This window comes from Streptomyces scabiei 87.22, from assembly GCF_000091305.1.
GTDB lineage: Bacteria > Actinomycetota > Actinomycetes > Streptomycetales > Streptomycetaceae > Streptomyces > Streptomyces scabiei.
Genome location: NC_013929.1, coordinates 1 through 57,671, shown reverse-complemented (window position 1 = coordinate 57,671; position 57,671 = coordinate 1). Strand labels below are relative to the sequence as shown.

Genomic DNA, 57,671 nt, shown 5'->3' with positions numbered 1-57,671 from the left:
GATACGGCTCGTTCACGGTCGGCTCAGCTCGCGGACTTGCGGAAGCTCAGCAGTTCGTCCTGCTGCTGCTGTGCCAGCGCGGACGGCGAAAGGCTGCCGGAGTACATCGCCTGGATCTTCGGGTCGATGAAGGTCTGCGCAAGCGCGTTCGGCACCACCGACGTCCAGCCGGCCGCACTGCCGTTCTTGGCGATGTCAGCCAGGATGCTGCGGGAATTCGCGTCCAACTTCGTGAAGGCCGAGGCGGGCAGGTCCTTAACCCCGGGGAGCAGATTGGCGGTGCCGACCACGCCCTCCGACTGCGCCTTCTCGGACATGACGAACTCGAGGAACTTCTTCGCCCACGCCTTGTGCTGCGCCCTCACCGGGATGCCCAGGGCGTCGCCGTAGTAGCCGGTCTGCGTGGTCTTCGTCCCGGCGTTGACCGGCGGCAGGAGCAGCCAGTCGGGCTTCACCGAGGTCTTCGCGGGCACGAAGTCGGCCGCCGTGAAGTTGCCGCCGAGGAACATTCCCGCCTTGCCCGCGAGGAACGGCGTCTCGGCGTCCTGGTACTTCTGACCGAGGAACCCGTCCTGGTAGACGCCCGACTTGCGGTAGTTCTTAAGCGTCGAGAGCACCTTGGTGAAGGCCGGGTCGGTGTACTTCGCGGTGACGGCGGTCTTGCTGTTGTAGGACGCCAGGTAGTTCTCGAGCTGCGCCGGCGACGCCGAGGTCGGCAGCAGGGCGTCGACCATCCAGCTGGCCTGATAGCCGGAGGCGCCGCCGAGCTGCAGCGGTGCGTACCCGGCCGACTTCAGCTTCTTGGCCGCGGCGATGAGGTCTTCCGGCGTCGCGAACCGGTGATCGGTCGGCACGGTCACGCCGGCTTTGGCGAAGGCTGCCGGGTTGTACCAGACGACGTTGTAGATGGCCTGGGAGAAGGCGACGACGTACGGCTTGCCGCCGACCTTCAGCGACCCGGAGACGCCGCTGCCGTAGCGCTTGGCGAGGTCACCGGAACTCCACACGTCACTGAGATCGGTCAGCCCGCCACGGCTGGTCAGAGCGGTGTAGGGCGACGAGCCGACCGGGACGAAGCCGACGTCGGGCGCGTTGGCCGAGCCCAGCACAGTGAGGTTCGAGCCGGCCTTCTGCTCCTGGCTGATCGTCTGCAGTTTGACCGTCACGTTCGGGTGCGCCTTGTGGAAGGCCTTGGCGAAGTAGCCGAACAAGGTCTCCTGCCCGGTCTGCTGCTGAACGGTCAGAGTGACCGGCGCCGAGCCCGTGGTGTCGCTCCCCTCACTCCCCGACGACGAACACGCCGCGGCAGAGGAGGTGAGAACGGCGACCGCGGACAGCGCCGTCAGGGCGCGAGGCAGCGGGTTTCGGCGTGCTTCATTGAAACGTCTCATGGTCGGGAAACCCCTCGATAGGGCGCGATTCGGATTCGCGAAGCCGGGTAAAACATCGGATCTACTCAGTCCCTGCGGCTAAGGCGTGAAACGTTACAACCGCGTTCCAGCAACGAGCAATGGCCGAAACAAGGTTGTTTTCTCCACCGTCAGGCCGAAAGCTTCCCCCAGCGATACGACTAGACATCCGATGCCTTGCCGGGGGCGACCTCAGGCGTGCAACCGTCTCACCACCGAGGGTCCTCCTCGGCTGCCTGTGGAGCGTGGCGTGACGTTACGAGCGCATTGCCACACTTGGCAAGAGTCTCATCCGATGTATGCGCAGGATCGTGACCGACGGCACGAACACCGAGATGGATCACCAGGATAAAACGCCCATCTGATCACTTTAGGGACCCGTCCTCGACCATAGACATCGGAGGACTGACTGCGCCAACGGGCCGGCGGTCGTACTGTCAGGCACCGCCGCAGAAAAATCATCCGAAGTATCGAGGGACGGGCCGCAAGGGACCGCGTCGAAGGCCGGCGCGCGCTCCCCGCCCGGTGACCTTCCCGGCCCCGTCCACACATCTGGGCGAGGGCGTCCGAAGCACGGGCCCAGGTCACTGTTTCTCGCCGACGGGGTCAACCGGCGTGGCCGGCACACGGCCGCACAGGAGGCTCCCCACGTGTGCTTCCGCCGGTGGCCTCAGGTACCCGGCTCAGCCGGACCCATCTGGCAGCGGGGTCGGTCCCGGCGATGCGGTGGCGGCTGCCGGCCCTGGCACTGTCCGTCAGGCTCACCGATCACGAAAGGCTCAGCGTGTCCTCAACAAGCGTCTCCCGGATCACCGGTCTCGACACGTACGACATACGGTTCCCCACGTCCCGGGAGCTGGACGGGTCGGATGCGATGAACACCGACCCCGACTACTCGGCCGCCTATCTCGTACTGCGGACGGACAGCGAAGACGGCCTGGAGGGCCACGGCTTCGCCTTCACCATCGGTCGTGGCAACGACGTGCAGGTCGCGGCGCTCGACGTCTTGCGAGCCCACGTCGTGGGCCGGTCCGTAGAGGATCTGTGCGATGACCCAGGCAGCCTCGCGCGCGACCTCACCGGCGACAGTCAACTGCGCTGGCTCGGTCCCGAAAAAGGTGTGATGCACATGGCCGTCGGCGCCGTCATCAACGCCGTATGGGACCTGGCCGCCAAGCGGGCCGACAAGCCCCTGTGGAAGTTCCTCGCCGACGCCGACCCCGAATGGCTCGCCGACCAGATCGACTACCGGTACATCACCGACGCACTCACCCGCCAGGAAGCAGTAACGATCCTGCAACGCGGCCGGGAAGGCCGTACCGCACGGGAAAGCGACCTCCTCGCCCACGGCTATCCCGCCTGTACCACCTCGCCCGGCTGGCTCGGCTACACCGACGAGAAGCTGACCCGCCTGGCACAGCGCGCGGTGGCCGACGGCTTCCGGCAGATCAAGCTCAAGGTCGGGGCCGATCTCGACGACGACATCCGGCGCTTCCGGGCTGCCCGTACCGCAGTCGGCCCGGCATCCGCATCGCCATGGACGCCAACCAGCGCTGGAACGTCGACGAAGCCATCACCTGGACCACCGCGCTGGCCGATTTTGACCCCTACCCTTGTCCAGCAAAGGCAGCAACTGTGTGACGTCGTTGCGGTTTCCGCCGGTCAGCGAGACTGCGAGCGGGATGCCCTGTCTGTCGGTGAGGACGTGGTGCTTGCTGCCCGGCCGTGCACGGTCGACCGGGCTGGGCCCGCTTTTGGGCCGCGCCGAGCTGCCCGGACGTGGGAGGAGTCGATCACCGCCCGCGACCAGTCCAGCTTCTTCGCGGCCCGCAGTTTCCTCAGCAGCACCAGGTGCAGTTCGTCCCACACGCCGGCCTCGTTCCACGCGGCCAGGCGCCGCCAGCACGTCATCCCCGACCCGAAAGCCCAGCTCCTGCGGCAGGTACTCCCACTGGATACCGGTGTGCAGCACGAACAGGATCCCGCACAACACCTGCCGGTCCGGCACCCGAGGCCTGCCCTCCACCAGCTTCGGACCAGGCTCGGGCAGCAACGGTTCGATGAGCGACCACAGTTCATCCGACACGATCCATGGCCGCGACTGTCGTTTCCCCACGAACGGGGCGAGGGGCGAGGTCGCCGGACGGGCAGCTGCCGATCCGGTGCGGACAATGCGCGGATCGTGCCCTGAGGGGTGGATGTGAGGGTCAGCCGGGGCCCGAGGGATGCGGAGGTGGAGCGACCGCACGGTTGTGAGCCGAACGGACGCACTGGATGGTGCAATCATTCCTCCGATGTATCTTGGGACTTCGAGGCCGCTACGACGGCGTTGCCGACGTTGACAAGGGTTCGCCGCCAGAGATTTGCGGGACGCCACGCCGTAGGGCGCCGAGGCGCCGTCCCGACCTCGGGACTCCGTACTGAGGCCCCGTACGACCTGCGGAGTTTCGGCCTTCGCGCGTGACGGGCGATGCGCTGCGGCAGCTCACATGGAGCCGCCGGTGCCGGCGAGGGCGGGAGCTGGGGTGGGCTCACTCCGAAGTCATCGGATGGCGGTTCGCGAGTCGACCTCGTGGCCATTCGTGCCGTGGTCCGTCTGCATGTGTGAGCGCTTGACTGGCATCGCCGACGAAATACATCCGAGGAATCCATTGTCAGGCGCGATCCCTGCATCTAAGGTCACTGTGCGCCATACATCCGATGACTGTGCTGCGGATGAGCGAAGCCCGCCGACAGGTCCGGCCCGGGCGCACCAGCGGCGGCCCAGCCCTACGGCCGACACCACTCAGACGAAGCCCGCATGGCAAGGGAGCCCCCAGTGAAACTGCTTCGAGTCGGCGCCCCCGGTGAGGAGCGTCCCGCGGTCCGTACCGACGACGGCCGGCTGCTGGACCTGTCCTCTGTGGCCCCTGACATCGACGGCGACTTCCTCGCCTCCGGGGGAGTGGACCGGGCCCGCGCGGCGGTCGAGGCGGGAGAGCTGCCCGTGCTCGACCCGGACGGTCTGCGCATCGGCGCGCCCGTCGCGCGTCCCGGCAAGATCATCTGCGTCGGGTTGAACTACCGCGACCACGCCGCCGAGACCGGCGCGGCGATCCCGCCCCGCCCCGTGGTCTTCATGAAGGACCCGGGCACGGTCGTCGGTCCGTACGACGAGGTGCTGATCCCGCGCGGCTCGGTGAAGACCGACTGGGAGGTCGAGCTGGCGGTCGTCATCGGACGGCGGGCCCGCTATCTGGAGGGCCCCGAGGAGGCGGCCGGGGTGATCGCGGGGTATGCGATCAGCCATGACGTCTCGGAGCGGGAGTTCCAGCTGGAGTACTCCTCGCAGTGGGACCTGGGCAAGTCCTGCGAGACGTTCAACCCGCTCGGGCCGTGGCTGGTGACCGCCGACGAGGTCGGCGATCCGCAGGACCTCGGCTTGCGCCTGAGCGTCAACGGCGTCAAGCGGCAGAACGGCCACACCGGCGAGATGATCTTCGGGGTCGACCACATCGTCTCGTACTTGAGCCAGTACTTGGTTCTGGAGCCCGGTGACGTGATCAACACCGGTACACCCGCGGGCGTGGCTCTGGGGCTTCCCGGCACTCCCTTCCTGCGCCCCGGCGACACCGTCGAGCTTTCCGTCGACGGCCTCGGCAGCCAGCGCCAGACCTTCGCCCAAGCGTGAAAGGCAGCACCCCCTTGACTACCACCTCCGCCCGGATCACCGCGGTCGACACCTACGACGTCCGCTTCCCCACCTCACGGGAGCTGGACGGGTCGGACGCGATGAACCCGGACCCCGACTACTCCGCTGCCTACGTCGTACTGCGCACCGACGCCGGCGACGGCCACGAAGGCCACGGCTTCACCTTCACCATCGGCCGCGGCAACGATGTCCAGGTCGCCGCGATCGACGCTCTGCGACCCCATGTCGTGAGCCGCTCGGTTCAGGAGCTGTGCGCCGACCCGGGCTCGCTGAGCCGCGACCTGATCGGCGACAGTCAGCTGCGCTGGCTCGGCCCCGAGAAGGGCGTGATGCACATGGCCATCGGTGCCGTCGTCAACGCCGTCTGGGATCTCGCCTCCAAGCGCGCCGGGCAGCCCCTGTGGCGGCTGCTCGCCCACGCGGAGCCCGAGTGGCTGGTCTCCCAGGTCGACTTCCGCTACATCACAGACGCCCTCACCCCCGAGGACGCCCTCACCCTTCTGCGCGACGGCCGGACCGGGCTCGCGCAGCGCGAGGCCGTCCTGCTGGAGCGCGGCTACCCCGGCTACACCACGTCACCGGGCTGGCTCGGCTACTCCGACGAAAAGCTCACCCGGCTGGCCAAGCAGGCCGTCGCCGACGGCTTCACCCAGATCAAGCTCAAGGTCGGCGCCGACCTGGACGACGACATCCGGCGTCTGCGCACCGCCCGCGCCGCTGTCGGCGACGGGGTACGCATCGCCATCGACGCCAACCAGCGCTGGAACGTGGACGAGGCTATCGAGTGGACCAATGCGCTCGCCGAGTTCGACCCGTACTGGATCGAGGAGCCCACCAGCCCCGACGACATCCTCGGCCACGCCTCCGTACGGCGGGCGGTGGCCCCCGTGAAGGTCGCCACCGGCGAGCACGTGCAGAACCGCATCGTCTTCAAGCAGCTCCTCCAGGCCGGCGCCATCGACGTGCTCCAGATCGACGCGGCCCGAGTCGGCGGGGTCAACGAGAACCTCGCGATCCTGCTCCTCGCCGCGAAGTTCGGGGTGCCGGTGTGCCCGCACGCCGGCGGTGTGGGTCTGTGCGAGCTGGTGCAGCACCTGTCGATGTTCGACTACCTGGCGCTGTCCGGAACAACGGACGACCGGGTCATCGAGTTCGTCGACCACCTCCACGAGCACTTCACCGCTCCCGTGGTGATGCGCGACGGCCACTACACCGCGCCGCTCATTCCCGGTTTCTCCGCCACCATGCGGGAGAAATCCATCGCCGAGTACCGCTACCCGGACGGCGCGTTCTGGGTGGCCGACCGCGCTGCTCAGAAGGAGGCGGCATGATCGGTCTGTCCGGGCTCAGGGCCGTCGTCACCGGCGGAGCGTCCGGTATCGGGCTCGCCACGGCCCGCGCACTGGCGGCCCAGGGCGCGTCGGTGGCCGTGCTCGACCTAGACCCGGGCGGTGTCAGTGAACCGCTGCTCGGCCTCCAGGCCGACGTCACCGACGACGTCTCCGTGCGCGCAGCCGTGGAACAGGCCGCCGAACGGCTCGGCGGTCTGGACATCCTCGTGAACAACGCGGGCATCGGCGCGGTGGGCACCATCGAGGACAACCCGGACGAGCAGTGGCACCGGGTCCTGGACGTCAACGTCCTCGGCATCGTCCGCACTACGCGCGCCGCCCTGCCCCACCTGCGCCGCTCCGCGCACGCGGCGGTCGTCAACACGTGCTCGATAGGCGCCACCGCGGGACTGCCGCAGCGCGCCCTGTACTGCGCCAGCAAGGGCGCGGTCCGCTCACTGACTCTCGCCATGGCCGCCGACCACGTCCGCGAGGGCATCCGCGTCAACTGCGTCAACCCCGGAACCGCCGACACCCCCTGGGTCGGCCGGCTCCTCGACGCAGCCGACGACCCCGAGGGCGAGCGGGCCGCACTCAACGCCCGTCAGCCCATGGGCCGCCTGGTCACCGCCGACGAGGTGGCGGCCGCGATCGTCTACCTGGCGAGTCCGGCCGCGGCGTCCGTCACCGGCACCTCGCTCGCGGTGGACGGCGGTATGCAGGGATTGCGGCTGCGCCCGGTGGACCGGTCGTGAGGACCACCACGCTGGGCGGCAGCGCCGTACCGGTCTCGGAACTGGCGCTGGGCTGTGCCGCCCTCGGCAACCTTCTCCATCCGGTCACGGATGAGGCCGCCCATGCCGCGGTGGAGGCGGCCTGGGACGTCGGTGTCCGCACCTTCGACACCGCGCCCCACTACGGTCTCGGTCTGTCGGAGCGGCGGCTCGGCGCCGCGCTGCGCGACCGTCCCCGTGACACCTACACCCTGTCCACCAAGGTCGGACGGCTCCTCGTGCCGGGCCGGGAGGAAGGCGCCGGCGACGACCTCGCCAACGGCTTCGCCGTCCCGGCCACCCACCGCCGCGTCTGGGACTTCAGCGCCGACGGAGTGCTGCGCTCCCTGGAGGCCAGCCTGGAACGTCTCGGCCTCGACCGCGTCGACGTGGCCCTGCTGCACGACCCGGACGGACACGCCGACCAGGCGTTGCGCGAGGCGTACCCGGCGCTGGAGCGGCTGCGCGCCGAAGGCGTGATCGGAGCGATCGGCGTCGGCATGAACCAGTCCGCCCTGCCCGCCCGGTTCCTGCGTGAGACAGACATCGACATGGTGCTGCTGGCCGGCCGCTACACCCTCCTGGAACAGGACTCGCTCACCGAACTGCTCCCGGAGGCAGCCGCTCGAGGCCGGAGTGTCGTCATCGGCGGGGTGTTCAACTCAGGGTTGCTGACGGCCCCCCGGCCAGGCGCCACGTACGACTACGCCCCCGCTCCGCAGCCGGTCCTCGACCGGGCGCTACGACTCCTCGCGGTCTGCGAACGCCATGACGTGCCACTGCGTGCCGCCGCGCTGCGCTTCCCGTTCGGCCATTCCGCGGTCGCGAGCGTCCTGACCGGGGCGCGCTCCTCCCACGAGGTGCGTGACACGGTGGAGCAGCTGCGGCGCCCGATTCCGGCCGCCCTGTGGGACGAGCTGCGCGCCGAGGGCCTGCTGGCCCCGGACACTCCTGTCCCCGCAGCCGCGCCGACCGGGGAAGCCATGCCGTCGGAGGAGCCGTCATGAAGGTCGCCCTGCACACCAAGGTCCGCGCCGACCGCATCGAGGAGTACGAGGCCGCGCACCGGCAGGTGCCCGAGCAACTGACCGTCGTCATCCGCGCCGCGGGCGTGGGGGAGTGGACGACCGGTGCGGCCGTGCGGCTACGACCTGCCCGTCATCGCACGGCCGGCCACGCCCCAGGGTCTGACAACGTGTCCGATCACGGCCTGTGCGGCGACCGGCGGGGGAGCCGCGGTCGCGACGGCCTTCGGGCGGTTGCCGCACGAGCTGTCCTGCTCGGACAGCCGCAGCCCTCGCTCTTGGTGTCGCCGTGGCGTCATGGATCGGCCAGGCGTGGGGAGCCTGTCGTGACCCGGACCGGATAACCGGCCATACCCCCATCAGCTGCTCGTACAGGATGTAGCTTTAATTTTCAATCATTGTCCGCTTGTACTCACGGCGCCGACCGCCGCCGCGGTGACCATGTGCCAGGCCCAGCCGCGGTGCGAGACGGGCGGGCCCCTGCGTTGAACTGAGAGAATTCACATGTCCGAAGCAGCCGCAGCAGTTCTGGCTCGTTTCAGTGAACAGGTGCTGGGTCTCCCCCTGCCCGTGGGAATCCGCCTCTGGGACGGCAGCACGGCCGGCCCCGAGGACGGGCCGGCCTTCGTCCTGCGTGACCGCGAAGCCCTTCGGCGTCTGCTGTGGCGGCCCGGCGAGCTGGGGCTCGCCCGGGCCTGGGTGGCCGGAGATCTGGAAGTCGACGGTGACCTGTACGAGCTGCTGAAGCGCATCTCGACGCTGGTGTGGGAACGGGACGAGCCCGGCAGCCGCACCGCGGCGTTCCGCCAAGCGCTGAGCGTACTGACCACACCCGCCACCCTGCGTACGGTGAGCCGGACGCTCGGCCTCGCGGGGATGGGGCTCCCGCCGGCTCCGCCCGCCGAAGAGGTGGTGCGCCGTCGCGGTCCCGCGCACAGCATGCGGCGTGACAAGGCGGCCATCAGTCACCACTACGACGTGGGCAACGACTTCTACGCCCTGGTGCTGGGCCCCTCACTCGTCTACTCCTGCGCCTACTGGCAGGGCGACCCGTCCTCCGGCTCCGGCGACACGCTGGAGCAGGCCCAGGAAGCCAAACTGGATCTGGTCTGCCGCAAGCTCGCCCTGCGCGAGGGACAGCGGCTGCTGGACGTGGGCTGCGGCTGGGGCTCGCTGGCCATGCACGCGGCCGAACGCTACGGCGTACAGGTCGTAGGGGTCACCATCTCGGTCGAACAGGCGGCATTGGCACGCGAGCGTGTCGCCGCGGCGGGGCTTGAGCACCTGGTGGAGATCAGGGTGCAGGACTACCGGCAGATCGACGACTCCCCCTTCGACGCGATCTCCTCGATCGGTATGGCCGAGCACGTCGGCAAGAAGCGCTACCGCGCGTACGCGGACATCCTGCACCGGCTGCTGAAGCCCGGCGGGCGGTTGCTCAACCACCAGATAGCGCGGCGCCCTTTGAGGGACGAAGGGGAGTACCGAATGGACCCCTTCATCGACCGGTACGTCTTCCCCGACGGCGAGCTGGCTCCCGTCGGTTCCACCGCGTCGCTGCTGGAGGAGGCGGGCTTCGAGGTGCGCGACGTCGAGGCCCTGCGCGAGCACTATGCCCTCACGCTACGTGAGTGGGTGGCCAACCTCGAAGCACACTGGGACGAGGCGGTCAAGCTGACCTCGCCCGGGCGGGCGCGGGTGTGGCGCCTGTATATGGCGGCCTCGGCGGTCGGGTTCGAGAACAACACGATGGGCGTCAACCAGGTGCTGGCGGTCAGGACCGATGGTGGCGGCCGGTCCGGCATGCCGTTGCGCAGGGATTTCCTGGGAACCTCGGCCTCGGCGCTCGCCTGACGCGGTGTCTCTCGACTTAGAGGTCCTAACAGAAGTTGTTGATCAAGTGACTTTCGGCTTGGGTGGTCGTTGGTCTGGCCGTGGGGAAACGTCAGTCGCGGCCGTGGATCGTGTCGGACGAACTGTGGTCGCTCATCGAGCCGTTACTGCCCGAGCCGGGGCCGAAGCTGGTGGCGGGCCGGCCGCGGGTGCCGGACCGACAGGCCCTGTGCGGGATCCTGTTTGTGCTGCACACGGGCATCCAGTGGGAGTACCTGCCCCAGGAGCTGGGCTTCGGCTCGGGCATGACCTGCTGGCGGCGCCTGGCCGCCTGGAACGAGGCCGGTGTGTGGGAGAAGCTGCACGTGGTGCTGCTGAAGAAGCTGCGGTCGGCGAAGCAGCTGGACTGGTCGAGGGCGGTGATCGACTCCTCCCACGTGCGGGCGGCCCGACGGGGCCCAAAAGCGGTCCCAGCCCGGTCGACCGCGCACGGCCGGGCAGCAAGCACCACGTCCTTGTCGACGGGCAGGGCATCCCGCTCGCGGTGTCGCTGACCGGCGGCAATCGCAATGACGTCACTCAGCTGATCCCGCTGCTGGACAAGATTCCACCCGTGGCCGGCACGGTCGGGCGGCCGCGGAGACGGCCGGACATGCTCTTCGCGGACCGCGGCTACGACCATGACAAGTACCGGCGACTGTTGCGGAAACGCGGCATCCGGCCCGCGATCGCCGAACGGGGCCAGCCACACGGCTCCGGCCTGGGCATCTTCCGCTGGGTCGTCGAGCGCACCCTCTCCTGGCTCCACGGCTTCCGCCGCCTGCGCATCCGCTGGGAACGACGCGACGACATCCATGAAGCCTTCCTCGGCCTCGCCACCTGTCTCATCACCCACCGACACGTCCAACGCCTTTGTTAGGACCTCTTAGGCCCCCGCACCCCCAGGTCTGAACAGCATCGACCCACCCCATCGTTGCTCCGGACGCGCTGAAACCCCGTGTCGCCCATGACGACGTGGCAGACGAGCGGGCAACGTCCCGGTCCGCACCGGACGCGTGAGGTGATTTCCCGTATGGGGCGTGCCCCGGCGGACCACTTGATGGCACGGCCGCCGGGGCACGTGGTCAGCGAGAGTCCAGATTCGCTGGTGGGGCTCGCGCTTCCACCGAACTCCTGGTTCACCGCCGCTCCCTGGGCGGTCGATACCTGCGCAGACGGCAGATCAAGCACACCATTCCCGAGCCGAGGGACCAGCGCGCCAACCGTCGTCGCCGCGGCAGCGACGGCGGCCGTCCCACCGGGTTCGACAAGCAGCTGTACAAGCCGCAATGAAGTCGAGCGCACGATCAACCTGGCTCAAAAACTCCAGGACCGTAGCTACGCGCTACGACAAACGCGCCTACGTCTTCCACGGCACCGTGACCCAACATGGAACCACGGCGACCGGCTGCGAGATCCGCCGGACACCCCCTAGCCGGCGAGGCTGGTGGCGTAGCCGCCACCGTTGAGCTGCGTGCCGCCGGCCCCCAAGGACAACACCGCCAAGAAGGCCAGGATCCTGATCGGCAGCAACGGCAACGTCACCGCGGCAAGTGCGTCGCAGTCTCCGGCGTCTCCACCCAGCCGCGAGCACTGAGCAACCAGTGGACCTGCGACTCTGGCAGCACCCTCAGCGCCAAGAAGAACCAGATCTGGCGCCTCCAGGGCATGCGCTGGCCTGCGTTCCTTCCATGAGGGCTACCGGCACCGGCAGGAGCCCATGGGCTCCCTTCCCCTGTTCCCGGACGGCCGCCGTCCGCGTCGTAGGCCGTCAGGTTGGGGTTGTCGGAGGTCGCCAGCGGCTTGAAGATCATGGTGTTGCCGAGGATCTTCCCGATACTGGTGCAGACACCGGCGCCGTCCTCCAAGCGGGCGCGAGCGAAGGTCCAGGGGACGGTCCTGCGGCGCCGATCCAGCATGACCCGCGCCCAGTTGTACGGCAGCGGCCCGGTCTTGATGCGGCGTCGGCTGTCTTCGCGGCCGAGTTCGACCGGCCGTCAAATCGCTCGTACGTTCATCGGCGAGTTCAACAGGCGTTCGGGGTCGAGCAGATCTGCCGTGTGCTGTCCAACTCCGCAGAAAAGCCAGGCTGGTTTAACCTTCAGCGTCTGCATTCCGCGACCGGCGTCGTTCCCGCCCGCCGAACACAAGGGCAATTACTACGCCCAACCAGCTCCAACCGGCGGCCGGCCCAACCCGTAGAGCCTCAACTGATCCCGGAGCGGTTCAGTGCGTGCAGGTGGGAGGTGCTGCCGCGCGGAGAATGCAGCCTCAGTCGATCACTCAGTGAATGGCTACCAACGGGTCCGGTCACCAATTCCCTGCCGACCGAGCCCTTCTGTTGATTACGAGTGCCATTGTGATCTTCCCTTTACCGGTCCCCATACCCAAGTCGGTGTCGCTCTTGCTAGGTTGATGTCCACACCTCCGAAGCGAAGTCGGGCAGATCCCGCAGTCTCACGGAGGCGTGCCCCCCATGCCTTTATCGAGGCCTTCTTCGGGTGCCCGAAAAACGTAGCGGCTGAATTCCCGCTGCCCTCCATCCGCACTTCACGCCGCGTCCTTCGGGCATTCACCCCCATCAACTGGAAAGTGCACACTTAAGTGATGAGACCCCTTCAGAGTGTCGGCTCCCGGCTGACTGTCGCTGCCATGACGATCGTGCTGGGCACGCCCGGACTGGCCACCGCCGACGAGGCGGCCGACGGCAACGACGCGACGTACTACATCTCGCTCGGCGATTCCCTGGCCTCTGGCTACCAGCCGGACGTCGACAAGGACACCGACGTCGCCTACACCGACCAGCTGTACACGCAGCTCAAGCAGCGCACTCCCGGGCTGAAGCACATACGTCTGGGCTGCACCGCTGAGACCACCGAGTCTCTGCTCAAGGGCGGCAAGTGTGACTACCCGAACGCCAAGTCCCAACTGGACGCCGCACTGAAGGCCATGGCCCAGCACCACGGCAAGGTCACCTATGTGACCCTCAGCGTGGGCGCGAACGACATCCTGCTCAACTGCGTCAGCCCGGCCGGCACCCTCGACGGGGCGTGCCTGAACAGCCGGAGCCAGACCATGGCGACCAACCTCGCCCAGATCGCCGGCGCGCTGCGCAAAGCGGGCGCGAAGGACACCCAGTTCGTGGGCTCGACGTACCACAACCCGTTCCTGGCGACCTGGTTGCTGGGCGCCGAGGGGCAGCAGGCCGCCAAGGAGTCGGCACCTCTGCTCGAGGCCGCCAACACGGGGATCACCCAGGTCTACAAGTCCACCGGCTTCAAGGTGGCGGACCTGCCCGGGACCTTCTCCTCAAACGACTTCACCACCCAGGTGAACGTACCCGGCGCGGGCGAGGTGCCGGCGAACGTGGCCAAGATCTGCCAGCTGACCTGGGCGTGCACGAAGAAGGACCCCCACCCCAACGCCGAAGGCCACAAAGTGATCGCGGGCGCCTTCGCGGCGGAGCTCGCCAGGAACGACGCGCCCGCTGCGGGCGCGACCCCGACCCCGACCCCGAGCGAGTCGGCCACGCCCGAGCCCGGCAAGGACACGGGGGCGAACGACCCGAAGACGAACGGAGATCTCGCCGAGACGGGCGCGTCGAGCAGTGCTCCCGTAGTCGCGGGTGCCGGTCTCGCGGTCGTGGCGGCCGGCGCCGCCGCGGTCTACTTCGCGCGCAGGCGCCGTACGGTCGAGGAGGGCTGACGCGTAGTCAGTTCATGCTGACCCGAGCAGCGGGCCGCTCGCGGTATCGCGGGCGGCCCGCTCGGGCTCGGCCACGGACGGCCCAGAAGCAGACCCCAGCCACCCCGGGGACCGTGCCCCCGCGAGCTCACCGACGGATGTACATGGATACGCTCCCCGCCCTGGTCTGCAAGATCACAAAATGCCGGTTCTGCGCTGCGGGCGTTGTCACGTTGTTGGGTGGGTGGGGCCTGACGGTGTATCGAGGCATGGTTCAGTCGGGCTCCGGTCTGTTGCTCAGGCCACTGCGGGCCGACCGGTTACTGACTTCGGCTCGTCAAGGTGACGCTGGATCGACGAGGGTCAGGCCGGTACCGGCTATGAAACCGTCGAGGGTGTGGGGCCGATACTGGAGGCGCTTGAGCCGGTTGCGGACCAGCGTTTCGAGCCGGTCGAGGGCGACCACTGCGAGGTTGGCCAGGCTGCGTTTGACGTGTGCCCATACCCATTCCACGGGGTTGAGATCGGGTGAGTAGGCGGGGAGCAGGAACACCGTCAGCCATTCGCGCTCGGCGATCAACTCACGCATGGCGTGGGAGACGTGGGTGTTCAGGCGGTCCCAGACCAGCACGATCGGCGCCTTGACGAGGTGGTGGGTGCCGTCGATCAGTGCGATGAAGTCGCGCTCGCCCATGCTGCGACGTGCGCCTTTGCCGGCGGGGTGGGTACGCAGGCGGTGGCACAGCCGGGTGCGGGAGCCGGGCCGCATCGCGATCAGTCCGGCCACCGACAGGCGTCCTGAGCGTCGTCCGCTGACGGTCACGACCGGGGTGCGGCCGCGCCGGCCCCAGGTACGTCCTTTGGGCGGTCGGCGGGTGAACCCGGCTTCGTCCTCGAAGCAGATGTAGCCTCCGCAGGCCGCCCGGGCTCTTTTACCTCGTCCCAGGTCGCCTCCTTCCAGGCGGTGACGGCCTGCTCGTCGCGCTCGGCGACCCGCCGCGCGGGGAGCTGGGGGCTGAAGCCGAGCCGGTGCATCAGCCTGGTGGCACCCGAGACGCTGTAGGAGACGTGGAACTTCCTGCCGATGAGCGTGGCCACCCTTGCCGCGGTCCACACCTGGTCCTCCACCCAGCCATGCTCGGCCGGCCCCTCCTCGAGATACCCGGCCAGCTTCTCCAGACAGCGAGGGGACAGTCGGCATCGCGATCCGCTCGGGCCATGGGAGGCCAGAGCCTCACGACCGCCGACCCGCCACAGTTGGTGCCACTGGTAAGCCGACTTCAGGCTCACCCGCAGGTGCTGTGCGACCTCCGACGGCTTGCTCTTCTGCTCGAACAGCTCGGCTGCCTGCATCCGTACTGTTTCCCGGCGCTGCCGCCCCGCAGCGGTCAGCCCACCCCCATCCGCATACCTCACAACACCACGGATATAGCCACCGCCCCAGGCCCTTCAGGGAGTTCAAGAAACTTCACCCTAACCTCGCGCTTTCACGAGGTGGGCTGTCCAAGAGTTGATCAGAAACACAGAAAGTGCCCTTGACCTGCAACGATAGGACTTGCTGAGGGTCCTGTTGGCTGCAAGGAAAAGAGCACTTTCCAGGTGAGAGAGCCTATCTCGTCGTACCCGCGTGTCCGTGTCCAGGGAGACGGTCGGCAGGTGGTCTCGCAGGCCGGTGCGGTCCTGCTGCTGGAGGCGGTCCGCAAGACGGGTCTTGACCAGGCGATATCGGCAGCCCTGGCGCCCTGGCGCAAGCCGCGGGCCGTCCACGATCCCGGGAAGATCCTCCTGGACCTCGCGCTGGCGGTCGCGATGGGCGGGGACTGCCTGGCCGATATCGGCATGCTGCGGGCCGAGCCGGCCGTGTTCGGGCCGGTCGCCTCCGACCCGACGGTCTCCCGCCTCATCGACACCCTCGCAGCTTCCGGGGAGAAGGCCCTACAAGCCGTCCGTTCCGAGCGGGCTGAAGTCCGTCAACGTGCCTGGCGGTTGGCCGGACGGGCAGCGCCTGATGCGGGCGGGACGGTGACCGTGGACCTCGACGGGGTGCTGGTGATCGCGCACTCGGACAAGGAGGACGCCGCACCCACCTGGAAGCGGACCTACGGCCATCACCCGCTGATGGGCTTCGTCGACCACGGACCGGGCGGCACGGGGGAACCGGTCGCGGCCCTGCTCAGACCAGGAAACGCGGGCTCGAACACCGCGTCCGACCACGTCACCGCCGCCCAACTGGCGCTGGCCCAGCTGCCGAAGAAGTACCGGCGTGGGCGCCGGACCCTGATCCGCACCGACTCCGCGGGCGGCACCCACGACTTCGTGGGCTGGCTCGCTCAGCGGGGACGGTGGCTGTCCTACTCGGCCGGCATGGTGATCACCGACGCGATCCACCAGCACGTGCTGAAGGTTCCGGCCTCGGCCTGGACGGCGGCCGTCGAGACCGGCGGCGAGATCCGGGACGGCGCCTGGGTCGCAGAACTCACCGGCGACGTTCTGGACGGCTGGCCCAGGGGGATGCGGCTGATCGTCAGGAAGGAACGGCCGCACCCCGGGGCACAGTTGAGGCTCACGGACGCGGACGGCTTGCGTCTGACGTGTTTCGCCACCAACACCTCCGGCCGACCGATCGCCGAGCTCGAGCTCCGTCACCGGCTGCGGGCCCGGGCCGAGGACCGCATCCGGGCCGCCCGGGCCACCGGCCTGCGGAATCTTCCTCTGCACCGCACGGCCCAGAACCGGATCTGGTTGGAGATCGTGCAGATCGCTCTCGACCTGCTGGCCTGGATGCCGATGCTCGCCCTGACCGGCAAGGCCCGTCTCTGGGAACCCCGCCGCCTGCGGCTCCGCCTGTTCACCACGGCGGGGCAGTTCGTGACCACCGGTCGTCGGCGGATCCTCCGCCTGGCAAGGCACTGGCCCTGGACCAGTCACATCACCGCCGCCCTCGAACGGCTCGCACGCCTGCCGAACCCGGGATGAACAACGGATTCACCCGCCCCTACGAGAGAACCCTCCAGCCGGAACAGTGGAACCCGGCGTCCATCCGAGACGACACTCGGGCCCTCAACCTGCCCAGCCTCAGCCCACAGCACGAAAACGGTCCACCGACCCCGTCGGCGGACCGTCACGCAAGATCGAGGCTAACGAGCCGAAGTCAGTAACGGGCTGTCGGACTTCGAGACGGTGCAGGAACTGCGGTGCGATCTGCGGTGGAAGGCAGGATGCGGGCTGGGCCTTCACGACATGGCGTTCGATCCGTCACTGCTGGCCTACTTCCGCCGCCGGCTTGCCCGTTCCGCCCGCCCGAACCGCATCTTCGAGGCCGTGCGCGAGGTCGTGAAGGCCACCGGTGTCCTCAAGGGCAAGCACCGCCGGGCGCTGGACTCCACCGTGCTGGACGACGCGGTCGCGACCCAGGACACCGTCACCCAGATCATCGCCGCCGTCCGCGCGGTGATCCGCGAGGTCCCCGGGGCCGACGCGGTCGCCGCTGCCCAGTGCGGCGCGCACGACTACACCGACCCGGGCAAACCGAAGATCGCCTGGAACGACGAGCAGGCCCGCGCCGAGCTGGTCGACGCACTGGTCACCGATGCCCTGCGGCTGCTGGGCCACCTGCCCGAACAGCAACTCGGCGACAAAGCCGCGAACGCGGTGGGCATCCTGGCCCTGGTCGCAGGCCAGGACGTCGAGCCCGCCGAGGACTCCGACGGCCGCGACGGCCGCTGGCGCATCACCCAAGGCACCGCCCCGAACCGGATGGTCTCCACCATCGATCACGAAGCACGCCACGTGCACAAGACCCGCAGCCACCGGCAGGACGGCTTCAAGGCCCACCTGGCCGTCGAGCCCGAGACCGGGGTATACACCGCCGTCGCCCTCAGACCCGGCGCCGGGCCCGAGCACCACGAGGCCGCGGTCGGCCTGGACCTGCTCGCCGAGGAGGACACCCCGGTGGACGCCTTCGGTGACACCGCCTACTCCACCGGCGACGCCCGCCAGGCCCTGAACGAGGCCGGGCACCGGCTGTTCCTCAAACCCGCCCCGCTGCGGCCCGCCGTCCCCGGCGGCTTCACCCTCGACGACTTCGCCATCGACACCACCACCGCCCTCGTGACATGCCCGGCCGGACACACCGTGGCCCTGTCCGACCCCGGCGGGCAGCACCACCAACGCAAAGCCTCCTTCGGTAACTTATGCACCGGATGCCACCTGCGCGAGCGGTGCACCAAAGCCAGGGCCGGACGCATCCTGACCATCCGACCGCACCACGACCTCCAGACAGCCGCCCGCCACCAGGCAGCCACCGACCCCGGCTGGCAGGCCGACTATCGCCGCTGGAGACCACCGGTCGAACGCGCCGTCGCCTGGCTCGTCCACCACGGCAACCGGCGCCTGCGCTACCGCGGCACCATCAAGAACAACCTCTGGCTCCACACCCGAGCCGCCGCCCTCAACCTCCGCCGACTGATCAACCTCGGACTCACCCACACCAGCGGCAACTGGCACATCGCACCGGCCGGTACATGACCGGAGGGGCTGTCCGGCCTGACGGCCGGGTGTGTCAACTTAACGGCTGATCTTGGTTGTTGAGTTATCGCTGGTCGGTGGGGGTCAGGCGGCCATCGAAGGCGATCTGGAAGGCGTTGAGAGGTGCCTTCCAGCGCATCGTCCAACGGCGCCGCCCCTTGCCCGTCGGGTCCAGGCTCATCAGTGCCATGTAGACGCACTTCAACGCGGCGGCCTCTGTGGGGAAGTGGCCGCGGGCCCGAACCGCCTTGCGGATCCGGGCGTTCACACTCTCAATCGCGTTCGTGCTGCAGATGACCTTGCGGATTTCGACGTCGAAGGACAAGAAGGGCACCATCTCGGCCCAGGCGTCGGACCACAGCTTGATCACGGCCGGATACTTGGTGCCCCACCTCTCGGAGAACTCCAAGAAGCGTTCGGTCGCGGCGGCCTCGCTGGGAGCGGTGTAAACGGGCTTGAGGTCCTTGGCGACCTTGTCCCAGTCCTGGCGGGCACAGTACCGGATGCTGTTGCGAATCAAGTGAACAATGCACGTTTGGACGACAGTGCGGGGCCAGACCGTCTCGACCGCGTCCGGCAGACCCTTCAGCCCGTCGCAGACGAGCATCAGGACATCTTCAGTTCCGCGATTCTTCAGCTCGGTGAAGACCTGCAGCCAGTGCTTGGCGCCCTCACCACCGTCACCGGCCCAGATCCCGAGAATGTCCCGGGTGCCCTCGACCGTGACGGCCATCGCAACATAGACAGGACGGTTGGCGACCTTGCCATCGCGAATCTTGACGTTGATGGCATCCACGAAGACAACCGGGTAAACGCGGTCCAGCGGGCGGGCCTGCCATTCCGCCATGCCCTCCACCACCTTGTCCGTAATCGTGGTGATGGTCTGCTTGGACACCTCCGCCCCGTACACCTCGGCCAGATGAGCCGATATCTCCCCGTGCGTGAGGCCCTTCGCGGACAGGGACAGCACCATCTCGTCCACGCCGGTCAGTCGACGCTGCCGCTTTTTCACGATCTGCGGTTCGAAGGTTCCGGCGGTGTCACGGGGCACCTTCACCTCGACCGGGCCGACATCCGTCAGCACCGTCTTGGCCCGGGTGCCATTACGGCTGTTGCCGCTGTTCCTGCCGGCCACATCGTGCTTGTCATAGCCGACGTGATCGGTGATCTCGCCCTCCAGGGCGGACTCAAGCACCCGCTTGGTCAGCTGCTGCAGCAGCCCACCCTGCCCGGTCAGCTGCAGCCCCTCCGACCGGGCACGCTCCACCAGCATCGCGACGAGCTGCTCGTCGGACACGGGCGCAGCCTGCCCCAACTGGGCACTCTCGACAGGCTCCACGCTCTCCAACTCCACGGCGGTATCAGTCATTTGGCGTCTCTCCCATGATCGTCGGATCCGCCGTTAGATTTACACTCCCTGACGGCCGAACAGCCCCTCACCAAGATCTTCATCGACCTTCTAGTACTGCAACGGTGCTTGTTCTGAGTACTGGGCAGTTCAGGGGCTGTGTCCGCGTCGTTTGTAGTGGCTGATGCGGGCTTGGTGCTGGCGTCGGCGGCGCCAGTGGGACCAGTGCAGGATGTGGTCGACCGGTGCTGGCCGGCGGTTGGTGAGGCGGGTTATCAGGCGTCGGATTTCGGCGAGGCTGAGTGCGTTGTGGCAAAGGGAGTCCCTGTTCGGTGAGCAGGGGCTTCGTCGTGTGCGGGGCATGATCGCGGCGGGGTAGGGGCAGGCAGCGGACGGCTTGTTGTGGATCGAGGAGGGTGCGATGCCGTCGGTGCTGAGGTTGATGGAACAGCGTGAGGCGCGGGCGAGGCAGGATCTGGAGTCCTGGACGGAGGTCCTGGAGCAGGCTCAGGCGGAGGTGGATGCCGCGCGGGAGCGGGTCGAGCGGGCCCGGGTGGGGCGTGAGGAACTTGTGTCGGTGCTGGCTGGGGAGAGCCCGGTGAATACGCCGGTTCTGGTGCCGTCTGGTGGCGAGATGGCTGCTGCCCTGGGGTCGAGCGGCTCCGGCGTGGGGCATGGTGAGCGGCCGCCGGTGTGGCGGTCGGGCATGGGCGAGGAGGTGCTCAGCGGCCTGTATCGGGAGGTGTTCGCCGCGATGGTGGCCGCTTCGGGGCCGGTGAACGGGGTGGAACTGACGCGGGCGGTGGGCCGGGAAGCGGAGATCAAGAACGAGGTGGAGAAGATCCGGCACCGTGCCTACGTGCTGGAGAAGCGGGGCTGGCTGGTGCGGGCGAACGACGGACGGTTCATGCCCGCGCCCGGGGCAGTCGGCCGGGACGCTTCTCCGGCCAGCGCGGAGCGTCTGCGGCCAGGCGCCGGGACAGTCTGATCACGGCGGCCCACCACACCATCTGGGCGTGGTGGTCGGGGCGGCGTTCGTGGTCGCGGTTGAGGCGGCGTGAGCGGGCCAGCCAGCTCAGCGTCCGCTCCACGACCCACCTGCGGGCCAGTACGACAAATCCGCGTTGCCCGTCGCAGCGGCGCACGACCTCGGTCCGGACTCCGTGACGGGCGAACGCCCTCGCCAGCGCCGGACCCTGGTAGGCACTGTCGACCCACACCAGTTGCAGCAGCCGTCCCGGCTGCTGCATGAACGTCTCCAGCAGTGCGGGGGCGGCCTTGGAGTCGTGCACATCGGCCGTGGTCACGGTCACTTCCAGGAGCAGACCCTCGGTGTCGGTCAGGATGTGACGCTTGCGGCCGTCACGTGACTTGCCGCCGTCGTATCCGCGACTGTCCTCGCCGACGGTCTCGGAGGCGTCCACCGACTGACTGTCGATGATCCCGGCACTGGGCTCGGCGTTGCGGCCTGAGCGTTCCCTCGCCGAACGTCGCAGGCGTTCGTACAGCTCACGCGCATAGTCGTAGGCCCGCCAGCGGCGGAAGAAGTCGTAGACCGCCCGCCAGTACGGAAAATCGACCGGCAGAGCCGTCCACTTCACGCCGTTGTCGACCAGGTAGCGCACCGCGTCGAGCATTGTCCGGTGGCAGTACGCCTCGGGGCGCCCGCCCCGCTTCAGGAGCCAGGCCGGCACCGGCATCGCGGCGCGGACCTCGGCCCACTCCGCATCCGTCATGTCACTGGGATAGCAGGCTGCCCGCCGTCCCGGAGCGAGCGAACCGAACCGGTGCACGTAGCAGTCACACCCAGGGGTGACCGCGGTGGACGCAGGCACAGAGATGCTGCTCAACTGATCGGGCAACGGGCTTCCTTGGTCGTGCTGGTGTCGTAACCGCGTCACTACCAAGGGGCCCGTTCTCTCATGCCCGCGACCGCACCCGAACCTCCGTCCAGATGATCACCCGCGCCGCACACCTCGAACGAAATCCGGTTAGCCACAACGCACTGAGTCCCTGCGTCACACGGCAGGCTGCACCGGACGCGCACGACAGGCACACCCCGCTGCGGCGCGCGGGACTGGACAGTCACCCCGCCACGTTGCGGGGCTGCCCGCGCTGGTTGATGGCTTTGGTCAGTTCGCGGTTGGCTTCCCGCGCCGCGCTCAGGTCCGCCTGGCTCTCTTCTGGGGCCGCAGTCGGTTCGACGTTGCGCTGTTTCAGGCCGGTGATCCGGCGCTGGAGCGCCTCGATGTCGGTGGGAATCTCCAGCCCTGACTCGCGCCATGCCTGCTCGCCCAGCTCGCCGGAGAGCCGCCTTTCCAGGAGCTGGATCCGCGCCGCAAGCAGGGTGTTGCGGGCCTGGGCGTGCGCGAGGTCCGCCTGAAGCGACGCGCGGCTGACTGCCACAGAGCTGGCCGGTCCTTGCTGTGCCGGCTCGGTCTCGGCGGCGTGGACGAGGGCGAGGAGATCCGGGTGCCGGTAGAGGAAGGTCCGGTCCACCCCGGCATGGCGGGCGATGGCGGACACGCTGATCCGGCCCGTGCCCTGGGCCGCGGCGTTGATCGCCTTGACCACACGCTCCCGGCGCCGTGCGGAGTCGGCCTTGCGGCCGTCGCTCGCGGCGTTCACATGCTCCTCCGCGGCCGTACATCGGGCAGAGGCTGACCGATCCGGCGCATGCCCGGCATGCCCAGCATCACGCCGCGCCTGCGGCGCACGGTCGAGACGGCCTGCTCGATCTTGGCCCGCTCCTCCGCGCCGAGGTCGTCCAGCCCACCTCGGATCCGGCTGATCAGCCGCCGGACGTCAGCGAGGTACGCCTCCAGGTCTGGGAGGTAGGAGATGTCGGTGGTGTAGTGCTTGCAGCCCAGGCAGCGGAACCTCAGCGGGCAGCTCTGGCCTCCCGCGGCCACGTTCGTCGGCTCCTTGCAGACTCCGTAGGCGGTGGCCACCTCCCCGATCTCCCGGCGGACGTGCTCGGAGTCCAGCAGCCCCTGGGCCTTGCGCCACACGCGGTTGCCATGCCGGTCGAACTGGAGGGCCGTCACCCGGTCGATGGCCTCGCGTCGGCGGTCCTGCCCGATGCGGTACCGCGTGCCGCTGCGCGAAGCTGTGCCGGTAGGCGTAGGGGAAGATGCGGCTCTTGTCGAAGGGCAGCGTCTTCGTGACCGGCCTGCCGTCCTTTTGGACCTGGATGGGGACGAGGAAGTCGGGCAGGGCCTTGACCCATGAGCGGTGCTGTTCCCTGATGCCGGAGATCGGCTTGGTTCCCGCCGGGTTCGAAACCGAGGAGGGCAGGAGCTTCAGCACGGCCGCGGGAGTGTCCGGGAAGCGCTGGCGCACGCGCTCCTGCTGCCCGAGCAGGGCCTGCACCTCGTCGAGCCGACCGTCGGCATCCGACACGTTGCTCCCGAACGCGCGGCGGGCCATGTGCGGCACCACGGCCCGCGGCAGTTCCGCCCGCCGTGTCAGTCGCTCGAACAGCTCGTAGATCGCCTCCGGCCTCATCGGCGCACCGATCACGCCGCGGAAGAGGTTCACCAGCAGGAAGTCGCTGCCGTCGGCGCCCAGGAGCTCGAAGTGCTCGTCGATGTACTGGTCGAATGCCTGCACTACCAGGAAGTCCACCGGCTGGATCCACGCGGCGCGTGACTTGGACCAGGCGCCGTTGGCGTTGTCACGGCGCCGCACGTGCAGGTGAGGCCCCTTGTAGTCGCACCCCAGCGCGCGCGAGTCCGGCAGCATGTGGCAGTTGGACCGGCGAAGACCAGCGGCCTGCCCTCGCCGAAGCTCCGCCCGGGGCCAGCAGCACGACGACGAGCCGGTCCCGCGCGCAGCGGCACTTCAGGAACATGCTGACGATCTTCTCGTCGGAAGCGCGGTCCAAGACCGACTGCGGCTCCTGGACGCGGTGGCGGGCACGGAGCCGGTATGAGAGGCCGGAATCCTCCCCTGAGCCTCCACAGGCAGTCCCGGCTGTCGGCCAGCTCGTAGATCTGCCCGAGCACGCGGCGCGGCGCCTCGCCTACCGAGACCGCGTACGACAGCAGGCCGCGGGTGGCCGACAGCACGACGTTGATCCTGCGCTCCTGCCGTACCGGTTTGCCGCCCGGCCCGCTGAGGAGAGTGCCGCGACGGTCCTGCCGTGCGGGCACGTGCTTCAGCCAGACGATGAACAGGCCCAGGTCGCGGGCCGCCGTGCGCCAGTCGCGTGCCGTCGCACGGCACCAACGCAGGTAGAGCGCCGCTCCGTCGGCGTTCGTCCTGGGGGTGAGCTCGGCGCGGCTCTTGCCGAAGCGCTGGTGCCGCGCCCACTGATCAGCGATAGGGACGACTTGGAGCTCGTCGTCGACGACGGTCCAGTAGCGCGTGCCCGAGGGCAGGGTCACGGGAAATGCCCGCATATCTCTCTCCGGTGCTCAGACGGTCATGCAACAACCCGCCACAGAGCCACACCCCCCGAGTACGAGCGCCTCAACGCCAACGAGGACGACTCGCACCACGTCACGCCACACCTTCCGGAACCTCATAGATGGTGGCATCACTGTTCGACGGCGACTGGACTGACGAAGGCGCGCGTCCAGCGGCCCTGCCGGAGAGGTCTGCGGCTATACGCGGCAGCTGTCGGTGTGGGTGACTTCTCGGAAGTTGGCGATGAGGGGGCTGGCCATGGACTCGCGGTAGACGACGGTGGCGCGACCGTAGGGCCAGGTGATGTCGTCGTGGAAGTCCTGCTGGGCTTCTGCGCAGCTGCCGAACATCAGACCGCGGACGATGTCGGTCCAGTCGGCATCGTCCTGGTAGCTCCGCCCTTCGGGGTAGCTTCCAGGGCCGAAGGTGACGAACATCGTCTGTGCCGAGGGGTTGAATGTGACGGTCACTTCGTCGCCCATGTACTGCTGCCCTTGAAGGACGGGAGCTGCGCCCTCGCGCAGGCGCTGTGCGGCGGCTTTCTCCGCCTGTGTGGCCGGTACCCGGGCGGCGGCCCACTCCTCAACGGTGGGCTGAGCGCTGTCGCTGCGGGTGTAAGCGGGGGAGGGGGCAGGCGAAGAACGAGGGCTCGGTGAGGAGGATGACGGTACGTCGGAGGCGGTCAGCGCGGGGCCGGTTTCATCGCTGGCGGAGTGCTGCGCTGCAGGCGTGAGGCCGGCCGCCGACGTTCTCTGACCGCCGGGTGTGGAGGCCGGTCCCCGCGTGGCGGTGGATGACTGCGTGGCGACGAGGACGCCACCGAGGCTCCCCACGACGACAGCGGCTGCGACGACCGCCAGGTACAGGCGAGTACGGCCTGTGTGTTTCGAGGGGGCAGGCCAGATCGGCTCGTCGGACGGCAGGTCCCAATTGAGGCCGACCAGGTCGGCTATCAGCGTCGGCTGAGGCAGATCGGCGGGCCCGGTGACGGCTGTGGTCTGGCTGGCAAGCAACTCACCACACTCTTGCGCGAGTTCGGATGCTGCCGGTCGGCTGGGGGGTTCCTTCGACAGGGCCCTGTCCACCAGCTGGCGAAGATCATCGCCCATGCCGTCAAGGTCGGGCTCGGCGGACAGGACTCGAAAAGCCACGGCGTCCGCAGCACCGCTGCCGAAGGGAAGACGCCCTGTTGCCGCGTAGGCGACCAGGGCACCCCAGGCGAACACATCGCCCTCTGGGCCGACCGTCCCGGTGCGGTAATGCTCAGGGCTGATCCACCCCGGCGTGCCCGTCATCACGCCAGTGCGGGTGACGGAAGTCCCGTCCAAGGCATGAGCGATACCGAAGTCCAGCACCATCGGGCCAGAAGGCGCCAAAATGACATTCTGGGGCTTCACATCCCGGTGGACGACGCCAGCTTCGTGGACTGCGGACAGTGCGGCTGCGGTACCCGCGGCCAAGGCGTACAGGCGGGCCCCGGCCAGGGGCCCGGCGGCCACGTACTGGTCGAGGGTGGGACCGGGTATGAAAGCGGTGGCAAGCCACGGAGCGGGCGCATCGGGGTCGGCATCAAGCACCGGAACCAGGCAAGGACCTGTGACACGCTGGGAGAGCTGGACCTCCCGCCGGAACCGAGCACGGAACTCGTCGTCTGCGGCCTGCGCCGGATGCACGACCTTGACGGCCATCCGCTCCCCAGCGGCACTCAGCGCGGCGTACACGGTGCCCATACCGCCGAACCCGAGCCGGCCGACAACACGATACGGACCGACACGCCGCGGATCACCTTGCTGCAACGACTGAACACGGCTGGACACCGATGCTTCCCCCTGGTGATCAACGGCACGCATACGCCGAAGTGGTGACAATCGTATCGGCTCACCCGCGCAGCCAGACACGATTGAAGGCTCCGCCCACTGCCTGACGATCTGTCCGACTGCGCTACTACCTGGATCTACGGGAGGCATGTGGCTGCCCGCACTACGACCCCCGCGGCCACGAGTGGGCCCGGCTGCCCGGGGCATCGTCTACGGCTCGTCCCGCTGGGCCTCCGGAGCCCCGTGTAGAGTGGCGCCATCGACGCGGGGTGGAGCAGCTCGGTAGCTCGCTGGGCTCATAACCCAGAGGTCGCAGGTTCAAATCCTGTCCCCGCTACGAAGAAGAAGGGGCCCGGCATCAGCCAGGCCCCTTCTTCCATTCCTTGATCAAGCGCGATGGCAGGCCCTGAGCCTGCCACCGGGGTGCAACCGTGCCTGGCCCGAAGTGCCCCGACTGCCGCAGCTGCCCCTTTCCCGCCTCTGACCGGTTACAGCTCGAACTGGAGGTCCACGATGTCGTTGAGCTGCACTTCGAGGCCGTGCGCGCGGCGCCCGTTGTCGCGGAAGTAGATCTCGCCCAGCGCTTCGGCGGCGACCTGGCGGAGGTCGTTCTCGTCGGCGCCGGTTTCCTGGGCTTGGAGGAGGCGGGCGGCGTGGTGGGGTGGCAGGGCGAGGGTGAGGTGGCGTACGCGGGCCTGGTCGGTGGTGCCGGGGGCGGCGGTGTAGCCGAACCGGGCCTGCACATCGATCATGATGCCGCTCGTGGTCGCCGCGGCCTGCTTCGCCCTGGCACGGATCTGCGGCTGCCAGCGCGTGCGGACTTCACGTTCCAGCCGGTCGGCGAGTTCGGGCCGGGGCTGTTTGATCTGGTTCTTCACATACCGTTCGACGGTGCGCTGGCTGATGCCGAGCAGTTCGGCGACGCGCTGGGTGCTGCGCTGGTGCTGCTTGACCAGGTAGCGCATCTGCGCCCCCGCGGACTTGGGGATGGGACGCGTGAACGCGCCCTGCACCGCCTTGTCGAGTTCCTCCCCGACCGTGACCATCGCCGTAACGCTCCTTATTCTCCGGTGTCCTTGGCGGTGACCTCGCCGGTCTTGATGTACCGGGCGAGGTTGGCGACGTGGCCGTCGGCGCCGAGCTGTTCGAGGACGTCAGCGCCCCACAGCATGCTCTGGGTGCCCTCGTGTTTGACCATCCCGGGCGAGACCCCCAGCCGGAACGAGCCCGGTACCGTTTTGCCGTCGGCGTCGTAGGGCAGGACGTCCAGGGGGCTGGGTCCGTCGGCGGCGTACACGGCGCAGTCGGAGAGGACCGCGACCGGGTACTGCCCGGTGGCGGCTGCCAGGTTCAGCATCTTGCGGTGCATGTTGATCCGGGCCCGGGAGATGACGGCCGCGCGGATGTCGGGGCGCCAGGTCGGCCGGGCGAGAGCGGGCCAGGCCTGCCCTGGCTTCCAGCCGCCGCCGCGTGCCTTCTCCTGTAGTTTGCCGATGCCGCCCTTGACGGTCATCTTGACCGCGTCCACCACGATCCCCAGCTCCGGGTCACGGCTCTTGTAGCCGTCCATCGCCTGAAGGAAGTCGGCCGGGGGCAGCTTCTCGGCGACGCCGAGGTCGGCCATGGTGGCGACGTAGGCATCGCGCAGCCGCTTGTACCAGCCGTCCAGGAACCGGCCGCTCTCACGGCGCACCCAGCCCTCCAGGGGCGTGACGTCGTAGCCGAGTTCGACGGCGTACGCCACGGTGGGCGTGGCGTACCAGGCCGGACCGGTGGGGCGCTGGCCGGTCGGCGTGAACGGGCTGGGCAGGAGCGCGGCGTCGAGGTCGCGCCACTGTTTGGCGACTTTCACCCGGGCGAGGTCGACGTGGGAGAGGTCGACCAGCCAGGATCCGGGCACTGCCGCGTCGAAGGCGGGCTTGGTGACGTGGACGGGAGGCGTGGCCAGGCCGACGACGGCGCCGTTGGCGGCCGCGCCGAAGGCGAGGTTCACGTCGATGCCGACCAGGTAGCGCTGCATGCACTCGGCGTCGGTGAGGTCCCGTGCCCAGTCGTAGGCCTCCTCGAACAGCCTTTCGTCGGGGCCGCGCACGTGGAAGCGTGGCAGGTGGGCCAGGACGGGGTGCCCGTCGATCGCCTCGCACGGCGCGGGGTCCACCGGCTCGGTGCCCAGCGAGCCGGGCCGGAGCTCGCGGTGCCGCCTGCCGCTCTCGTCCGGCTCGCTCGCGCGGGTCGGCGGATTGAGGGTGGTCATCAGCTGCAGCCCCGTCACGGCGGTGGAGCCGACCGGCGTCATCACCCGGGCCGCGTACACCCCCAGCACCCGGGCCAGCTCCGCAGGCTCCAGCTGGGCGGCATGGCCCCAGGCACGGCCGTCCAGGGCCCGCCAGGAGGGGATGCACAGCTGCACGCACTGCCGGCGGCCGCCCTGGGCGGGGCGGTAGATCCGCGCCCACGGCCCCAGTCCCCGCCTGGTCAGCTGCCAGTCGGCGCGCTCCAGCTGCCTGATGACCCGGTGCCCCTCCGGCAGCCGCCCGGCGAGCCCCTCGGACTCCGACAGGGCGGCGGGCAGCCCGTAGCGTTCGCACGCCGCTTCGGTGAGCACCAGCAGCGGGTCGGCGTCCTTGCCCGAACCGTGCAGCCTCTCCGCCCCCAGCCGCGCCTCGGTGAGCGTCCATTCCACCAGCGCGGGCAGCGACTTGGCGGGCACGTCCAGGATCAGACCGCCGACGCCGTAGCCGGTCACCCGCCGCTCGGCATCGGCGTCGAGGACGAGCAGCGGACCGTGCGCGTACGCCCCGCCGGACGCGGGGGTGTCCGCCGGAGCGGCCTTCTTCACAGCGGGACGCCGCGGACCCGGGGCCCGTTCGGGACGCGGCAGCGACACGGCGGCCGGTGCGCCGACCGCCGCCGGGGGCTCCTCGGCCGCAGGCGCGGCAGCGGCTTCCGGGGCCTCGCCTGCGGGCTGGGACGCCGCGGGCGCCGCGGGGGTGACGGTCTTCGCCGCCGTGGTGTCGGTGTCCTCCTGCGGGGCGCCGGTGTTCTCGGGGGCGGGGTAGAGCTGGGCGAGCTGCTTCAGCAGACGCGCGTACGCCTCCCGCTCCGGGGGCCGGGGTTCGGTGCGGCCTGACTCCCAGCCGCCGACGGTCGCCCGCCGCACGTCCAGGGCGGAGGCCACCTCGTCCAGGGTGAGGGCGTGCGCCTGGCGCAGCCGCCTGCGCTCGGCCGGCGGCGGCAGCGGGGAACGGGACGCGACCAGCGCGTCGACCGCGTCGAACAACTCGGACATCGAGGCACCTCCGCTCCCACCCTACCCTGAAACAGCCCTATCGCGTACTCATTGCGTACGGATCACGTACACTCAGCGTGCGGGCGGTGTCCGGGGTGATAATGTCCGATCACTGAACCGGGACTGGCGAGAGCGTGACGAAGTAGCGCGAGAGCATGCGACGTGTTCGAGGGGGAGTGGTGGCAGCAGCGAGCGACGGCTGGGCCGGCATGGGCTGGGACTGGTCGGATGCCGTCGGCATCGCCGGCGCCTCGATGAAGGAGCCGATCCGGACAGTTGGAACGGGAGCCGTCCTCTGCACCGGGCGGCGGTGTTCGGCTCCCCGGAGGCTGTTGCGGAACTGGCCCGCCGGGTTGCCGATGTGGACGCACTGGAGAACGGAGTGACGGCCCTGTGGGAAGCCGTCATGTCCCGGAAGCCAGCCAACGCACAGGCGCTCGCCGCCGCCGGGGCCGATCCCTGGCGGCCATCGCTCGGCGGCTGATCAGGCAGTGCCCGGCTGGGCCTCGTAGCTCTTCGCCGTTCACAGCCGCCCCGAGCGCACTGGCACCCGGCCCGAAGAATCTGCCTCAGTGTCAGTGGCGGCGGCCACACTTGATCCATGACGCTCGATCGTGCCGACGTGGCACCGCCGCTGCTGATCCCCTCCGGATCGGCGATCAACCCGATGGTGCTGGACCGGCCGATGCTGCTGCCCATCCTCGACGCCAACGCCCTCCTGGTCGAAGCCTGCGCACTGGCCAAGCACGGCGGTCGGCAGGACCGGGTCACCGCGCTGGCCGTCACCGGCCGCGCCACCCCGTACATCGCCGCGCACGTACCCGGCGAAGTCGACGAACACCTGGCCAAGGTTGCCGCCGACCTCGAAGCGTCGGAACGTCAGGCGCGCCGCGTACTCAATGAGCAGATCCTGCCCGCCCTTCGCGTGGTCGACCTGGAGATCCGCGATCACCTGGCCCCGCAGACCCGGCACATCCTGCGGGTCGACCGGGAGATGCCGAAGCGGCACCGGGGCGACCCGGACGACGCGCCCACGATGGCGCTCGCGGAGTTCCTGGGGCCGTGCGTCATCGTTTCCAAGGACAGCGTCTTCTCCCGCTTCGGGTTCGCCGTCATCGACTGGATCCCCGTCGCGGAGAGCGTGCTGCGCATGGCCGGCCTGGAGGCCACCGCCGCGAACGCGCTGGTACTCATCGACATCGCGTTCCAGCTGTTCGGTACAGGCGTTCACCGCCTGGTGGTCCTCGCCGCGAACAACCCGCTGGCCGCGACGGCAGCCGTGGGCGGGCTGCTGTGGTGGTGCCACCGCCAGGGCTACCTGACCCGCGACAACTGGAGACGTCGCCTGTCGCAGGCAGGGGGCGTGGCGAAGCCGCTGCTGGAACTCGCGGAAGCAGGGATGACCGAGCACCGCGCGCTCGGCGACTCGCTCCTGGTGGTAGAGCCGCCGGCCTATCCCACCCGCGAGCAGCTCGCGGCCCGGTACCTCGCGCGCTGCGGCCGGTCCCTGACGCCCGGCGAGCTACGTGACGCGCTCGCCCGGCGCGGCCACATCATCTCCGCCGCGCAGCTGAAGCGGGACATGCAGGACCACGGGGCGTTCGTCCGCGCTCCCGGCGACCTGTGGACCGTCGGCCGTCCGGTCCGGCAGAAGGCCTGACCCGGGCCCGCCCGAGAAGCGGCCGCGGGGCGCCCGGCGGGACGGCTCCCGAAGTCGCCGCGCCGCCCGGCGGGATGACGAGGGCCAAGGCGCGCACTGCGCCCTGGCCACGGCGTACTCAGGTATTCCGACGTCATCAACCGGAAGGCAACCATGAAGCTCGGCAAGCAGCAGAACAAGGACGTGCCCTTGATCAGGCACGACAGGGACACCTCGGGAGACCTGTGGTACGCGATGACACGCCTCCAGGCAGACCATCCCGACTCGGCTGGCCCCATCCCGCCGTTCGAGCGGCCGGTGGCGCGGCTGTCGATCGCGGATCCGAACGACATCGTCCTGTCGGCGCGCGTGGAACTGTTCGAGGATGAGCCGATGGGCCGCCTTCACGACGTGATCGACACAGTGACGCGCGACCTCGCCGGACCCAAAGGAATCGGCGCGTACGCACTCGTACCCGACGTCGCGCTGGAAGTCATGATCGGAGTGCGACAGGAACTGCCCCTGCACGCCGCCCACGTCGCAGGCCTCACCCAGCTCCTGTGGGACGCCATGGGGACCATGAGCACCCGCAACGCACCAGGGGGCGGCCAGTGCTTCCACCGCGAGGGAACCGGGCGGGCCCGCCCGCTGTGGGCGTAGTCGTTGTCAGCCCGCTACGACGTCGCGAAGTTCCCGTACAGCGCGCTCGCGGTGGTGCTGGGCGGGGATCGCCTCGTACAGGTCCAGGGCGCGGCGGCGGACCAGGCCGGTGCGGTAGTCCGCGGGTAACGCCGTCAGGGCGTCGACCGCACGGCGGCACGCCTGCTCGGTGTCACCGTCGTGATGCGAGCACGCCGCCGCGTCGATGTTCAGCAGAGTGCGCGTCATGGTGCTGGTCGGCGCCGACAGCTCCAGTGCCCGCTGCTGGCTCTCCCGGGCGCGGCGGGTGTCCCCGAGTGTGGTGAACGCGTGGCTGAGGTGGACGTGATGCTTCTGCTCGCCGTACGTCAGCCAGGTGTCCGACCGCTCGCCCTCGGGGAGCCGGCCCATGAGGGCGTCGGCGGCGGTGAGCGCGGCGCGGGCCTGCTCGGCCTGGTGGTTGAGGGCGTAGGCGCGGGCGGCGACCGCGGCCGCCAGCACGGCGGCGGCGGTCGGCCGGGTGCCGGCGGCGTGCCGGGCCTGGTCGGCGAGTTCGGCTGCTGCCCGCGGTGCGCCGTAGTTGAGTGGCACCATCGCCTCCCTGGCCAGCACCCACGCGTGCAGTTGGGGGTCGCCGGATTCGGCGGCGGCCCGGGCGGCGGTGGCGAACCACCCGCGCGACTCGCGGCGGCTGCCCAGGTCGTGCAGCACGATCGCGGTCATCCCGGCCATCTGCCCGGCCGTCCGGCACAGCCGTGCCCGGACCGGTGCGGGCTGCGGGACGGTGAGAAGTGGGCGCAGGGTCGTGAAGTCGGTGACCAGGTCGGCCAGTACGCGGGTGGGTGCCTGGCCGTGGTAGCCGTACCCGTAGCTCTCGGCTGCGGCCTCGAGGTCGGCCAGGTCCTCGGGAGCGTCGGGGGAGAGGGTCTGGTCGACGTCGGTCCGGGCGGCGGTGAGCGCGGCGAGGGCCGGAGCGGTGAGGCCGGCGGCCAGCGCGCCACGCAGCAGGTTGCGGCGCTTCATCGGATCTTCTCCATGGTCTGACTCCGTGCTGAGAACGGCGGTGTCCTCCCAGGGTTGCGCAGCAAGCCCCAGTAAGGCACCGGGAATGCGCAGTCCGCCGGCGATTCTCTCGACAGTTGCCAGCGCGGTGACAGCCGCGGCGCCCCGGGCGATCTGGCTGACCCGATCGGATTTGAGCGCGCACGCTTCGGCGATCCGGTTGAAGGAGATCCCCGCGTCGTGGGCCATCGCGAACACCGTGGTGAAGTCCCGCTCACGCAGGGACCGGACGAACGCGGGGTCGCCCAGGAGATGGCGCGGCACTTGGGCGGGTGACGGCGGTAAGTCGTCCACAAGTCCCCCAGAACTCTCGTGGAATGACAGTGCGTCAGCCCAACGACCATACCCACCGTGGGGGCCCCATCACGGGGTTATCGCCCGCATGGTTCGCGGCTGTACTGATGGTGTTCGCGGCCACGGCTATCCAGGGCCCGGCCACCAACCCCCGCAGGAGGATTCCATGCAGAGTCCCGCCACGCCCCCGCCCGCCACGTCCGGGCCGTCGACCGGCGGCCTGGTCCGTTCCCGCCGCTCGATCGTCGCCGCCCGGGGCCGCAACGCCATCCCCTCGGACGGCGGCGGCACCGGCAAGAGCGACGGCAACGACTGACGGACCGGGAGCCCTGACGCGATGACGCGCCTGTCCATCGCGGCGTGCCTGGGCGAGGACTTCCTCGCCCAGGCACTGCACCGCGAACACCGCCACGTACCCGGCGCCCTCGATGTCGCCGGACTGATGACCTTCGACGACCTCAACCAGATCCTCGCCACCCACCGGCTGGAGCCGCCCCGGATGAGGCTGTCCCGCGACGGCGAGACGCTGCTGGTCGGCGGCTACACCACGCCGGTGGCCACGCGCCGTCACACGGTGTGGCACCGCCTGCACCCGGCCGAACTGCACGCCCGCCTGAAGGAGGGCGCCTCGATCGCCCTGGACAGCGTCGACGAACTCCACCCGCCGATCGCCCGCCTCTGTGAAGCGATCGAGCGCGAGCTGCACACCCGCGTCCAGGCGAACCTCTACGCCTCCTGGAGCGCCACCGAGGGCTTCGGTATCCACTGGGACGACCACGACACGGTCATCGTCCAGCTGGACGGCGCGAAACGGTGGCGGATCTACGGCACCACCCGCCCGTACCCGCTGTACCGCGACATCGAGGACCCCGGCGAGGCACCCACCGAGCCGGTCGCCGACCTGGTCCTGTGGCCGGGCGACGTCCTGTACGTGCCGCGCGGGGTATGGCATGCGGTCTCCGCCGACCAGGGCACTCGCTCCCTGCACGTCACCTGCGGACTGCAGACCCACACCGCGACCGACCTGATGACGTGGGTGTCCGAGCAGCTGCTCACGCACGAGGACTGGAGGCGCGACCTGCCGCTGCTCGCCGCACCGGACGTCCAGGGCGACGCCGTGGACGGGATGCGTAAACGGCTCGCCGAACTGCTGGACGACCCCGAGCTGCTCGCCCGCTACCGGGCCGCGATGGACGGCCAGGCCGCCGGGCGGATGGTGCCGAGCCTGCCGTACATCGACACCGTCCCCGTCGACGGCGGCCTGCGGGTCCGGCTGACCACCGCCCGCGCGGTGCTGGACGTCGGCGAGGACATGGTGACGTTGTCGGCCGCCGGCACCGTGTACGAGTTCGCGCCCGAGGCGGAGGCGGTGCTGCGCCCGCTGGTCGACGGCCGGACCGTGGACCTGGCCGCGCTCGCCCACACGGCCGATCTCGCCCTGGAGGACGTCGCCGCTCTGGTCCAGGAGCTCGTTGCCGGGCAGGCCGCGACGGTGGGGAGCCTGCTGTGACCGCACAACTCGCCCTCGGTACCTACCGGTGCCAGGCGATCCCGGAGGCGGCCGTCCGTGCGGCCGCCTCCGGCGCGTGGATCGACACCGCCCCCAACTACGCCACCGGCCAGGCGCAGACCCTCCTGTTGCCGGTCCTGGCCGCCCACCCGCACGTGCGCATCTCCACGAAGGCCGGATTCTTCACCGCGGCCACCGGCGCTGACGCCGTGAACGACGGTGTCCTCACCGAGGACCAGGCCGTCGCCGGGCACAGCCTCGCCCCCAACTACGTGCGCTGGCAGATCCGCCGTAACCGCGCCCAGCTCGGGCGCGAGCGGCTGGACCTGGTCCTGCTCCACAACCCCGAGCGCGCCCACCCCGGCGACCGCCCCGCCCTGCACCGTGCGATCCGGGACGCCTTCGCCGTCCTGGAGGAAGCCGTGGCGGCCGGGCACGTGACCGGGTACGGGATTGCCACGTGGGCGGGCCTGGAGGAGGCGTTCACGGTGGGGGAGCTGCTCGCCCTGGCCGCCGAAGCCGCCGGCGGACAGCAGCATCACCTGGCCGCCATCCAGTTGCCGGTCAGCCTGGTGATGATGACGCCGATCGTGCAGGCCCTTCACGGCCACGGGCCGCTCCCGGCCGCCGTGGACGCAGGCCTGCGGGTGATGGCGTCGGCCCCGCTGCACGGCGGGGAGCTCCCCGGCATGGTCGACCAGGAGCTCGCCGACCTCATCCGGCCGGGCCTGACCCCCGCACAGACGTGCGTCCTCACCGTCGCGTCATGCCCAGGAGTGACGGACGTCCTTCTGGCCGCCTCCGGTGCGCCACACTGGAAGGAGGCGGCCGACGCCGTCGCTCAACCCTCCCTGACCGCCGCCAAGTTGCGGGAGATCACTGGTGTACTCGCCTCCCCCTGACCCGGACACCGAACAGCGCATGCGCGTCCACCGCGCCAGCGCCGCCAAGGCTTTGGACGTGCAGACCGAGCCCGGCGGGGAGTTCTGGGGGTGGGCCGGGCGCACCCTGGGAACCCCGGCCCGTACCGCCGCCGGAGAACCCGCCTGGCTGCGGCTGGTGTCCGCCCCGGAGGACAAGGCGTCAGGGAAGTTGTGGGACGGCGCCCTGGACGCACAGCATGCATTCGGCGACCTCTACGGGCACCGGCCCGCGCTGCTGGGCGTGCACGACGCCTTCGACGACACCACCGCCTACCGAGCGGAGCTTTCGGCCCGCGTCCATGAGCCGGTCCTGTCCGACGACCCGATCCTCCGGCACGACTCCCAGCTGCCGGACTCCTGGTGGGCCGACCTCACCGGGACGCTGGAGAAGGTGTCGGTGGTCGCCACTGAGCGCGTAGCCGTACGGCAGCAGTACATGGACCGTGCCATCCTCGAGTTCCTCGGGATCCCGGCCCCGGCTGTAACTAGCTGGACCTCCGCCCACGCCGACCTGCACTGGGCGAACGTCACAGCGCCGCTGAAGGTGCTGGACTGGGAGGGCTGGGGGCGAGCTCCAGAAGGCTTCGACGGCGCCACGCTCTACGCCTATTCGCTGCTTCAGCCGGACACCGCCGCCCGCGTCCGCGCCGCCTTCCCCGTGCTCGGCAGCCCGGCCGGCCTCGCCGCCGAAGCGACCGTGTGCGCCCAGCTGCTCCAGACCGTGGCCCGCGGAGACAATCTGGTCCTCGAAGGACCGCTTCGGAACTGGGCTGAGGAACTCCGCCGCCGCTGAGCCCGCGTGGTCGCCCCGACCCCCATGAGGCCGACCACGCCGGGCGCGACCCCCGACCACGGTCTGAGTGGCGTGTCCGAAGTGACACGCAATTCGAACAAGCGATCTAATGCCGGTATGGACGTGACCGACTTCCCCGACGACCTGGTGCAGACGCAAGCCGCCTGGAATGCCACCTACCAAGCGCTCGCCGCACCCCGCCCCCGCGACACCACAGCCCTGCGCCGCCGCCTGCTGCTCCTGTCCGTACGGCTGTGGTGGCACCCCTACTGGGAGACCGTCCCCTTGGTGCCGGCGGCACGGTCCGAGCTGCGTCACCTCGTCCGCGCTCACGGAGCTGTCCGGGCCGCGTGACAGGCCGCCCCGGTCGACAAGGAGCACGAGGTTGCGCTGGGGGTTGCGCCCTATCTGTTGCGCTGGATGTTGCGCCAAGGGTTGCGCTAGGTGTTGCGCGGCCCGCAGGACCGTCCCGGTGTCCGCGCAGGTCACCACGCCGTTTTGCCGTGGTCGGATCGCTGACATCCCCGTTGCGGCTGCTCTGCCCATGTCCCTTGGCTGGAGTGAAGGAGGAAGGGAGGGGCGGGATGGGCGGCGCGGCCGCGGCCGGGGATCGGGGCGCGCTCAGCCCGGTTGCGCGTCGGCCGGGGCCGCCGCGCCTCGCCGCCGTCAGCCCGGCGGCGGAGCCGGGACAGAAGTCGCCGGCGCCCCGGTGCTGTCCTTCCGGTGCCGAGCCCCACCAAGGGGTGAGGCGGGAGAGCCCCGCCGGATGGAGGTACCGCTGTGATCGTCCGACTCCTGGGTGGCCCGCTCGCCGGTCGCGTACTCACGACCACCGACGCCCCGTGGGCCGGAGGCTGGCTCACGGCCGGTGACGCCGACTGGGGCCTGTACGTTCCCGTGCACCGCGATCCGGCGACCGGCATCGTCCTGGCGGAGGCCCGGGTCACCATCCCGCGCCAGCGGTAACCGCCGATCACCTGCCGGTCAGGACGAAGGGGCGGGCTGCCAGCACCGGCAGCCCGCCCCTCATCGACTTCCGCCCATCAGGCCAACGGCACGCTGCGATCGGCGCGCACGACCGTCCCGTCGGCCAGCCCCACGTAGGGCCGCATCTGCGTGTACGGAATGCGTTGCTCTCGCTCTACCCGCCGCAGCTCATCGGCTCGGATCAGGAACCGTGCGGGAGGGGCGCCAGGAGCGAGCACGTGGGGGAGCGGAGTTGCCCAGTTCTCGCCTCGCGTGACGAACATGCGCCGATCACCGGGGAGCTCGATACCCCAGCTGGTGATGGCGATCGGCTGGTCACCGGTGTTGACCGCCTCCACGCTGACGAAATGATCGCCCAGGTCCTGGCTCCCGTCGGGCAGGTCGTACACAGGGATGGAATTGGAGACCTGGAGGATGACCCGGGGGCCTACGGGAGCGGGCAGGTAGCTTGCGATGTGGAAGCGGTTCTCCTGCTGGTTGTGGTTTCCGACCTGCAGAGCGGCGGGGCCATTGAAGGTGTTGCCGACCACGCCTTGGCGGGCCGCGAATTCCTGCTGCTCGGCCACCAGTGCCTGAAGCTCGGTGGCGACCTGCTGCTGCTCGGAGTCCGCAAGGTTCTCCAGAAGCGACTCGAAGCGGGTCTGCCACGATGCCTCCTGGCGCAGGCGCGTCCGCTCCGTCTCGCCGGTGGCGTCGGCCTCCTCCAGAGCCTGCGCAGTGCGGTCCAGGCGCTCCAGCTCCGCGCTCTCGCGCTGAGTGTCGCCACGCCCCAGGAGACGGGCTACGCGTTGCCGCAGACCGGTCCATGCGTCGGTGCCAGCGGCCTGGACGACGGCGGTCCCGCCGGCTCCGGCCACGGCCATGAGAGCTTCAGTGAGCATGTGCCAATCCTTCGAGTCCAGGAAGCCGACGCCTCAGGCGGCACTGAGGCTTGCGACCAGTGTCCCTGGCACCTCTGACATCGGGACCCTCGTCAGTACCTGACGCTGTCGGGGATCTTGGGCACCCTCCTGGGAGGGATGAGCCTGTCGTCCGCACTCCGGGACGCTTGCGATGAATCAGATGATTCCTGGCACTATGTCCGCTATGCAGCTGCCCGTGCCCTGCCCTGGCCATCTGATCCCGGACGCCACCGACCGGTTCGATGCTGCCTATCGGGCGGCCAAGGCGCAGCGTGCCGTGTTCGTGGGCATTGAACGCGAGGGTGAGCGGTGGACGCTGAAGGTGAAGCTTCCCCTTGATGTTGGACACCTGGAGACTGGGACATGAGGTTCCAGAGGAAGTAGTGCCAGGTGGGAAGTAAGAAGCCATCTCATTTGGATGACTCGGTATTCTGTGGGTCATGGTGGGGATCGTTGAGCGGCTGGTGCCGGACGAGTTGTGGGAGTTGTTCCAGCGGGTGGTGCCGGAGGCGCCGTCGCGGCCGCAGGGCGGTGGTCGGCGTCGGCACGGCGACCGGGAAGTACTGGCCGCGATCGTCTTCGTGGCTACGTCGGGTTGTACCTGGCAGCAGCTGCCTTCGGCGTCGTTCGGCCCCTCCGGAGCGACCGCCCACCGGCGGTTCGCCGAGTGGACGAAGGCAAGGGTGTGGGCCAGGCTCCACCGCCTGGTCCTCGACGAACTCGGTGCCCGCGGTGAGCTGGACTGGTCGCGGTGCGCGGTCGACTCGGTGAACATGCGGGCCCTGAAAAGGGGGACCTGACGGGTCCGAATCCTGTCGACCGGGGCAAGTACGGATCGAAGATCCACCTGATCACCGAACGGACAGGTCTGCCCATATCTGTCGCCATTTCCGGGGCCAACCTGCACGACAGCCAGGCCCTGATCCCGCTCGTGAAGGGCATCCCGCCGATCCGCTCGCGCCGAGGCCGACGACGGCGCCGGCCCGGCAAACTCCACGCCGACAAGGGCTACGACTACGCCCACCTGCGGCGATGGTTACGCAAGCGCGGCATCACCCACCGCATCGCCCGCAAGGGAGTCGAGTCCTCACAACGGCTGGGGCGCCACCGCTGGATCATCGAACGCACGATGGCATGGCTCGCCGGCTGCCGCCGCCTCCACCGACGCTACGAACGCAAGGCCGACCACTTCCTCGCCTTCACCAGCATCGCCTGCACCCTCATCTGCTACCGCAGACTCACCAAATGAGATGACTTCTAAGAGCAACCGCAGCAGGCGGTACTCGGAGGAGTTCAAGCGCGACGCGGTCGCGCTGGTCCGGTCCTCCGGCAAGACCGTCACCGAGGTGGCTCGGGAGATCGGGGTCAGCTCCGAGGGGCTGCGGAACTGGGTCAAGCAGGACACGATCGACCGCGGGCAGGGGTCGCCGGGTGAGCTGACGAGCGCGGAGCGGGAAGAGCTGCGTCGGCTGCGGAGGCAGAACCGTGAGCAGGCCGAGACGATCGAGGTGCTGCGAAAAGCGGCGGTCTTCTTCGCGAAGGAGAGCGATCGATGAGCGAGGTGTACGCGTTCATCGAGGCGGAGAAGACCACCCACAACGTTGCTCTGCTGTGCCGGCTGCTGAAGGTGGCCCGGTCCTCCTTCTACGCCTGGCTGGCCGGCGAGCCGGCCCGCGCCGCCCGCCGGGCCGCCGACGACGCCCTGGCCCACGAGATCACCGTGTTGCACATAGCCTCCCGGTGCACCTACGGAGTGCCGCGTATCCATGCCGAGTTGCGCAGGATGGACCGGCGGGTCAACCGCAAGCGAGTGGAGCGGATCATGCGTGAGTGCGACATCACCGGGGTCACCCGGCGCAAGCGCCGGTCGCTGACCCGTCCAGCGAGGAAGGCGGTGCCCGCTCACGACCTGATCGGCCGTGACTTCACGGCCGCCGACCCGGGGCGGAAACTGGTCGGTGACATCACCTACATCCCCACCGACGAGGGCTGGCTCTATCTCGCGACCTGGCTGGACCTGGCCACCCGCGAGATCGTCGGCTACTCGATGGCCGACCACCACCGCGCCTCTCTGGTGGTCGACGCACTGACGATGGCCGCCGGACGTGGTCGGCTACAGACCGGCTGCATCGTGCACTCGGACCGCGGAGCCGAGTACACCTCTGACGAACTCCGCCGGGAAATAAGCAGGTTGGGCCTGCGGCAGAGCATGGGCCGAACCGGCTCGTGCTACGACAATGCCGCCGCCGAGAGCTTCTTCGCGCTGCTGAAAGCGGAGATCGGCACCCGCCGCTGGCCCGACCGGACCACTGCCCGCGCTGAGATCTTCGCCTTCATCGAGACCTTCTACAACCGCAAGCGGCTGCGAAGGCATCCAGTCTGGGGCTACCTCACCCCGCTGGAGACCCGTCAGCGACACGAGCAAGAGCATGCCCTCGCAGCGTAAGCCTCGAGTGTCCAGCATCACGGGGAAACTTCAGGGTGTGAGGGTGGTGTCGGCTTTCTTGGTGTGTTTGCACTGCAGGACGAAGGGGCCGTCGGGGACGTCCTGGACGCCGATCGGGTCCGGTGGCTGTTGCCAGGTTCCGTAAAAGGCGCCGTCGCGTCCGCCGTCGTTGGAGTCGGCGAAGGTGTGCACGGACTGTGCCCACACTTCGCGGAGTACGGCAGCGCACAGGTCCTGGAATGCACGCCAGCCCAGGGTGTGCAGGGCGAAGCCGGGGGAGCCCGGTGCTGCGACGGTGCCTTTGCGGGGGTGGTCGGTCACTGTGGCTGGTCCTCGGCGGGGCCGTTGTGGGGGAAGCGGACGGGGCGTTTGAGGTTGTTGCCGTGGGTCCAGGGCAGGGCGCCGTCGTGCTGGAGGCGGCCGACGACGATGCCGGGGGCGATGCCGGCCTGGCGGGCGAAGGCTTTGACGTTGTCGAAGGGCATGGGCCTGCGGGCGAGGCGCCGGTAGGCGGCGTTGTGCTCGGGCGGGATGAGGGTCTGGGCTGCGAAGGTGTCGGCTTCTTCTTCGCTGCGGTCGCCTTCGGGGGTGCGTTCGTCGGCGCGGTCGGTGTTGTCGAGGAAGGTCAGTCTCTTGCCATGGAGGAGGGTGTGGCCGATCTCGTGGAAGACGGTGAACCAGAAGTGGTCGTCTTTTTTGAACCGGTCGCTGAGGGCGATGCCGACCTTGTCAGGGGTGAGCCAGCGAGTAACGCCGGAGACGCTTGTCAGGGGAGGCGCGGGGAGGAAGACGACGGCTACGCCGGCCTGGGCGCACAACTGGGTGATCCGGCCGGGCCAGGTTGCCGGGTCGTCCAGGGTGAGGGCGCGCAGGCTGGGCAGGAGGGCGGTGAGGGCGGCGCGGTCGAACGGCTGGCAGGGCAGGGCGCGGGCCTTGAGTTCTGCCTGGCGCAGCCATACCGCGGTGGCGTAGTCGTCGGTCTTCAAGACGGTGGAGCGGCGGAAAGCGGTGCGGTAGCTGCGCCAGAGGTCTTCGGCGACGCCTGGGTCGGCGACGCCGAAGAACGCCAGCAGACGCTGGAGGTTGTCCGCGCTCCTGTCCTTGTTCGGCAGGATGCTGCGCTTGACGAGCTCGGTCAGTGAGAAGTTGTCGAGCCAGTCGATGCGCTTGCTGAGCTGCTGGAGTTCCTGCTGGCGGGTGACGTGGGTGCGCCAGGCGGCTTCCAGTTGGTTCCACATCGAGGCTGGGATGCCGGTGGCGCGCTCGAGGAGAAGCGCGGTCTCGGGGGTGAGGACTGCGGTGCCCTGGACGATCTGGTTGATGTGCTTGGTGGACAGGCCAGTACGCCGGGCGAGGTCGGCCTGCGGGATGCCGAGCGCTTCCAGTTGTTCCTTGAGGGTCTCGCCGGGCGGCTGGGCGGAGTCGGGCGCGTAGGCGAAGGGCGGGGCGGGAGGCGGGGTCACGGGTGGTGCCTCTCTGAGGTCGGGGAGGCGGGGGTGGCGGGGGCGGTCATCGCGTGATGGCGATCGCGGTGACTATCAGTGCGCGTACGGAGTGCTCGTCAAGGGTGCCGTCACGGTGGGCGGCGGGCGGGTCGTCGCGCGGGCGTACGACGAGGTGGCCGTGGTCCCCGAGCGAGACGACCCGGCTGATGCCGCTGTCGGCCGGATCAGGCCGTAGCCGGGCGGCCGCGAGGCGATGCAGGTCGGCCAGGTGGTCGGCGGCGGCCATCTGGCCGAGGCGTCTGTGGAGCGCGGCGGCGGCCTCCGGCCCGAAGCGGACCCGGCGGGCCGCGTCGCTGTTGCAGACGCGGGCGAGCTCCGCGTCGTCGAAGGCGATGTCCACCGGCAGCCCCAGAAACCTCTTGCGTATACCTGTCGCTTCCATGCTACTCTCTCGATCAAGAAAAGTTTCATTGGCTTGCTAGGTGTATGAAACCCCGCGCATGGTGGAGCGCCTTTGCAGGTCAGATCGATCCCTCTTGAAGGAGGTACGTCATGCCCGGCAGGGCGAGTGGGTCTGGTGGGAAGCGGGGGCGGAGTGCGGTCACGGGTCGGTTCGTGAAGCAGTCGACGGTGCGCAGGCATCCGTCGACGACGGTGAACGAGCGCGTGTCGCGGCTCGAAGAAGAGCAAGTAGGCGGGCTTCGGGCCCGCCTTTCGCATATCCCGGCCCGCCGCGGGCGGGCCGGGGGAAGGGGAGGTGGCCGTCATGACGACGGCAGGCATCCAGCACGAGGAGACCGGCGGCAAGGCGGCGACCGTCACGGTGGACGGCGAGCCGGTGGAGATGCCGCAGCGCACGACGCCGAACGCGGTCCCGGGTAACTCGTTCGCCGGCCACGAAGAGGAGGGGGGATCGCCGTGCGCGAGGGGGAGACGTTGGTGTCGGTCTCCACCAGCCCGATGGTGGCGGCGTTGTCAGTGGCGCATGGTAGACCTGGTCCCTGAGTGAACTTGTCTAATTTTACTGCTAGTTGATCAACTATCGAGTGAAGAGGTGCGACATGGTCGAGGCAGAACTTCCCGGGCAGGGGGTGGTGTTCTGGCCGGTGGGCACGGGCGACTCCACCACGATCGTGCTGGGCGACAACCTGGTGATGCAGGTGGACTTGCGGGACATGAAGGCCGCCGATGAGGACGACGCGGTGGTCGCCGCCGTCATCGACCGGCTGGAGGAGACCCTGCCGCAGCCCGACGGCACGACGCCCTACCTGGCGGTCTTCGCCCTGACCCACGCCGACTCGGACCACTGCTGCGGCTTCGGCGACCTTCTGGAGAGCTCCATCCTGATCGGGGAGATCTGGGCGACGCCCCGGCTGTGGCGCGAACTGTCCGAGGACAAGCCGATGTGCGAGGACGCACAGCGCTTCCAGGACGAGGTCGAGCGACGCGTGGACGCCACCCTCAAGGCCATCAAGGACGGCAAGGAGCCGCCCAGCGGAGACCGGGTGCGCATCATCGGCTACGACGAGGACCGCGAGCTGCACTCCTACGCCGAACTGCCCGACGAGTACTTCACGTTCCCCGGCGACGTGATCACCAAGGTCGACGGCGAGGACGTCGCGGACCGCTTCGAGGCGTTCGTCCACGCCCCGTTCAAGGATCACTGCGCCGGCGACCGCAACGACACATCTCTGGCACTGCAAGTGCAGCTGAAGGCCAGCGACGGCACAGTCGGCCGCCTTCTTTTCCTCGGCGACCTCGCCTACCCCATCATCAAGATGATCTTCGAGAACAGCGAGGCCGCAGGTAACGCGGACCGAGTGGAGTGGGACGTGCTGCTTTCCCCGCACCACTGCTCCAAGAAGGCCATGTACGCCGAGGGCGAGGACGGCAAGGAGGAGCTCAAGCAGGACCTTCTCGACCTGCTCCAGGCGCATGCCAGTCCGGACGCCAGGGTGATCGCCAGCTCGTTGCCCTTCCGCGAGAAGGACGAGAAGGGCAACAACCCGCCGCACCTGCTGGCCCGGGACGCCTACGCGTCGATCACCGACTACGAGGTGCTGTGCACGGGGGAGTACCCCTCCAAGGAGGAACCCCGCCCAGTGGTCTTCGCCCTGGAGGCGGGCCTGGGACTGGAACTCGTCGACGTCACCGACCTGGAGAACAAGTCCCAGGTGCTGCATGCCGCAGGCGGCGGCCGACGGCTGCTGGCCGCGCTGGGCACCACCCGCTTCCCGGCCACCGCCCTCACCGCCGCAGCTGGTCTGCCGCGCCAGCGCGGCACGGACGCCGCGCGCGCCGGTGTGCAGCGGGCCAGGGGCGACAAGGCCGAGCCCGCGGTACAGATCGGATTCGGTGCCGCGTGAAGGACAGCGCCACCCTGGAACTCACCGAGGGCCAGCAGCTCGCCATCGACCAGCTGCACCGGATCGTCCAGGCGTCTCGAGGATCGGTGGCGGCCACCCACGTGGCCGCCACAGCCGGCGGGTACGTCGAGGCCCGCGTCAGCGTCGGCTGCGCCAACCTGTCGCCCACCCAGGGCGGCCTGCGGCTGCGCAGCGTCGAGGCGGTCACCCTGCGGATCCCTCCGAACTTCCCCTTCACCGCCCCCAGCGTGCAAACCCGGCACACCCGCTTCGCCGGCGCCCCGCACGTCAACTGGGGCCGCCACCTGTGCCTGTACCGCTCGACGGCGACCGAGTGGGATCCGGCCGACGGCATGTACGGGTTCATCACCCGCCTCCTGGACTGGTTCGAGGCGGCCGCCGCGGGACAACTGGACCGGCCCGGCGAACCCCTGCACCCCCCGAACGCCCTGACCGACCACACCGCGGGACTCCTCGTGATCCGACACGACGCGCCCGTCGCACGACCGGACGGGCCGTGGCTGGGCGCCGCCGTACTGCACCAGGTCAACGACATCAGATGCGACGTCGTGGACTGGCTCGCCGTTGAGGACCCCTGGCCCGACAGCCTGGAACAGTTGCGGGAGAGCGCCGCGCTGCCGGCCGGCGCCCGCGCCTTCCTCGCCCCCGTCGTCGTCACCACGAAGCACCTGACGTTCGAATACCCGCTCACCGCGCGCGAGCTGGTGGAGTCCTTGGCCCGCGACCACATCACGCCGCGCCTGCTGCTGGGGCTGACGGGATTTGTCGCAGGCCACAACCGCACCCTGCTGTGCCCCGACGCCGACGCCACCGTGTCGACCGGGGACGACGAGGACACCCCAGCCGCGCCGGTGCACCTGCTGCTGGGCACCCCCTCGCGGGGTATCGCCGGCGACGGGCCGCGCCGGACGCACCTGGTGGCCTGGCACCTGCCCGACTTCGCCGATCAGGTCGGGCGCCTGACCGCCGACACTGCCTTCAGCGGGCATGCGTACTTGGCCGAACTCGGCGACGAGGTCGTCCGGTTCGGCACCGACTGGCTCGACCGCCAGAGCACCCGGTGGATGCGCGTCTACGAAGCCCGGCCCGAGGTCACGGTCCGACGCGACCACGCCAGCCCCGCGGCCTGGCTGCGCGGCAAACGCATCCTCGTCCTGGGCGCGGGCGCCCTGGGAGCACCCGTCGCCGACATGTGCGCCCGCGCCGGAGCCGCGCACCTCACCGTCGCCGACCACGGACTCGTCCACCCCGGAATCCTGGCCCGCCAACCCTATACGGACGCCGACATCGGCTTTTCCAAGGCGAGGGTCCTGGCCGACCGCCTCAACCGGATCGACCCCCACGCCACCCGTGTCGAGGCCCTCGTCGGCAACGTCACCACCCAGCTGTCCGCCCTCGACCTGCACACCTTCGACCTGATCTGGGACTGCACCGCCAACCGCATCGTCCGCGCCCACCTCGAACGTGCCCGCCGCACCGACACCGCCCCCTGGCCCCACCTGGCCACACTGATGATCGGCCACCACGCCACCCGCGGCATCGCCGCCATCTCACCCCGCGGTGCCACCGGCGGTGGCACGGACGTCCTGCGGCGCACCGCGCTGGCCGCGCACGCCGATGCCACGCGCGCCTTCGACGACCTGATCGACGACTTCTTCCCCACCACACCCCCGACCGAGCTCTTCCAGCCCGAACCCGGCTGCTCGGACGCCACCTTCACCGGATCGGCCGCCGACGTCACCGCACTGGCCGGACAACTGGCGACCGGCGTCCTCCACGCCCTGGCCGAACCCGCCGACCGGCACGCCATGGCCGTCCTCATCGTCCGCATGCCCACCGGCCCCACCAGCACCCAGCCGTCCGGGCCGCGCTGGCTGACCTGGCCCAACGACACCCTCGCCACGGACGAGGCCACCGGTTACGACGTGCGCATCACCCCCGCCGCACTGGCCGAGATGCGCGCGGAAGCCCGCCGCGGCGCCCGAGTGCGGGGCCCGCGCGTGGAAACCGGCGGCACCCTGCTCGGCGCCGTCGACGACGCCACCGGTGTGATCTTCATCGACGAGGCCACCGGCCCGCCCCCCGACTCCCTGCTGACCGAGGCCTACTTCCAGCACGGCCTGGACGGCGTCGGCGGCCACCTCACCGCCCGCCGGAAGGCTACCGGCAACATCAGTCGCTTCCTGGGCATGTGGCACACCCACCCGCACACCGCAGCACAGCCCAGCACCACCGACCGCGCCGCCATGACCAGCCTCACCCTCCCGCTGGACGACGCCCCCGCCCGCGCCCTCGTCCTCATCGCCGGAGGACCACCCCCCGTCTGGCACCAGTGGCTCGCCACCGGGGACAGCCCCGACCTCTACGCCCACCTCGCCGCCCGCACCGCCTCGGTCACGGTTGAGCCGCCCCCGCAGCAACCACCCGCTCACCTCGGCCCCGTGCAGTGGTGGCCCGGCGGCTACTCCACCCGCCCCCACAGTCCCGTCCCCGTCCCACGCAAGGGCTCCCGCTCATGACCCGCACCATCGGCCTCGCCCTGTCCGGCGGCGGCTCCCGCGCCGCCGCCTTCCACCTCGGCTGCCTGCGCGCCCTGCACGACCGCGATCTCCTCGACTGCATCCGCGTCGTCTCCGGCATCTCCGGCGGCTCCCTCCTCGCCGCCCTGTGGGCCTACGGCCCGAAAGAGTTCACCGACTTCGACGCCAGCACCACCGACCTGCTGCGCTCCGGCCTGCAACTGGACATCGCACGCCAGGCATTCAAGCCCTCCGCGGCCGCCCGCAACCTCACCGCGGCCGCCCGCGCAGGCACCCGCCAACTGTTCACCCGCACCACCCAGGTCACCGTCGCCCGCCCCGCCAACCGCACCGACGCCCTGGCCGCCGTCCTCGCCCACAAGGCGTTCGGCACCACCACCCTGGCCGACGTCACCCACCCCGGTCTCGACGTCGTTCTGACCGCCACCGACCTGGCCACCACCAACGCGGTTCGCTTCGGCAGCACCCGCAGCGGCTGCTCCCGCTACGGCACCATCACCGAGCCCGTCCACGTCGCCACCGCCGTAGCCGCCTCCGCCGCCTACCCCGTCTTCCTGCCGGCCCTGGAACGCACCTTCACCTTCCAGTACCGTGACGGACACCACCAGCAGCACACCGTGCTGCTCACCGACGGCGGCGTCTACGACAACCTCGGCCTGTCCGTCCTCGAGCCCGGACGCTCACCGCACCACACCCAGCACGTCTACGACGTGCCCTTCATCATTTCCTGCGACGCCGGCCTGGGGGAACTCGCACTGAAGGCACCGCACTTCATGTTCGGACGCCTCAGCCGCTCCTTCGCCACCGTCCACCGCAAGGCCCAGGACTCCGCCCGCGCCCGCCTGCACGAGTGGGCCGCGAGCGGACGCATCGACGGCTTCGCCCTTGCCTATCTCGGAATGAAGGACGACCGCCTGCCCGCGCCGCCAGCCGACCTCGTTCCGCGCAGCGCGGTCGCCTCCTACCCGACCAACTTCGCCGCCATGGCCCGCAGCGACTTCGAGGCCATCACCACCCGCGGCGAACAGCTCATGCGCACCGTCCTGCCGATGTACCTGCGCCCCGCGCACGGCTAAGGAAGCGAAGCTGCGCACCTTCCACTCTTCGCCAGCCGTGTCCCGCCGACGGCTTCATGCCTTGGGCACGAGCGATTCTGAAGACAGCCCGAAGGGCCGCAACCCGGGTGTGCCGCTCTGCGAGTACAAGGAGTCGTCGTCCTGCCGCGACGGGGCGGTGCACCACGCCAGGACGACGGCGGCGCAGGACGGCTACTTCGGTGTCGACACGCCCACCCGGCTGTGTGGCTACAGACCTGGTTTGCTCACGATCTGGATGAAGGATGGAGTTCTCATGGCTTCTCCTACCGCAACGCCCGGCGTATCTGATGGGGCGTTGTCCCCGTTGGGGCAGCGTTTGCGCGTACTGCTGGGTGCCGAGCGTGTTGTGGGTGATCTGCGGCGTTACTTCGGTATCGATCTGCCGCCCGACGGGGTGCCATACACCGGCAGTCGGTTCGAGCATCTGGCGGGTGGGGGAGACCGGCCGGAGGTCGCCAACCGGTTCACGGCGGAAGACTTGGTCGCGGTACAGACTTTGTCGGTGACCGTTCCGGCGGCTGTTGCGTTGGATCTTCTGGAGGGCCCTCTCGGTGCGCGGCTGTCCGGTCTGCTGCACGCCATTCCCAGGGACATCGACATGGTCGACGCCGACGCGGACGTCGTAGCCGACGGCTCGCCGGCGGACCAGGCCTGGCAACTGCTAGAAGATCAGCCTGATGTCGGATGGGTGATCGCGGGGAAGCTCCTGGCCCGCAAGCGTCCGCGGTTGCTGCCGGTCTACGACAAGGTGGTGCGCTGCGCTCTGGGACGCCCGCGCCCCTCGTTCTGGCTTGCGCTGCATGCTGCGCTCCGCGCGGACGACCACGCCCTGCACCGCCAGTTGTTCGAGCTGCGTCAGGTCGCAGGGGTGCCGGAGACAGTGAGTGCGCTGCGGATATGCGACGTGGCGGTGTGGATGGGGCACCGGGCGGAGGGGCACGCCTGTCCTCGCTGACGTCGGCAGCGAAGTTGCCCTTCTGGCGTGTGAGGGTGACGGACTTTACCAACCGTCACCTGGGTGTGTGTGACGTTCGCGTGGAGTGGTCCGCGGGGCCGGGGGAGGGGTGTGGACTCGGGGCCGGGAGCGCCGCCAGCGGGGCGGCCCTGGGGCTGGAGGGGGCGGCAGCGGGTGGGTGGTCGGTTGGTGGTGGGCGAGTTACGGGTCCAGGAGATCGTCCGTGGGAACGGTCAGGTGTCCTACACGGTCGTGGATACGGACTGCACGCTTGTGGCGGAGGCGGACGGGTTCTTGCGTGCCTGTCGGGCGGGCACGGATCGTACGTACGCGTATGTGCTGGTGGATCATCTGCGCTGGCTCCGCTTCGCGGGCCTGACGGTGGAGTCGGTGTCGCTGGAGGATCTGCGGCACTACATGGCGGCTCTGGGGGCGGATTATCCGGGGCCGTTCGGTCTGCCGTGGCGGGAGAACAAACGCCCGTACGGGCACAGCGCGTTGAAGACCACGGCGGCCTGCCTGAAGGGCTTCTACCTCCGCCTGGGCACCCACGGCGTGAACCCTGCACTGGCGGAGGCGCTGCGTGTGACGCGTTTGCCGACGCGGGTGGATCGGCGGCGGGCGATGCTCGGGCACGTCCTGCACAGCATGCCCGCGAACCCCCTGGCTCCGGCGGAGCAGATCCGCCGGCATCCGAAGATGCTGCCCGAGGGCGCCCGGGAGGTGCTGTCGGGGGCGGTGTCGTGCGCGCGGGACCGGATGGTGGTCACGTGGTTGGCCGACGGCGGTTTCCGGATCGGCGAGCTGTGCGGGCTGCGCCTGGTCGACCTCCACCTGCGCGAGCAGGCCGCGTGCGGTCAGTGCCGGGGGCCGCACGTGCACATCTGCCACCGTGAGGACAACGCCAACCGGGCCCGGGTCAAGACCAAGACACCCTGGACCTGGCAGGACAACGTCGTAAGCGGCGGGACGGTACGCCGGGCGAGCCCGGCGATGATCCACACCTACTTCGAGTACATCACCACCCAGTACCCCGCCCAGACCGCTCACGGCATGCTCCTGGTCAGCCTGCACGGTCCCTCCCGAGGCCAACCGTGGACCACTGCCGCGGCCCGCGGCATGCTGCGCCGGGCCGCGGCCCGTGGTCAGATCGGACGGGTGGTACCGCACGCCTTCCGGCACAGCTTCGCCACCGCGGTGCTGGACGCCGCACGGGGCAACGCGGTGATCGCGCGGGAGGCCGGCGGCTGGGCCTCGGCCGCGACCGTCGAGCAGGTCTACGGCCATGTGGACGTCCACGACCCGGTCTTCGCCGCGGCGCTGGAACAGGTGTGGGGGGCACGGCCGTGATTTCTCTGACGCTGCTGCCCGGCCGCACCGACACCACCCGCGTCGGCCGCGACCGCCTCGAACTGCTCACAGCCCTCATCGACGCCCCCGCATTCGACCCGCTCTTCCGCGACCCGCTGATCTTCATCCCGCCTCAGCACCCGGTTTACGCCTGGCAGTGCGCCGTTGACGGCTGTCTGCGCATCCGCCGGGTCAGCCACAACCTGTGCAACACGCACAACCTGGAGTGGGAGCAGGCCGAGCGGGCGGGGCAGGCCAAGCGCGCCTTCATGGACGCGGCCGGTGCTCTGCCGGCCGCGCGGGGAGTGGATTACGGCCGGTGCCTGGTCTGTCCCGACCGCCCGGCGATCAGTCCCACCACCCGGCTGTGCCAGCAGCACCAGACCAGATGGCACTACGGGGAGGCCGCCGGCATGGACCAGGACCGGTTCGAACACTGGGCCCGTACACAGGACCCGCTTCCCGGCTACGGCCTGTGCCAGGCACGGTGCCCGTTCCTGGCCTGCACCTCACTGGGGCTGTGCCTCCAGCACCTGAACCGGTACAAGATCGACAACCGTCCGGGAGGAGCCCGGTCGCAGAACTCACGCGGTCCCCTCAAGGACGGCCGACCGCTCCCGGTGACCTACGGCGACGAGAAGACATTCCGTGCCTGGTGCGCCGCTGCGGAGCCGGTCACGCAGCCAGGGCTGGTCAACCTTCATGGCCTGTCCCCGCTGCTGCGGGCCGAGATCCAGTGGGGCCTGCACACCCATGCCCAGGCCGCACAGCACTCCGAATGGAGCACCAACGGCATCAGGAATCTCGTCAGATACTGCTGGCGGGGCAGCATCACGTCCCTGATGGACCTGCACGACGAAGGCTACGCAGGCCTGACACGCAAGCAGATGGACTCCGAGGTCCGCAAAATCATCTGGGAGATCATCAACGGTCTGCGCTGCGTCTACTACAGCCCCTCCGACACCAAGGACGCCGGCTTCCTGGAGACCGATCACTTCGGACGGCGCTTCAAGAACGCCCAGAGCCACTTCGACATCACCGCCGTACCGCAGCGGTGGCTGCGCGACCTGCTCTGGGACCACCTCGCCGAGTTGCTCCGTTCACCGCAGTGCCCCCGCACCCGAGGCCCCTTCGACCAGATGCGCCGCGCCGCCGTCGAACTGGGCGTCTTCCTCCAAGCCGACGCCCCCGACGCCGGCCACGACCACACCGCGCTGCGCCGTGAGCACGCCGAGCGGTTCGTCGCCGACCAGCGCCACCGCGCCCGCCACAGTCTGCCGTCCCTGGGCATGGTCCTGGTCGACGGACGATCCCCCACCGTCACCGATCTGAGCTGCCAATTCGTCTTCAACCAATCCCGCAAGCTGCTCTACAGCGCCATCACCGCCGGCCACGCCGAACGCCTCGGCATCGACACCGGCTTCCTGACCGCCATCCCCTTCGGCGGCACCGGCATCAAACAGCGCTCCCGCAACCCTTTCAGCGACGACGTCGCCCGCGCCCTGACCGACGAGACCAATCTGCGCCGCCTTGAGGAACTCGACCTCAACGACCGGGGCCTGCGGGACATCTGGGAGACCATCGTCGCCACCGGGCGCCGCTGCAGCGAGGTCGTCGGACTGCGCCTGGACTGCATCGGCCGCTACCGCGGTCTGGCCATGCTGTGGCACGACCAGACCAAGGTCGGCAACTACAACGAGGGCATCCGCATCCCCGAGCCCGTCTACCAGTGCCTCGATGCCCGCCGAACCAAGACACTCCACCGCTTCGAAAAACGTTACGGCCGCACCCCAACAGCCGCTGAACGCCCCGGCCTGGCTTTGTTCCCCTCCCGCATCCGCAACCCCAACGGCCGGCAGCCGATCTCCTACGGACACTTCAACCAGCGCTTCAAGACCTGGATCGCCGGCCTCGACCTCGGCGGCGCCTACGTCGCCCACCAGGCCCGCCACACCCTGGCCACCAACCTGCTGCGCGCCGGCGCCACGCTCACCCACATCCGCCGCTACCTCGGCCAGCTCTCCGAACGCATGGCCGAGCACTACGTGAAGATCACCAACAGCGACCTCGAAGACGTCCTGAACACCGTCTGGGTAGCCGGGCCCGGGGCACCCCACCCAGGCGAACTCCTCTCCGGCGACACCACCCCCATAGACCGCGAGACAGCCCTCGCCCTGGCCCTGGACCTCTCCCGCCGCAGCACCCCCGCCGACGGCGGATTCTGCACCTACCAACCCGTCGTAGACGGCGGAGCCTGCCCCTGGAAACTCGACTGCGAGAACTGCGACAACTTCGTCCTCTCCGGCGCAGACCTCCTCTACTGGCGACGCAAAGCCGAACAGTGGCGCTCCATCGCCGAGAACGCCCCCGACGACGCCACCGCCGACTACCTCCACACCGTCTTCGAACCCACCGCCAAAGCCATCAAAGGACTCGAACAGGCCCTGGCCGCCCTCGGCATCCTCGACGAAGCCCTCACCCTCGACCTGCGGCGCCCACAGGACTACTTCCACCGCACCTGGAGCACCGCCTTCCGCGCCCGAGACCTCGCAGCACTTCAGGCCCCCGACGACGCCACAGGACAGCCATGAGCCCCCGCACCGACGCGGCCGTCCAAGCCCGCCGCCAAGCCACCCAGGAGATGCTCGAACGCCTCCAGACCGCCCTGGCGGCCGCAGCCCGCGACCACACGCCTGTCACCGTCGCAGCCCTCGCCCGTACCGCCCGCGTCTCACGCACCTTCCTCTATCAAAACCAGCAGGCCAGAGCCCTGATCGAACAGGCCACCCGCACAAGCAGACCCCATCCCGGAGTCTCCAGCAGCGCCAGCCGCGCACAGTCCGCCTGGAAGGAACGTGCACTCAACGCCGAAGACGCACTCACCCAAGCCCAGCGCGAAATCCGCACCCAGCGCACCCGCATCGCAGAACTCCTCGGCAAGATCCGCGACCTCGAACACGATCTCCCCGAAGGCGCACTTCAGCGCATCGTCACCGAGAACACCACGCTTAAGCAGCACGTACGACAACTCACCCAGGACAACCAGCAGATTCAAGAACGACTGACCAGCGCCCGCCAGAACAACCGCTTCATGGACAAACGCATCGCCGACCTCGAAGCCCAACTCGCCCCGTACCTCACCACACCACCCCCGCGCCCCTGACCCAGCCTCGGATCGATGCCAAACGAGAGGGGCCTTGCCGACGACCGTCAGATCCAGTCGATGCCCAGCTTCCCCAGTGCGTCGAGCTGGTCCTGGGTGAGCTTGTCACGCCTCGATTTGGTGTTGGAGACCCATACGCCCAGTCTCACGGCCACCGGCTCCGTCTCGCCGTCGACCGCGATCTCTTCAGCGTGGCCGCGCGGGACAGGCCGGTGGGCGCCTTCCCGTTCGACCCATTGTGCGAGGGCTGCCAGGCCGCGCTGGAAGGCCTGCTGTGCCTTGCCCGGGCCCTTCGTCGCACGCGTAGCCGCAGGGGGCGGAGACGGCGCCTGGACGGGCTTCACACCCAGCTTGGACAGCCGCTCCTGCTGCTCGGTCGACAGCTGCGCCCAAGTAGCCGGCTGGGCCTGCCGTTGGAGCCATCGTCCGATGTCGTCGCCGTCCATGAGCACGCCGGGTGCGATGTCGGGCAGGTGGCCGTCGGCGTCGACCAAGTCGGCGAGGACGCGGTAGTGGCGCTGCCAGTCCAGCGGCCACGGGCAGTTCCAGTCCTCATCGACCGCCGCTAGTTGCTTGGCGCGCTCCTCCGCCCGCTTCGGGTCCTTGCCCAGGCCGCCTTTCCGCCGGAGGTTGGCGATGTGCTGCCCGATGGGCACCAGGCCCTCGGCTTCGCTCTCGCCCCAGAGGGCGTCCTGGCGGGGGGCGAGGTGGCCGGTGGCCTGCCGGTAGGACCGGAGTGCGGCGAGCTTGGTCTCCCAGGCTTCCTCTCCGGGCTCCCAGACCATCCCGGCCTCCGGCGCGTCCAGCAGGGTCTTGCGCCGCTCCTCCAGCTCCCCGGCCCGCAGCGCCTTCCTCTGCTGGTGGACCCAGCGCCCAAGCGGAAAATCCTTCGTGACCCCTACTTCCACCTCAACGCCGTAGGGCACGGCGTAGAGGCCGGTGATCTCGTTCTCCTTCCGCCAGCGGATGAGGGCTTGGTAGCCCTCCAGCCACACCAGGGATTCGGGCCGGTAGACGCGGGTGCGCAGGAACGCGGCGATCGTGGCGGCGTCGCGCGGGCTGGAGAAGTGGAGCAGGGCCGACTCGGCAGCGGCGCCGGTGCCGTCCTGCTCCTGGTCCTCGCCGTCGCTCTCGCCGCCGGTCCCGACGATCTGCCCGTCCTCATCGCGTTGGATGTGCACCTTGCGCTTCCCGCTGCTCAGGGCGCGGGAGGCGAGCTGTTCGACGAGTCGTTCATCATGACTGCGGAGTCCTTGGAGGATCGCTACGAGGGGGCGGAAGCTGGCGGAGGCGACCATGTCGGTGGGGTCTTCGCCGGGTTCCAGGAAGATCGGCACGATGATCCTGGCGACCTTGGTGGAGCCGTCGCGGTTGAGCCGGAGCGCACGGCCGATGTTCTGGACGATCTCGACCTGGGAGCCGCGGGTGTCGGCGAAGCAGATCGCCTCCACTCCGCGTTCGCCGGTGATGTCGACGCCTTCTCCGAGCACGCGAACGCTGGCGAGGAACGCCCGGTGTACGCGCCGGTTGGTGGCGTCGATTCCGTTGGCGAACTGTCGCAGTACCTCCCGGCGTTCGCTGACGAGGTGGTCGCCGCACAGCCACGCCGACCACACCCGGTCCGGGGGTACGTGGCGGCTGGCTTCCAGCTCGTAGAACTCCGCGTCGATGGACGATTTCGGTAGCCGGTCCGCGGCCGCCAGGTCGTCGTCGGAGGCGTCGTTCACGTACAGCTCGGCTGCCGTCTTTGGCATCTTCTCCGCGAACGCCGCGGCCTCCTCCACCTTCTGGTGGAAGGTCATGACCGTACGGAGGTTGTACGCGGCCGCGTGCTCCAAAAGTGCGGTCTGTAGGAGCGCCAGGCGTCGGCCGCGCTGCGCTTCCTCTGATTCCCCGAGGACGGGGGAGGGGTCGCGGATTTCCAGGACGTCGATCTCGAAGCCGGCGAGGATTTCACGTTCGATGGCCTCCGAGAGCCCGAGCTCTGCCAACCATGGCCCGTAGGTTTCCGAGTCTTGGCCCATTGAAGCGATCTCGAACTCCTGGCCGTCTGCGCCTTTCTGCGGGCGGGGTGCGGCGAGGATGCGTGGGGTGGCGGTGAGGTAGAGCCGGAAGTCGGCGGCGATGCGGGTGTTGTCGTGGAGTGCCGCCCATGGCCTGCCAAGATCGCCTGCCGTTGAGTGGGCTTCGTCGATGATGGCGAGCGCGAAACCGTCCATCTGCTGTCCATACAGCCGCTCCCCGCCCGTCAGAGCGGCCTCCAGCGGCCCACGAACCTTCCCCTGGCCCGTCGGGTCGTCGAAGTCCTCGCGGTCCACGAGAGAGGCGTACGTGGCGAACACGATGACCGGCCCGTGCCCGGCCCATAGGGCGAGCTGGATCGGGTTGGTGGTGGTGCGCACCCCCAGCTCGTTCAGCACCGGGTCGTTCTCCAGCGAGCACACGGCGACCATGGGGGAGCGGTGGCCCACGGCCCGCCACGCTTGGGCGGTCTGCACGAGCAGGTCCAGGGTCGGCACGGTCACGAGGATCCGGCCCTCCGGGAAGCACTCCAGCGCACTTGCGGCAGCCATGATCGTTTTTCCCGACCCGGTCGCCGACACGATTGTGCCACGGGCACCCTGAGGGGGTACAGATGATCTTGCAGAGAATCCGACCCATTTACGGAAACTCGACTTCTGGTCGATCTGGTGTTTCTTGAGTGGAATCCTGCTCATCGTCCGTCCTCCTCTCCCGTGTCGTACAGCCAACTGTTCTGAAGCCTTTCCAGCGCGATTTCCTCCTGGCCCTTCTGCGTCCAGATCCCTTCGAGCCAGAGAGGGGTCGTCTCGATCCTCTCGCACAGCACGAAGCAGCCGGGCAGGTCGATCAGAACGAGCTCGCCCGCGAACATGCCGCCGGGTCCGTAGCGGTGCCACAGCCGCTTCAATCGCGCCTGGTGCTCGTGCAGGTACGCGTCGAGCGTCTGCGGGTAGCGCTCCGGCTCCGCCAGGTGCACGGTCCGCAGGGAGATGTCCACGAGTTCCCGGGACGCCTCCTGGTCCCAGTGCTCGGAGTTGGTGCCGGTCACGGCCGTGTAGTGCTGCTCGCAGACGTCCATGACACGCTCGACGAGTTCCGCCGACGGCTCGCTTCCCTCTGTGTCACGGGCCGAAGGCCGGCCCCTGGCCAACGGCAGCAGAACGGGACGATCACCGGTGCGGACGGCCGTTTCCAGGTCTAGGCCGTGGTGGTCCAGGTAGGCCAGGAGGAACAGGGCCAGGGCGTGGCCGGGGTCGCTGGCGTGCTGGATGTAGGGCTTCTCGCTGGTCCAGCCGAACGTGGTCTGGTGGCGCCGCTGGTGTGCGGGTCGGGGAAGACGACGGCTCGGGTGAAGAAGTCGTCCAGGCGGCTGAGGAGTTCCGCATCTGGGTTGTCCGGCTCACGGCCGCGCACGGTGGTGGTGGCGTTCTCCCAGATGGTGGTGAGGTACCGCCGGCGGGCGCCCTCCTGCTGCCGGAGCTCGCTGGACGGACTCTCCTCGACCACCTCCACCACGCGGTACATGCCCTGGTCCCCGTACAGACCGTCCGGCTTCTCCAACGCCTTGCGGGCCTTGGCGACGGCCTCCTCGACCGACCGCCCGCAGGCGTAGTTCGTCACCACCGATGCGCCCGGGTGCTCCGGATCGGCGCGCTGCGCCACGATCCGATAGCGGATCAGCTCCGGGTCCGTCCCTGAAGTAACCTCACGATGGATTTCGTTCCGCGCTTCAAAGCGCTTTTCGAAGCCTGACGGATTCAAAGAGCCCTCGCTTCCCGCGCCCCGCCCGGGTGGTTGGGGGGTGTCCCGTGTTTCCGCCAACGGTACATGCTGCATCAACCTGAGGCGCGCGCTACACTAGAACCCGACACGAACGAGCGACCCCCTCCCTGGTAGCCAGCCCGGCCCGAGACAGTGGGCCCCAGATTCTGGAGGCGCAGCCGGAAGGACCGTCAGGCGGGGGAGCGCAGCGGACCCGCCCCCGGGCGTGCGGAGCACGCCCCAACTCCCGCACTAAAGGCCTCACTAGCCGCACGTGACACCCCGTCAAGCGGGCGACCGCGCATCGCGCGCCGCGCCGGGCGCCGCAGCGGCCGGTCCCACCGGATCCTGAAGCGCAGCGAAGGGATCCGCCCACGCATCGCGTGGGCAGCGGGAGCGCAGCGACCGCCTCCCCTGCACATCGCGCAGCGATGTGACCCAACTCGATTGCGCAGCAATCGAGTTGCTGCGATGGGCGCAGCCCATCGCCAGCGCTTCCGCGGAGCGGAAGCGCAACACCCGTGCGCAGCACGGGTGTTCGCTTGCACATCGCGCAGCGATGTGGTACCCGCTCCGCGGG

General features: G+C 69.4%; 46 protein-coding genes, 1 tRNA gene and 6 pseudogenes. 34 read left to right on the top strand and 19 right to left on the bottom strand.

From position 1 onward, the window contains the following. Positions 1-23 precede the first annotated feature (23 nt). Positions 24-1,391 carry an ABC transporter substrate-binding protein gene (locus tag SCAB_RS00255; protein WP_005476718.1) on the bottom strand — a complete coding sequence of 456 codons (1,368 nt, stop codon included), beginning with the start codon at positions 1,389-1,391 and terminating at the stop codon, positions 24-26. Positions 1,392-2,283: 892 nt separating this feature from the next. Between SCAB_RS00255 and SCAB_RS44155 the strand changes: the two are divergent. Then, positions 2,284-3,020, top strand: a pseudogene (locus tag SCAB_RS44155) (enolase C-terminal domain-like protein); the annotation flags it as partial. A gap of 4 nt (positions 3,021-3,024) precedes the next feature. Here the strand turns inward: SCAB_RS44155 and SCAB_RS44150 are convergent. Beyond that, positions 3,025-3,525: pseudogene (locus SCAB_RS44150) on the bottom strand (IS5 family transposase); the annotation flags it as partial. 702 nt (positions 3,526-4,227) lie between these two features. Here SCAB_RS44150 and SCAB_RS00245 point away from each other — a divergent pair. The 9 genes and pseudogenes from SCAB_RS00245 to SCAB_RS00200 all read left to right on the top strand — a co-directional run bounded on the left by SCAB_RS00245 (position 4,228) and on the right by SCAB_RS00200 (position 13,806). After that, positions 4,228-5,079: a fumarylacetoacetate hydrolase family protein gene (locus tag SCAB_RS00245; protein ID WP_005476723.1), complete on the top strand. Its 852-nt coding sequence runs from the start codon at positions 4,228-4,230 to the stop codon at positions 5,077-5,079. A 14-nt stretch (positions 5,080-5,093) separates the two neighbouring features. After that, positions 5,094-6,431 (top strand): L-fuconate dehydratase, encoded by a 1,338-nt coding sequence (locus SCAB_RS00240; protein WP_005476725.1) that lies wholly within the window; start codon positions 5,094-5,096, stop codon positions 6,429-6,431. After that, positions 6,428-7,186, top strand: a complete 759-nt coding sequence (locus SCAB_RS00235; RefSeq protein ID WP_012998037.1) for an SDR family NAD(P)-dependent oxidoreductase — start codon at positions 6,428-6,430, stop codon at positions 7,184-7,186. Before SCAB_RS00240 ends, SCAB_RS00235 begins: the two co-directional genes overlap by 4 nt. Then, positions 7,183-8,211 carry an aldo/keto reductase gene (locus SCAB_RS00230; RefSeq protein WP_012998036.1) on the top strand — a complete coding sequence of 343 codons (1,029 nt, stop codon included), beginning with the start codon at positions 7,183-7,185 and terminating at the stop codon, positions 8,209-8,211. Before SCAB_RS00235 ends, SCAB_RS00230 begins: the two co-directional genes overlap by 4 nt. Then, complete coding sequence (locus SCAB_RS00225) at positions 8,208-8,573, top strand: L-rhamnose mutarotase (protein ID WP_005476731.1); 366 nt, start codon at positions 8,208-8,210, stop codon at positions 8,571-8,573. Before SCAB_RS00230 ends, SCAB_RS00225 begins: the two co-directional genes overlap by 4 nt. Before the next feature lie 160 nt (positions 8,574-8,733). Next, positions 8,734-10,083, top strand: coding sequence for an SAM-dependent methyltransferase (locus tag SCAB_RS00220; protein WP_005476733.1), 1,350 nt, complete (start codon positions 8,734-8,736; stop codon positions 10,081-10,083). Positions 10,084-10,145: 62 nt separating this feature from the next. Beyond that, a pseudogene (locus SCAB_RS44145) lies at positions 10,146-10,981 on the top strand (IS5 family transposase). A gap of 281 nt (positions 10,982-11,262) precedes the next feature. After that, positions 11,263-11,570, top strand: a pseudogene (locus SCAB_RS44140) (hypothetical protein); the annotation flags it as partial. A gap of 1,183 nt (positions 11,571-12,753) precedes the next feature. Beyond that, positions 12,754-13,806, top strand: a complete 1,053-nt coding sequence (locus SCAB_RS00200; RefSeq protein ID WP_005476736.1) for an SGNH/GDSL hydrolase family protein — start codon at positions 12,754-12,756, stop codon at positions 13,804-13,806. Positions 13,807-14,122: 316 nt separating this feature from the next. Here the strand turns inward: SCAB_RS00200 and SCAB_RS49520 are convergent. Beyond that, positions 14,123-15,201 (bottom strand): IS630 family transposase gene (locus tag SCAB_RS49520; RefSeq protein WP_422126112.1). Its coding sequence is split into 2 segments (ribosomal slippage): positions 14,123-14,700 and positions 14,700-15,201, totalling 1,080 coding nucleotides; the frame shifts between segments, so codons are not numbered across the junction. 183 nt (positions 15,202-15,384) lie between these two features. On the opposite strand from SCAB_RS49520, the gene SCAB_RS00185 reads away from it, so the two are divergent. Both SCAB_RS00185 and SCAB_RS00180 read left to right on the top strand, forming a co-directional pair. Then, positions 15,385-16,761, top strand: coding sequence for an IS1380 family transposase (locus SCAB_RS00185; RefSeq protein ID WP_037723418.1), 1,377 nt, complete (start codon positions 15,385-15,387; stop codon positions 16,759-16,761). A 180-nt stretch (positions 16,762-16,941) separates the two neighbouring features. Beyond that, positions 16,942-18,312 (top strand): annotated as a pseudogene (locus SCAB_RS00180) (IS1182 family transposase); the annotation flags it as partial. Between the two features lie 64 nt (positions 18,313-18,376). On the opposite strand, the gene SCAB_RS00175 reads toward SCAB_RS00180, so the two are convergent. Beyond that, a complete protein-coding gene (locus tag SCAB_RS00175; protein ID WP_041668741.1) occupies positions 18,377-19,681 on the bottom strand; it encodes an IS256 family transposase in 1,305 nt (434 codons plus the stop codon). Positions 19,682-20,081: 400 nt separating this feature from the next. On the opposite strand from SCAB_RS00175, the gene SCAB_RS46815 reads away from it, so the two are divergent. After that, the gene (locus tag SCAB_RS46815) at positions 20,082-20,648 is read left to right on the top strand and encodes a BAR domain-containing protein (protein WP_041668749.1); all 567 of its coding nucleotides are present in this window, start codon (positions 20,082-20,084) and stop codon (positions 20,646-20,648) included. Here SCAB_RS46815 and SCAB_RS00170 read toward each other — a convergent pair. The 5 genes and pseudogenes from SCAB_RS00170 to SCAB_RS43550 all read right to left on the bottom strand — a co-directional run bounded on the left by SCAB_RS00170 (position 20,566) and on the right by SCAB_RS43550 (position 25,887). Then, entirely contained in the window at positions 20,566-21,396 is an 831-nt protein-coding gene (locus tag SCAB_RS00170; RefSeq protein ID WP_046773309.1) for an IS5 family transposase, read from the bottom strand. The two genes, SCAB_RS46815 and SCAB_RS00170, sit on opposite strands and share 83 nt — an antisense overlap. Positions 21,397-21,745: 349 nt before the next feature. Beyond that, complete coding sequence (locus SCAB_RS00165) at positions 21,746-22,288, bottom strand: DUF6262 family protein (protein ID WP_012998027.1); 543 nt, start codon at positions 22,286-22,288, stop codon at positions 21,746-21,748. Continuing rightward, a complete protein-coding gene (locus SCAB_RS48135) occupies positions 22,285-22,707 on the bottom strand; it encodes a hypothetical protein (protein WP_012998026.1) in 423 nt (140 codons plus the stop codon). The genes SCAB_RS00165 and SCAB_RS48135 overlap by 4 nt, the downstream gene beginning before the upstream one ends. A 367-nt stretch (positions 22,708-23,074) precedes the next feature. After that, positions 23,075-23,404, bottom strand: a pseudogene (locus SCAB_RS49190) (tyrosine-type recombinase/integrase); the annotation flags it as partial. 863 nt (positions 23,405-24,267) lie between these two features. After that, positions 24,268-25,887 carry a serine/threonine-protein kinase gene (locus SCAB_RS43550; RefSeq protein ID WP_231884871.1) on the bottom strand — a complete coding sequence of 540 codons (1,620 nt, stop codon included), beginning with the start codon at positions 25,885-25,887 and terminating at the stop codon, positions 24,268-24,270. Between the two features lie 263 nt (positions 25,888-26,150). Here SCAB_RS43550 and SCAB_RS00145 point away from each other — a divergent pair. Beyond that, positions 26,151-26,224, top strand: a tRNA-Met gene (locus tag SCAB_RS00145). A 151-nt stretch (positions 26,225-26,375) separates the two neighbouring features. On the opposite strand, the gene tpg is transcribed toward SCAB_RS00145, so the two are convergent. Continuing rightward, the gene (gene tpg / locus SCAB_RS00140; protein ID WP_012998024.1) at positions 26,376-26,933 is read right to left on the bottom strand and encodes a telomere-protecting terminal protein Tpg; all 558 of its coding nucleotides are present in this window, start codon (positions 26,931-26,933) and stop codon (positions 26,376-26,378) included. A gap of 14 nt (positions 26,934-26,947) precedes the next feature. Beyond that, a complete protein-coding gene (gene tap / locus SCAB_RS00135) occupies positions 26,948-29,176 on the bottom strand; it encodes a telomere-associated protein Tap (RefSeq protein ID WP_012998023.1) in 2,229 nt (742 codons plus the stop codon). On the opposite strand from tap, the gene SCAB_RS49185 reads away from it, so the two are divergent. The 3 genes from SCAB_RS49185 to SCAB_RS00125 all read left to right on the top strand — a co-directional run bounded on the left by SCAB_RS49185 (position 29,076) and on the right by SCAB_RS00125 (position 31,475). Next, positions 29,076-29,660, top strand: a complete 585-nt coding sequence (locus SCAB_RS49185; protein ID WP_323806116.1) for an ankyrin repeat domain-containing protein — start codon at positions 29,076-29,078, stop codon at positions 29,658-29,660. The genes tap and SCAB_RS49185 overlap by 101 nt on opposite strands. 117 nt (positions 29,661-29,777) lie before the next feature. Next, positions 29,778-30,836: a PIN domain-containing protein gene (locus tag SCAB_RS00130; RefSeq protein ID WP_079116026.1), complete on the top strand. Its 1,059-nt coding sequence runs from the start codon at positions 29,778-29,780 to the stop codon at positions 30,834-30,836. Positions 30,837-30,989: 153 nt separating this feature from the next. After that, entirely contained in the window at positions 30,990-31,475 is a 486-nt protein-coding gene (locus SCAB_RS00125) for a hypothetical protein (protein WP_012998020.1), read from the top strand. Between the two features lie 6 nt (positions 31,476-31,481). Here SCAB_RS00125 and SCAB_RS48120 read toward each other — a convergent pair whose 3' ends face one another. Next, positions 31,482-32,780: a hypothetical protein gene (locus SCAB_RS48120; protein WP_231884869.1), complete on the bottom strand. Its 1,299-nt coding sequence runs from the start codon at positions 32,778-32,780 to the stop codon at positions 31,482-31,484. Positions 32,781-32,976: 196 nt separating this feature from the next. On the opposite strand from SCAB_RS48120, the gene SCAB_RS47610 reads away from it, so the two are divergent. From SCAB_RS47610 to SCAB_RS00095, 6 genes are all read left to right on the top strand, one after another. Beyond that, positions 32,977-33,126 (top strand): hypothetical protein, encoded by a 150-nt coding sequence (locus tag SCAB_RS47610; RefSeq protein WP_167362005.1) that lies wholly within the window; start codon positions 32,977-32,979, stop codon positions 33,124-33,126. A 21-nt stretch (positions 33,127-33,147) separates the two neighbouring features. Continuing rightward, positions 33,148-34,320 carry a ribosomal protein uL16 3-hydroxylase gene (locus SCAB_RS00115; RefSeq protein ID WP_012998018.1) on the top strand — a complete coding sequence of 391 codons (1,173 nt, stop codon included), beginning with the start codon at positions 33,148-33,150 and terminating at the stop codon, positions 34,318-34,320. Beyond that, on the top strand, positions 34,317-35,222 hold the full coding sequence (locus tag SCAB_RS00110) for an aldo/keto reductase (protein ID WP_012998017.1): 906 nt from the start codon (positions 34,317-34,319) through the stop codon (positions 35,220-35,222). Before SCAB_RS00115 ends, SCAB_RS00110 begins: the two co-directional genes overlap by 4 nt. Before the next feature lie 19 nt (positions 35,223-35,241). Then, positions 35,242-36,036 carry a hypothetical protein gene (locus SCAB_RS00105; protein ID WP_231884867.1) on the top strand — a complete coding sequence of 265 codons (795 nt, stop codon included), beginning with the start codon at positions 35,242-35,244 and terminating at the stop codon, positions 36,034-36,036. 117 nt (positions 36,037-36,153) lie between these two features. Further along, the gene (locus SCAB_RS00100; protein ID WP_012998015.1) at positions 36,154-36,390 is read left to right on the top strand and encodes a hypothetical protein; all 237 of its coding nucleotides are present in this window, start codon (positions 36,154-36,156) and stop codon (positions 36,388-36,390) included. A gap of 426 nt (positions 36,391-36,816) precedes the next feature. Then, positions 36,817-37,002 (top strand): hypothetical protein, encoded by a 186-nt coding sequence (locus tag SCAB_RS00095; protein ID WP_012998014.1) that lies wholly within the window; start codon positions 36,817-36,819, stop codon positions 37,000-37,002. Between the two features lie 77 nt (positions 37,003-37,079). Here the strand turns inward: SCAB_RS00095 and SCAB_RS43545 are convergent, their stop codons facing one another. Further along, positions 37,080-37,904: a hypothetical protein gene (locus SCAB_RS43545; protein WP_012998013.1), complete on the bottom strand. Its 825-nt coding sequence runs from the start codon at positions 37,902-37,904 to the stop codon at positions 37,080-37,082. A 205-nt stretch (positions 37,905-38,109) separates the two neighbouring features. On the opposite strand from SCAB_RS43545, the gene SCAB_RS00085 reads away from it, so the two are divergent. The 4 genes from SCAB_RS00085 to SCAB_RS00065 all read left to right on the top strand — a co-directional run bounded on the left by SCAB_RS00085 (position 38,110) and on the right by SCAB_RS00065 (position 40,371). Next, a complete protein-coding gene (locus SCAB_RS00085) occupies positions 38,110-38,292 on the top strand; it encodes a hypothetical protein (protein WP_012998012.1) in 183 nt (60 codons plus the stop codon). Between the two features lie 73 nt (positions 38,293-38,365). Then, positions 38,366-39,174, top strand: a protein-coding gene (locus SCAB_RS45805; protein WP_397962632.1) for an IS5 family transposase whose coding sequence is annotated in 2 segments (ribosomal slippage) — positions 38,366-38,714 and positions 38,714-39,174 — 810 coding nt in all. Because the reading frame shifts where the segments join, the coding sequence is not laid out codon by codon here. Position 39,175: 1 nt separating this feature from the next. Further along, positions 39,176-39,481 carry a transposase gene (locus tag SCAB_RS00070; RefSeq protein WP_012998009.1) on the top strand — a complete coding sequence of 102 codons (306 nt, stop codon included), beginning with the start codon at positions 39,176-39,178 and terminating at the stop codon, positions 39,479-39,481. Further along, complete coding sequence (locus SCAB_RS00065) at positions 39,478-40,371, top strand: IS3 family transposase (protein WP_012998008.1); 894 nt, start codon at positions 39,478-39,480, stop codon at positions 40,369-40,371. Before SCAB_RS00070 ends, SCAB_RS00065 begins: the two co-directional genes overlap by 4 nt. Positions 40,372-40,401: 30 nt before the next feature. Here SCAB_RS00065 and SCAB_RS00060 read toward each other — a convergent pair whose 3' ends face one another. From SCAB_RS00060 to SCAB_RS47210, 3 genes are read right to left on the bottom strand one after another with little or no spacing between them, the layout of a single operon-like run. After that, complete coding sequence (locus SCAB_RS00060) at positions 40,402-40,692, bottom strand: PDDEXK family nuclease (RefSeq protein ID WP_012998007.1); 291 nt, start codon at positions 40,690-40,692, stop codon at positions 40,402-40,404. Continuing rightward, on the bottom strand, positions 40,689-41,834 hold the full coding sequence (locus tag SCAB_RS00055) for a helix-turn-helix domain-containing protein (protein ID WP_012998006.1): 1,146 nt from the start codon (positions 41,832-41,834) through the stop codon (positions 40,689-40,691). Before SCAB_RS00055 ends, SCAB_RS00060 begins: the two co-directional genes overlap by 4 nt. Before the next feature lie 46 nt (positions 41,835-41,880). Then, the gene (locus SCAB_RS47210; protein ID WP_012998005.1) at positions 41,881-42,258 is read right to left on the bottom strand and encodes a hypothetical protein; all 378 of its coding nucleotides are present in this window, start codon (positions 42,256-42,258) and stop codon (positions 41,881-41,883) included. Positions 42,259-42,877: 619 nt separating this feature from the next. Here SCAB_RS47210 and SCAB_RS47205 point away from each other — a divergent pair. The 7 genes from SCAB_RS47205 to SCAB_RS00015 all read left to right on the top strand — a co-directional run bounded on the left by SCAB_RS47205 (position 42,878) and on the right by SCAB_RS00015 (position 53,308). Further along, positions 42,878-44,182 (top strand): ComEC/Rec2 family competence protein, encoded by a 1,305-nt coding sequence (locus SCAB_RS47205; RefSeq protein WP_013006455.1) that lies wholly within the window; start codon positions 42,878-42,880, stop codon positions 44,180-44,182. Further along, positions 44,179-46,722 (top strand): ThiF family adenylyltransferase, encoded by a 2,544-nt coding sequence (locus SCAB_RS48940; protein WP_012998003.1) that lies wholly within the window; start codon positions 44,179-44,181, stop codon positions 46,720-46,722. The genes SCAB_RS47205 and SCAB_RS48940 overlap by 4 nt, the downstream gene beginning before the upstream one ends. Then, a complete protein-coding gene (locus SCAB_RS00035) occupies positions 46,719-47,819 on the top strand; it encodes a patatin-like phospholipase family protein (RefSeq protein WP_012998002.1) in 1,101 nt (366 codons plus the stop codon). Before SCAB_RS48940 ends, SCAB_RS00035 begins: the two co-directional genes overlap by 4 nt. A gap of 61 nt (positions 47,820-47,880) precedes the next feature. Further along, on the top strand, positions 47,881-48,795 hold the full coding sequence (locus SCAB_RS00030) for a DUF6308 family protein (protein WP_231884865.1): 915 nt from the start codon (positions 47,881-47,883) through the stop codon (positions 48,793-48,795). 336 nt (positions 48,796-49,131) lie between these two features. Next, complete coding sequence (locus SCAB_RS00025) at positions 49,132-50,145, top strand: tyrosine-type recombinase/integrase (protein ID WP_231884863.1); 1,014 nt, start codon at positions 49,132-49,134, stop codon at positions 50,143-50,145. Continuing rightward, positions 50,142-52,736 (top strand): tyrosine-type recombinase/integrase, encoded by a 2,595-nt coding sequence (locus SCAB_RS48100; protein WP_012997999.1) that lies wholly within the window; start codon positions 50,142-50,144, stop codon positions 52,734-52,736. Before SCAB_RS00025 ends, SCAB_RS48100 begins: the two co-directional genes overlap by 4 nt. Continuing rightward, entirely contained in the window at positions 52,733-53,308 is a 576-nt protein-coding gene (locus SCAB_RS00015; protein ID WP_041668737.1) for a DUF6262 family protein, read from the top strand. The genes SCAB_RS48100 and SCAB_RS00015 overlap by 4 nt, the downstream gene beginning before the upstream one ends. Positions 53,309-53,355: 47 nt before the next feature. Here the strand turns inward: SCAB_RS00015 and SCAB_RS00010 are convergent, their stop codons facing one another. The 3 genes from SCAB_RS00010 to SCAB_RS48090 form a co-directional block, all read right to left on the bottom strand. Further along, positions 53,356-56,025 carry a DEAD/DEAH box helicase gene (locus tag SCAB_RS00010; RefSeq protein WP_012997997.1) on the bottom strand — a complete coding sequence of 890 codons (2,670 nt, stop codon included), beginning with the start codon at positions 56,023-56,025 and terminating at the stop codon, positions 53,356-53,358. Then, positions 56,022-56,408, bottom strand: a complete 387-nt coding sequence (locus SCAB_RS48095) for a hypothetical protein (protein ID WP_231884862.1) — start codon at positions 56,406-56,408, stop codon at positions 56,022-56,024. Before SCAB_RS48095 ends, SCAB_RS00010 begins: the two co-directional genes overlap by 4 nt. Before the next feature lie 119 nt (positions 56,409-56,527). Beyond that, on the bottom strand, positions 56,528-56,992 hold the full coding sequence (locus SCAB_RS48090) for a hypothetical protein (RefSeq protein ID WP_078579974.1): 465 nt from the start codon (positions 56,990-56,992) through the stop codon (positions 56,528-56,530). Between the last annotated feature and the right edge of the window lie 679 nt (positions 56,993-57,671).

Bases quoted from the DNA above. Each gene is read 5' to 3' on its own strand.
- SCAB_RS00255 (WP_005476718.1), bottom strand. From the start codon at position 1,391: ATGAGACGTTTCAATGAAGCACGCCGAAACCCGCTGCCTCGCGCCCTG.
- SCAB_RS00235 (WP_012998037.1), top strand. From the start codon at position 6,428: ATGATCGGTCTGTCCGGGCTCAGGGCCGTCGTCACCGGCGGAGCGTCC.
- SCAB_RS00225 (WP_005476731.1), top strand. From the start codon at position 8,208: ATGAAGGTCGCCCTGCACACCAAGGTCCGCGCCGACCGCATCGAGGAG.
- SCAB_RS00220 (WP_005476733.1), top strand. From the start codon at position 8,734: ATGTCCGAAGCAGCCGCAGCAGTTCTGGCTCGTTTCAGTGAACAGGTG.
- SCAB_RS00200 (WP_005476736.1), top strand. From the start codon at position 12,754: ATGACGATCGTGCTGGGCACGCCCGGACTGGCCACCGCCGACGAGGCG.
- SCAB_RS00175 (WP_041668741.1), bottom strand. From the start codon at position 19,681: ATGACTGATACCGCCGTGGAGTTGGAGAGCGTGGAGCCTGTCGAGAGT.
- SCAB_RS46815 (WP_041668749.1), top strand. From the start codon at position 20,082: ATGCCGTCGGTGCTGAGGTTGATGGAACAGCGTGAGGCGCGGGCGAGG.
- SCAB_RS00170 (WP_046773309.1), bottom strand. From the start codon at position 21,396: ATGACGGATGCGGAGTGGGCCGAGGTCCGCGCCGCGATGCCGGTGCCG.
- tpg (WP_012998024.1), bottom strand. From the start codon at position 26,933: ATGGTCACGGTCGGGGAGGAACTCGACAAGGCGGTGCAGGGCGCGTTC.
- tap (WP_012998023.1), bottom strand. From the start codon at position 29,176: ATGTCCGAGTTGTTCGACGCGGTCGACGCGCTGGTCGCGTCCCGTTCC.
- SCAB_RS00130 (WP_079116026.1), top strand. From the start codon at position 29,778: ATGACGCTCGATCGTGCCGACGTGGCACCGCCGCTGCTGATCCCCTCC.
- SCAB_RS00125 (WP_012998020.1), top strand. From the start codon at position 30,990: ATGAAGCTCGGCAAGCAGCAGAACAAGGACGTGCCCTTGATCAGGCAC.
- SCAB_RS47610 (WP_167362005.1), top strand. From the start codon at position 32,977: ATGCAGAGTCCCGCCACGCCCCCGCCCGCCACGTCCGGGCCGTCGACC.
- SCAB_RS00115 (WP_012998018.1), top strand. From the start codon at position 33,148: ATGACGCGCCTGTCCATCGCGGCGTGCCTGGGCGAGGACTTCCTCGCC.
- SCAB_RS00105 (WP_231884867.1), top strand. From the start codon at position 35,242: ATGCGCGTCCACCGCGCCAGCGCCGCCAAGGCTTTGGACGTGCAGACC.
- SCAB_RS00100 (WP_012998015.1), top strand. From the start codon at position 36,154: ATGGACGTGACCGACTTCCCCGACGACCTGGTGCAGACGCAAGCCGCC.
- SCAB_RS43545 (WP_012998013.1), bottom strand. From the start codon at position 37,904: ATGCTCACTGAAGCTCTCATGGCCGTGGCCGGAGCCGGCGGGACCGCC.
- SCAB_RS00085 (WP_012998012.1), top strand. From the start codon at position 38,110: ATGCAGCTGCCCGTGCCCTGCCCTGGCCATCTGATCCCGGACGCCACC.
- SCAB_RS00070 (WP_012998009.1), top strand. From the start codon at position 39,176: ATGACTTCTAAGAGCAACCGCAGCAGGCGGTACTCGGAGGAGTTCAAG.
- SCAB_RS00065 (WP_012998008.1), top strand. From the start codon at position 39,478: ATGAGCGAGGTGTACGCGTTCATCGAGGCGGAGAAGACCACCCACAAC.
- SCAB_RS47210 (WP_012998005.1), bottom strand. From the start codon at position 42,258: ATGGAAGCGACAGGTATACGCAAGAGGTTTCTGGGGCTGCCGGTGGAC.
- SCAB_RS47205 (WP_013006455.1), top strand. From the start codon at position 42,878: ATGGTCGAGGCAGAACTTCCCGGGCAGGGGGTGGTGTTCTGGCCGGTG.
- SCAB_RS00035 (WP_012998002.1), top strand. From the start codon at position 46,719: ATGACCCGCACCATCGGCCTCGCCCTGTCCGGCGGCGGCTCCCGCGCC.
- SCAB_RS00015 (WP_041668737.1), top strand. From the start codon at position 52,733: ATGAGCCCCCGCACCGACGCGGCCGTCCAAGCCCGCCGCCAAGCCACC.
- SCAB_RS00010 (WP_012997997.1), bottom strand. From the start codon at position 56,025: ATGAGCAGGATTCCACTCAAGAAACACCAGATCGACCAGAAGTCGAGT.
- SCAB_RS48095 (WP_231884862.1), bottom strand. From the start codon at position 56,408: ATGGACGTCTGCGAGCAGCACTACACGGCCGTGACCGGCACCAACTCC.